General features: G+C 70.0%; 38 protein-coding genes (2 of these 38 running past the window's edge). 9 read left to right on the top strand and 29 right to left on the bottom strand.

The window, feature by feature from the left end; genetic code table 11:
• The 16 genes from ABD655_RS03870 to ABD655_RS03795 all read right to left on the bottom strand — a co-directional run.
• Positions 1 to 13: the beginning of a SpaH/EbpB family LPXTG-anchored major pilin gene (locus ABD655_RS03870; RefSeq protein WP_344711748.1), read on the bottom strand. 1,442 nt of this gene lie to the left of the window's left edge; the window shows 13 of its 1,455 coding nt (coding positions 1-13); its start codon is at positions 11 to 13; the stop codon falls past the left edge of the window.
• A gap of 105 nt (positions 14 to 118) precedes the next feature.
• Complete coding sequence (locus ABD655_RS03865) at positions 119 to 3,223, bottom strand: prealbumin-like fold domain-containing protein (protein ID WP_344711747.1); 3,105 nt, start codon at positions 3,221 to 3,223, stop codon at positions 119 to 121.
• 380 nt (positions 3,224 to 3,603) lie between these two features.
• Complete coding sequence (tuf, locus tag ABD655_RS03860) at positions 3,604 to 4,797, bottom strand: elongation factor Tu (RefSeq protein ID WP_344711746.1); 1,194 nt, start codon at positions 4,795 to 4,797, stop codon at positions 3,604 to 3,606.
• 233 nt (positions 4,798 to 5,030) lie between these two features.
• Positions 5,031 to 7,145, bottom strand: coding sequence for an elongation factor G (fusA, locus tag ABD655_RS03855; protein ID WP_344711745.1), 2,115 nt, complete (start codon positions 7,143 to 7,145; stop codon positions 5,031 to 5,033).
• A gap of 150 nt (positions 7,146 to 7,295) precedes the next feature.
• A complete protein-coding gene (rpsG, locus tag ABD655_RS03850) occupies positions 7,296 to 7,766 on the bottom strand; it encodes a 30S ribosomal protein S7 (protein ID WP_257501468.1) in 471 nt (156 codons plus the stop codon).
• A gap of 5 nt (positions 7,767 to 7,771) precedes the next feature.
• Complete coding sequence (rpsL, locus tag ABD655_RS03845; protein WP_257501467.1) at positions 7,772 to 8,140, bottom strand: 30S ribosomal protein S12; 369 nt, start codon at positions 8,138 to 8,140, stop codon at positions 7,772 to 7,774.
• Positions 8,141 to 8,428: 288 nt separating this feature from the next.
• Positions 8,429 to 9,097 (bottom strand): hypothetical protein, encoded by a 669-nt coding sequence (locus ABD655_RS03840; protein ID WP_344711742.1) that lies wholly within the window; start codon positions 9,095 to 9,097, stop codon positions 8,429 to 8,431.
• Positions 9,094 to 10,635 carry a DUF5684 domain-containing protein gene (locus ABD655_RS03835; RefSeq protein ID WP_344711740.1) on the bottom strand — a complete coding sequence of 514 codons (1,542 nt, stop codon included), beginning with the start codon at positions 10,633 to 10,635 and terminating at the stop codon, positions 9,094 to 9,096. Before ABD655_RS03835 ends, ABD655_RS03840 begins: the two co-directional genes overlap by 4 nt.
• Positions 10,632 to 13,148 carry a transglutaminase domain-containing protein gene (locus tag ABD655_RS03830; RefSeq protein WP_344711739.1) on the bottom strand — a complete coding sequence of 839 codons (2,517 nt, stop codon included), beginning with the start codon at positions 13,146 to 13,148 and terminating at the stop codon, positions 10,632 to 10,634. The genes ABD655_RS03835 and ABD655_RS03830 overlap by 4 nt, the downstream gene beginning before the upstream one ends.
• Positions 13,145 to 14,530 carry a DUF58 domain-containing protein gene (locus ABD655_RS03825; protein ID WP_344711738.1) on the bottom strand — a complete coding sequence of 462 codons (1,386 nt, stop codon included), beginning with the start codon at positions 14,528 to 14,530 and terminating at the stop codon, positions 13,145 to 13,147. Before ABD655_RS03825 ends, ABD655_RS03830 begins: the two co-directional genes overlap by 4 nt.
• The gene (locus ABD655_RS03820; protein ID WP_344711736.1) at positions 14,527 to 15,492 is read right to left on the bottom strand and encodes an AAA family ATPase; all 966 of its coding nucleotides are present in this window, start codon (positions 15,490 to 15,492) and stop codon (positions 14,527 to 14,529) included. Before ABD655_RS03820 ends, ABD655_RS03825 begins: the two co-directional genes overlap by 4 nt.
• Positions 15,493 to 15,541: 49 nt before the next feature.
• Positions 15,542 to 21,478 (bottom strand): Ig-like domain-containing protein, encoded by a 5,937-nt coding sequence (locus ABD655_RS03815; protein ID WP_344711734.1) that lies wholly within the window; start codon positions 21,476 to 21,478, stop codon positions 15,542 to 15,544.
• Positions 21,478 to 22,611 carry a serine/threonine-protein kinase gene (locus ABD655_RS03810; RefSeq protein ID WP_344711732.1) on the bottom strand — a complete coding sequence of 378 codons (1,134 nt, stop codon included), beginning with the start codon at positions 22,609 to 22,611 and terminating at the stop codon, positions 21,478 to 21,480. The genes ABD655_RS03815 and ABD655_RS03810 overlap by 1 nt, the downstream gene beginning before the upstream one ends.
• A gap of 156 nt (positions 22,612 to 22,767) precedes the next feature.
• Entirely contained in the window at positions 22,768 to 23,421 is a 654-nt protein-coding gene (locus tag ABD655_RS03805) for a spermidine/putrescine ABC transporter substrate-binding protein (RefSeq protein WP_344711731.1), read from the bottom strand.
• 93 nt (positions 23,422 to 23,514) lie between these two features.
• Positions 23,515 to 23,997, bottom strand: coding sequence for a hypothetical protein (locus ABD655_RS03800; protein WP_344711729.1), 483 nt, complete (start codon positions 23,995 to 23,997; stop codon positions 23,515 to 23,517).
• 2 nt (positions 23,998 to 23,999) lie between these two features.
• Positions 24,000 to 25,034, bottom strand: a complete 1,035-nt coding sequence (locus ABD655_RS03795; protein ID WP_344711727.1) for an ABC transporter — start codon at positions 25,032 to 25,034, stop codon at positions 24,000 to 24,002.
• Positions 25,035 to 25,246: 212 nt separating this feature from the next.
• Here ABD655_RS03795 and ABD655_RS03790 point away from each other — a divergent pair, with 212 nt between their 5' ends.
• Positions 25,247 to 25,855 carry a hypothetical protein gene (locus tag ABD655_RS03790; RefSeq protein WP_344711726.1) on the top strand — a complete coding sequence of 203 codons (609 nt, stop codon included), beginning with the start codon at positions 25,247 to 25,249 and terminating at the stop codon, positions 25,853 to 25,855.
• Between the two features lie 25 nt (positions 25,856 to 25,880).
• Here ABD655_RS03790 and ABD655_RS03785 read toward each other — a convergent pair whose 3' ends face one another.
• From ABD655_RS03785 to rpoB, 3 genes are all read right to left on the bottom strand, one after another.
• Positions 25,881 to 26,495 carry a hypothetical protein gene (locus tag ABD655_RS03785; RefSeq protein ID WP_344711725.1) on the bottom strand — a complete coding sequence of 205 codons (615 nt, stop codon included), beginning with the start codon at positions 26,493 to 26,495 and terminating at the stop codon, positions 25,881 to 25,883.
• Positions 26,496 to 26,835: 340 nt separating this feature from the next.
• On the bottom strand, positions 26,836 to 30,726 hold the full coding sequence (locus tag ABD655_RS03780) for a DNA-directed RNA polymerase subunit beta' (RefSeq protein ID WP_344711724.1): 3,891 nt from the start codon (positions 30,724 to 30,726) through the stop codon (positions 26,836 to 26,838).
• Between the two features lie 75 nt (positions 30,727 to 30,801).
• Positions 30,802 to 34,296 (bottom strand): DNA-directed RNA polymerase subunit beta, encoded by a 3,495-nt coding sequence (rpoB, locus tag ABD655_RS03775; RefSeq protein WP_344711723.1) that lies wholly within the window; start codon positions 34,294 to 34,296, stop codon positions 30,802 to 30,804.
• A 323-nt stretch (positions 34,297 to 34,619) separates the two neighbouring features.
• On the opposite strand from rpoB, the gene ABD655_RS03770 reads away from it, so the two are divergent.
• Positions 34,620 to 37,247: a DUF4062 domain-containing protein gene (locus ABD655_RS03770; protein ID WP_344711721.1), complete on the top strand. Its 2,628-nt coding sequence runs from the start codon at positions 34,620 to 34,622 to the stop codon at positions 37,245 to 37,247.
• Positions 37,241 to 39,868, top strand: a complete 2,628-nt coding sequence (locus ABD655_RS03765; RefSeq protein WP_344711719.1) for an ATP-binding protein — start codon at positions 37,241 to 37,243, stop codon at positions 39,866 to 39,868. The genes ABD655_RS03770 and ABD655_RS03765 overlap by 7 nt, the downstream gene beginning before the upstream one ends.
• A 136-nt stretch (positions 39,869 to 40,004) precedes the next feature.
• Here the strand turns inward: ABD655_RS03765 and ABD655_RS03760 are convergent, their stop codons facing one another.
• Both ABD655_RS03760 and ABD655_RS03755 read right to left on the bottom strand, forming a co-directional pair.
• A complete protein-coding gene (locus ABD655_RS03760) occupies positions 40,005 to 41,603 on the bottom strand; it encodes a 5-oxoprolinase subunit B/C family protein (RefSeq protein ID WP_344711718.1) in 1,599 nt (532 codons plus the stop codon).
• Positions 41,597 to 42,352: a 5-oxoprolinase subunit PxpA gene (locus ABD655_RS03755; protein ID WP_344711716.1), complete on the bottom strand. Its 756-nt coding sequence runs from the start codon at positions 42,350 to 42,352 to the stop codon at positions 41,597 to 41,599. The genes ABD655_RS03760 and ABD655_RS03755 overlap by 7 nt, the downstream gene beginning before the upstream one ends.
• Positions 42,353 to 42,572: 220 nt before the next feature.
• On the opposite strand from ABD655_RS03755, the gene ABD655_RS03750 reads away from it, so the two are divergent.
• Positions 42,573 to 44,354 carry a dipeptide ABC transporter ATP-binding protein gene (locus ABD655_RS03750; protein WP_344711714.1) on the top strand — a complete coding sequence of 594 codons (1,782 nt, stop codon included), beginning with the start codon at positions 42,573 to 42,575 and terminating at the stop codon, positions 44,352 to 44,354.
• A 703-nt stretch (positions 44,355 to 45,057) separates the two neighbouring features.
• Here ABD655_RS03750 and ABD655_RS03745 read toward each other — a convergent pair.
• From ABD655_RS03745 to ABD655_RS03735, 3 genes are all read right to left on the bottom strand, one after another.
• Complete coding sequence (locus ABD655_RS03745) at positions 45,058 to 46,017, bottom strand: ABC transporter permease (protein ID WP_344711712.1); 960 nt, start codon at positions 46,015 to 46,017, stop codon at positions 45,058 to 45,060.
• 61 nt (positions 46,018 to 46,078) lie between these two features.
• Positions 46,079 to 47,083, bottom strand: a complete 1,005-nt coding sequence (locus ABD655_RS03740; RefSeq protein ID WP_344711710.1) for an ABC transporter permease — start codon at positions 47,081 to 47,083, stop codon at positions 46,079 to 46,081.
• Between the two features lie 122 nt (positions 47,084 to 47,205).
• On the bottom strand, positions 47,206 to 48,843 hold the full coding sequence (locus ABD655_RS03735) for an ABC transporter substrate-binding protein (RefSeq protein WP_344711707.1): 1,638 nt from the start codon (positions 48,841 to 48,843) through the stop codon (positions 47,206 to 47,208).
• 220 nt (positions 48,844 to 49,063) lie between these two features.
• Here ABD655_RS03735 and ABD655_RS03730 point away from each other — a divergent pair, with 220 nt between their 5' ends.
• The 3 genes from ABD655_RS03730 to ABD655_RS03720 all read left to right on the top strand — a co-directional run bounded on the left by ABD655_RS03730 (position 49,064) and on the right by ABD655_RS03720 (position 51,322).
• The gene (locus ABD655_RS03730; protein WP_344711705.1) at positions 49,064 to 49,927 is read left to right on the top strand and encodes a spermidine synthase; all 864 of its coding nucleotides are present in this window, start codon (positions 49,064 to 49,066) and stop codon (positions 49,925 to 49,927) included.
• 321 nt (positions 49,928 to 50,248) lie between these two features.
• Positions 50,249 to 50,776 (top strand): hypothetical protein, encoded by a 528-nt coding sequence (locus ABD655_RS03725; RefSeq protein ID WP_344711703.1) that lies wholly within the window; start codon positions 50,249 to 50,251, stop codon positions 50,774 to 50,776.
• A 54-nt stretch (positions 50,777 to 50,830) separates the two neighbouring features.
• Complete coding sequence (locus ABD655_RS03720; protein WP_344711701.1) at positions 50,831 to 51,322, top strand: SprT-like domain-containing protein; 492 nt, start codon at positions 50,831 to 50,833, stop codon at positions 51,320 to 51,322.
• Positions 51,323 to 51,468: 146 nt separating this feature from the next.
• Here the strand turns inward: ABD655_RS03720 and ABD655_RS03715 are convergent, their stop codons facing one another.
• Entirely contained in the window at positions 51,469 to 52,101 is a 633-nt protein-coding gene (locus ABD655_RS03715) for a 2-phosphosulfolactate phosphatase (RefSeq protein ID WP_344711699.1), read from the bottom strand.
• A 36-nt stretch (positions 52,102 to 52,137) separates the two neighbouring features.
• Between ABD655_RS03715 and ABD655_RS03710 the strand changes: the two genes are divergently transcribed.
• Positions 52,138 to 52,635, top strand: a complete 498-nt coding sequence (locus ABD655_RS03710) for a hypothetical protein (protein ID WP_344711698.1) — start codon at positions 52,138 to 52,140, stop codon at positions 52,633 to 52,635.
• A 401-nt stretch (positions 52,636 to 53,036) separates the two neighbouring features.
• Here the strand turns inward: ABD655_RS03710 and ABD655_RS03705 are convergent, their stop codons facing one another.
• From ABD655_RS03705 to ABD655_RS03695, 3 genes are all read right to left on the bottom strand, one after another.
• A complete protein-coding gene (locus ABD655_RS03705) occupies positions 53,037 to 54,485 on the bottom strand; it encodes an ABC transporter permease (protein WP_344711697.1) in 1,449 nt (482 codons plus the stop codon).
• Complete coding sequence (locus ABD655_RS03700; protein WP_344711696.1) at positions 54,482 to 55,267, bottom strand: ABC transporter ATP-binding protein; 786 nt, start codon at positions 55,265 to 55,267, stop codon at positions 54,482 to 54,484. Before ABD655_RS03700 ends, ABD655_RS03705 begins: the two co-directional genes overlap by 4 nt.
• 227 nt (positions 55,268 to 55,494) lie before the next feature.
• A complete protein-coding gene (locus ABD655_RS03695; RefSeq protein WP_344711694.1) occupies positions 55,495 to 56,529 on the bottom strand; it encodes a diacylglycerol/lipid kinase family protein in 1,035 nt (344 codons plus the stop codon).
• Between the two features lie 183 nt (positions 56,530 to 56,712).
• Here ABD655_RS03695 and ABD655_RS03690 point away from each other — a divergent pair, with 183 nt between their 5' ends.
• The gene (locus tag ABD655_RS03690) at positions 56,713 to 57,399 is read left to right on the top strand and encodes a hemerythrin domain-containing protein (protein ID WP_344711692.1); all 687 of its coding nucleotides are present in this window, start codon (positions 56,713 to 56,715) and stop codon (positions 57,397 to 57,399) included.
• A 3-nt stretch (positions 57,400 to 57,402) separates the two neighbouring features.
• On the opposite strand, the gene ABD655_RS03685 is transcribed toward ABD655_RS03690, so the two are convergent.
• A protein-coding gene (locus ABD655_RS03685; RefSeq protein ID WP_344711691.1) for a response regulator crosses the window boundary here: on the bottom strand, positions 57,403 to 57,671 show its 3' end. 388 nt of this gene lie beyond the right edge of the window; 269 of the gene's 657 nt are visible here — the last part of the coding sequence; its start codon lies beyond the right edge, outside the window; the stop codon is at positions 57,403 to 57,405.

Raw genomic sequence — 57,671 nt, 5'->3', positions numbered from 1 at the left:
ATGTATTCGTCATGTGTGTCAGTTCTCCCCAGAGTCAGACATGGATGGATGAAACGGTGCCGGTGATTTCGGGTGTGAAACGGCTGCACCAAGCCGTGGTCGTGGGCTGCGCGCCCGCTCAGATCCGTCGCATCGCGACGATTCGTCGGGCGTGCCAGGCGGCGAGGATCCCTGCCAGGAGCAGGGCGATCACCCCGCCGAAGAGGAAGGCATCGGTACTGGTCCCGCCGGTGAGGGGCAGGACTACGGCGGGCACCTTGTCGTTGACGAAGCGGTACGTCGCCGTCGCCCCGGGACTGAGCGTCACTCGATCCGACGACACCTCCAGCCAGCTGCCGTCCGGCTGCAGCTGCTGGATCGCGAGCTGGCGGTAGGCGATGGTTCCGGGTCCGCCGGTGAGCGCCTCCGAGATCACGTACTCCGTGGCCGGCTTGACCTCGAACGTGTTCGCGACGGACGCCGTCTCTGCGCCGAGCGCGGACTTGGCGGTGAGCGCACCGGGCGCCGGCGTCGCGGACAGTGTCCAATCGCCGGGATTCATCGACGGATCCTCGACGTGCTTGAGCAGGACCAGCTGGGCGGTGGCGTTGACGACCGTGCAGGTGACGTTCGCGCCCAGCGGCACGATGACCTTGCCATCCGTCACCGGAACCGCCGCCGACCCCGCGGCGCAACTCCACGCGCCGTCCTGGACGTACTCGGCGGGACCGCCGCTCTCCGCGAGTGCGTAGACGATGCCCGCCGTGACCGGCGCGGTCACGGACCCTGCGGAGGTGTACTTCCCCGTCGGTCCCTGCAGAGCCGGGCTTGCCACGGGCTTGGTCGCGGTGAGGGTCCAGCTGCTCGTCGGCGCTGCCCCGAACGAGACCTTCTTCACCAGGCTCAGGGTCGAGGCGCAGGTGACCGTGTTGGTCAGCGTGTAGCTGTTCGCACCGAGCTGCAGCGTCACCTCGGAAGGGACATCGCCCGCGACGGTCTTGCCGTTGGCCATCGTGAGCTTCTTCGAGGTCAGCGTGCACCCGGGCAGCTTCTGCGCGTCGATGGAGACCGTCTCGGAGATCGCGACCTTCTGCGACTGCGTGAAGCCGCTGTAGACGGTCCCCCACACGCGGTCCGTGCCGGCAACGGATGCTGTCGCCGTGAGTCCCTGCGGCAGCGCGGCGTCGCCGGGCTGCGCGGGCTCCCGGTAGGTGCCGGTGACAGCCCCCGTCGAGTCCTTGATCGTCCAGACCTTGTCGACGACCACGGTCGCGCCCTTCGGCGTCTCGGCGTTCACGACAGTGCACACGACGTTGTCGCCGGATGCGAGCGACGTCAGAGTGAAGGTCAGATCGTTCGGGATGCCGGACACCGCCACGCCGTTCTTCAGGCAGGTCACGCTCTCGAGCACCCACCCCGTCTTCTGCGTTTCGGTGACCGTCACACTCGCGGTCTGACCGGCGGCCGTGAACGAGATGCGCCATGGGGCCGGAAGGAGCCCGTTCGCTCCGGTGACCTGGACGTCCGTGGGCGACAGAGTGCCCGCGCCGGTCTTGACGGGTGTGAAGCGCCACCCGGATCCGTCGGTGAGCGCGCCGCCGGCGGCCGCCCGCTGCTGCTTGTGGATCTGAACGGTCGCTTCACAGGTCAGCGAGGAAGCGAGGCTGGCCAGCTGTGTGGAAACCACGGCCCAGTTGTTCGTGATCGCGTAGTCCGCTGCGCCGATCGCCACGCCCCCGGGCGTCCACGCGGTCCTGCCCGTGACGGCTTCGAGGTTCTGCGGCAGTGCCGCGTCGATGTAGTCCCCGACGCCGAAGGCGAGCATCTGGGTCCCCTGGCTCTTCACGAGGTTCGCGGAGAGGATCGCGGCTTCGAGCCTGATGAGGTTCGTCCACGAGCCGCCGTCGCTCTCCTGGCTGGAGCGCGTGGGGTTGCCATCGGTAAGGACGACGGCGAGGTCGTACCCCTGACCCTTGATCTGGGCGATGCCGGCATCCCAGTTGGTGTAATCGTTGGTGCCGACCGCGATGCCGTTGATCTTGTCGGTGAAGTCCTTCTTGAGGTTCGCGCCGGTCACCAGGGTGGGCGCTGTCACGACATCCGCACCGTTGCCGAACTTGTAGACGCCGAGCGTCACGTCCTTGTTCGCGAACTGCGTGGCGAAGGCGACCGAGGCAGCCTTGGCGCCCTTGATGCCCTCGTTGTTGTTGTAGGTCATCGACGTGGAGGTGTCGACGATCAGCGCCACCTTCAGCCCCGGCGTGCACGTCGACTGGTGGCGCGGGTTGTTCACCGTCGTGATCATGTCGCCGCTGTTGTGCGTCCAGCGGTTGGCGGTTGCCACGGTGGCGCTGAGCGGGAGCTGCGGGTTGCCGACGCGGGAATCCTTCGGCATCCCTGCCACACCGGTGCCGGGCAACTGGTATGCGGTCTGAGAAGCGACGATCTTCGGCGTGCGGAACGCGTACGGGGTCGCCGCGAACTTGTTGACGCCCGTGTTCGTGTTGTCGCCGGTGATCAGGTATTGGCTGAGGAATGACTGCGAGCCGGCCGCGCCGTTGGACATGACCCAGTACTGCTTGCCCAGCGCGGTTCCCTGAATGCTGAAGTTGCAGTCTCCGCCCGCGTCGGTGGTGCAGGTCGCCCAGGCTGCCGTGATCGGATCGCCAGGGTAGCTGTTGGTGGAGCTGACCGTCACGTCGGTGTGCAGGCGCAGCTGCACGCCCGCCGTGGGCGAGGTGGTCGTCGTGGTCCCGGAGGCGGTCCGCAGCGCGCGGAGGTTCACGGTGATCGCGGCCTGTCCCTGCGGGATGGTCGGCGCGGCGAGCAGCGACATGCCGTCCGACTCTGCGTCCGCCATGGACCGGGAACCGACGGCGTCATCGCCGGCATCCGACTCCGGCTGTTCGGGGTCCACCGACTCTGCGATCTCATCCGACGGCGAGGCCGGCACGCCGTCCTCGGCCGGGGCGACGTCGACCGGCGGCGACGCGACCGGCGCGGGCGTCTGGTCGACGCCCGCCGACTCGACGGGCTCCGGCAACTGCTCTACGACCGCGGGTGCGGTCGGGGCGGGCGTTGCCGCATCCAGCCCCGCGGCGATCGCAGGAACAACGCCGGCGATCACCAGAATCCCCACGACGGACGCCGCAGCCGTTCCGAGAACGGCGCGGCGCCCGTGCAGGCGGCGACGAAGTTTCTGGCGCAAGACCTTGCGCGAGGCACCACGAACGTCGGTATGCATATACTCCCCCAGAGAGCGTGCAACAGCACTGCGCGGACCCAGACTGAAGCCTCTCGGGTAGAGGCACAGCTCCGCACAGGGGCGTTCACCAGCGGCCCAGTCCTGCTCGATCCTTCGGGTGGTCCGAGCAGGTCCGCTTTATGTGATCACTAACTACAAACTATGACACCGTCATAGTTTGTCTCCACTAATTCGCCCGAATAGATCCTTAGGAACTCCTGAAGTCCCAGAAGTCCCTTGTGCTTTCCTTCGGAAATCGTCTTTGACGTGGGGAAATCCGAAACTGTCGCGCATTCCGGGTCATATGCACAGGGAACTTCTCGTCTTCGGGCACGCAAAAGGCCCCCGGGAAATCCCGGGGGCCTTTCGAAAAGCGAGTGCTACTTGAGGATCTTCACGACCGTGCCGGCGCCGACGGTGCGGCCACCCTCACGGATCGCGTAGCCGAGGCCCTCTTCCATGGCGATGGGCTGGATCAGCTCAACGGTCATGTCCGTGGTGTCGCCGGGCATGACCATCTCGGTGCCCTCGGGCAGCGTGATGACGCCGGTGACGTCCGTGGTGCGGAAGTAGAACTGCGGGCGGTAGTTCGTGAAGAACGGGTTGTGACGGCCGCCCTCCTCCTTGGACAGGATGTACGCCGTGCCCTCGAAGTTGGTGTGCGGGGTGACCGAACCGGGCTTGACGACAACCTGGCCGCGCTCGACGTCGTCACGCTTGGTGCCGCGAAGAAGCAGACCACAGTTCTCGCCGGCCCACGCCTCGTCGAGCTGCTTGTGGAACATCTCGATACCGGTGACGATCGTCTTCTGCGTCGGGCGCAGACCCACGATCTCGACCTCGGAGTTGATCGCGAGGGTGCCGCGCTCGGCGCGACCCGTCACGACCGTGCCACGGCCGGTGATGGTGAAGACGTCCTCGATGGGCATGAGGAACGGCTTGTCCTTGTCACGCACCGGGTCGGGGATGGAAGCGTCGACGGCCTCCATGAGCTCGACGATCTTCTCGACCCACTCGGCGTCGCCCTCGAGCGCCTTCAGACCCGAGACGCGGACAACGGGAGCGTTGTCGCCATCGAAGTCCTGGCTCGAGAGAAGCTCGCGAACCTCGAGCTCGACGAGCTCCAGGATCTCCTCGTCATCGACCATGTCGCTCTTGTTCAGGGCGACGAGCAGGTACGGCACGCCGACCTGCTTGGCCAGAAGCACGTGCTCGCGCGTCTGAGCCATGGGGCCGTCGGTCGCCGCGACCACGAGGATCGCGCCGTCCATCTGGGCAGCACCGGTGATCATGTTCTTGATGTAGTCAGCGTGACCCGGGGCGTCGACGTGCGCGTAGTGGCGCTTCGGCGTCTCGTACTCGACGTGCGAGATGTTGATCGTGATGCCGCGCTGACGCTCCTCGGGAGCAGAGTCAATGGACGCGAAGTCGCGCTGCACGTTGGTGGCCGACGGGTACTTGTCGGCGAGCACCTTCGAGATCGCTGCGGTGAGCGTGGTCTTGCCGTGGTCGACGTGACCGATGGTTCCGATGTTTACGTGCGGCTTGGTCCGCTCGAACTTGGCCTTAGCCACTAGGTCCTCCTCAGGACGTTCATGTAGAGGGTCCGGGCGCTGGTTTGCGACCGGTGCTCTACGGGGATTGATTCCTACATTAGTAGAGAGGTAGGGGGTGAAACTGTGTATCTCGCGACAGCGGCTGCGCCGCCCGGTTGTCCAGTGGCGGCGAAGCCACCTATCGAGACACGGTAACCGATATGCAGTTGTGGTGCGGATGCCGGGAACTCTCGCCCCCGGCATCCTGAGGGCTACTCGCCCTTGTTCTTCTGGACGATCTCTTCGGCCACGGCCTTGGGGACCTCGGCGTAGCTGTCGAACTCCATCGAGTAGACGGCGCGACCCGAAGTCTTCGAGCGCAGGTCACCGATGTAGCCGAACATCTCCGACAGCGGCACCAGAGCCCGGACGACCTTGACGCCCTGGGCGTCCTCCATCGACTGGATCTGGCCGCGACGCGAGTTCAGGTCGCCGATGACATCGCCCATGTACTCCTCGGGCGTGCGCACCTCGACGCCCATGATGGGCTCGAGGATGACGGGGTTGGCCTTGCGTGCGGCCTCCTTGAATCCCATCGATCCGGCGATCTTGAACGCCATCTCGGACGAGTCGACGTCGTGCGCCGCGCCGTCGAGCAGGATCGCCTTGACGCCGACCATCGGGTAGCCCGCGAGGACTCCGACGTTCATGGCGTCCTGGAAGCCCTGGTTGATCGAGGGGATGTACTCGCGCGGGATGCGCCCACCGGTGACCTTGTTGTCGAACTCGTAGGTCTCCTCGGCAGTCAGGTCGAGGGGCTCGATCGCGAACTGGATCTTCGCGAACTGACCCGAACCACCGGTCTGCTTCTTGTGGGTGTAGTCGTGACGCTCGACAGCCTTCTTGATCGTCTCGCGGTACGCGACCTGGGGCTTGCCGACGTTCGCCTCGACGCGGAATTCGCGCTTCATGCGGTCGACCAGGATGTCCAGGTGCAGCTCGCCCATGCCCTTGATGACGGTCTGACCGGTGTCGGAGTTCTGCTCGACGCGGAACGTCGGGTCCTCCTCCGCGAGCTTCTGGATCGCGAGACCCAGCTTCTCCTGGTCAGCCTTGGTCTTGGGCTCGATCGCGACCTCGATGACCGGCTCGGGGAACGTCATCGACTCGAGCACGACCTGGTGCTGCGAATCGGAGAGCGTGTCGCCCGTGGTCGTGTCCTTGAGGCCGATGACCGCGTAGATGTGCCCGGCGGTGACGGAGTCGACCGGGTTCTCCTTGTTGGCGTACATCTGGAAGATCTTCCCGATGCGCTCCTTCTTGGACTTCGTCGAGTTGACGATCTGTCCGCCCGAATCCAGGTGACCGGAGTACACGCGGATGTAGGTGAGACGGCCGAAGAAGGGGTGCGTCACGATCTTGAACGCCAGAGCAGTGAAGGGCTCGTCGCGGTCGGCGTGGCGCTCGATGACGATCTCTTCGTTCTTCGGGTCGTGCGCCTCGATGGCGGGCACGTCCAGCGGCGACGGGAGGTAGTCCACGACCGCGTCCAGCATCGGCTGCACGCCGCGGTTCTTGAACGCCGAGCCGCACAGCACCGGGTAGATCTCCGAGGTGACGGTCATCTTGCGGATGGCGCCCTTGATCTCGGCAACAGTCAGGCCCTCGCCGCCGAAGTGCTTCTCCAGAAGCACCTCATCGGACTCGGCGACCGTCTCCAGCAGCATCTCGCGGTACTTGGCGACCACGTCGGCCATGTCGGCCGGGATCTCCTGGACGTCGTACTTGGCACCCATGGTGACATCGCCCTTGGAGTCGCCCGCCCAGACCAGCGCGCGCATCTCAACCAGGTCGACGACGCCGATGAAGTCGCTCTCGGCACCGATCGGCAGCTGGATGACCAGCGGCCGGGCCTTGAGCTTGTTGATGATCGTGTCGACCGTGAAGTAGAAGTCGGCGCCCAGCTTGTCCATCTTGTTGACGAAGCAGATGCGCGGGACGTCGTACTTGTCGGCCTGACGCCATACCGTCTCGGACTGGGGCTCGACGCCCTCCTTGCCGTCGAAGACGGCGACGGCGCCATCGAGGACGCGCAGTGAGCGCTCGACCTCGACCGTGAAGTCGACGTGGCCGGGCGTGTCGATGATGTTGATCTGGTTGCTGTCCCAGAAGCACGTCACAGCAGCGGAGGTGATCGTGATGCCACGCTCCTGCTCCTGCTCCATCCAGTCGGTCGTCGAGGCGCCGTCGTGCGTCTCGCCGATCTTGTGGTTGGTTCCCGTGTAGAACAGGATGCGCTCGGTGGTCGTCGTCTTGCCGGCATCGATGTGGGCCATGATGCCGATGTTGCGGACCTTGGTCAGGTCGGTGAGCACGTCTTGTGCCACGGGGTGTGTCCTTATCTATTTCGGTGATCGTGTTTCGATACGCGGCTCTCGCCGCTGCTCAACAACCGATGAATCATGTTGACGTACCGAGATCGGATGTCGCGGGGTGTCGGGCGGGGCGGAACCCGCCTCGCCCGACACCGGCTGGGTTCACCAGCGGTAGTGCGCGAAGGCGCGGTTCGACTCGGCCATCTTGTGGGTGTCTTCGCGGCGCTTGACCGCGGCACCCAGGCCGTTCGAGGCATCCAGGATCTCGTTCTGGAGGCGCTCGGTCATCGTCTTCTCACGACGACCCTTTGCGTAGCTGACAAGCCAGCGCAGCGCCAGCGTGTTGGCGCGGTGAGGCTTGACCTCGACCGGCACCTGGTAGGTCGATCCACCGACGCGGCGGCTCTTGACCTCGAGGGTCGGGCGCACGTTGTCGAGCGCCTTCTTGAGCGTGGCGACGGCGTCCTGGCCGTTCTTGTCCTCGACGCCCTTCAGGGCGGTGTAGACGATCGACTCGGCGAGCGACTTCTTGCCGTCAACGAGGATCTTGTTGACGAGCTGGCTGACGATCGGTGCGCCGTATACCGGGTCGTTGACGACGGGGCGCTTCTGGGCTGGTCCCTTGCGAGGCATGGTGCTTAACCCTTCTTCGCGCCGTAGCGGCTGCGAGCCTGCTTACGGTTCTTGACGGCCTGGGTGTCCAGGGCGCCGCGGACGATCTTGTAGCGGACACCCGGAAGGTCCTTGACACGACCACCACGCACCAGAACGAGCGAGTGCTCCTGCAGGTTGTGGCCTTCGCCGGGGATGTACGCGGTGACCTCGGTGCCGTTGCGGAGCTTGACACGGGCGACCTTGCGCATCGCCGAGTTGGGCTTCTTGGGCGTGGTCGTGTACACGCGGGTGCAGACGCCCGCCTGCTGGGGGTTCGACTTCAGGGCGGGGGCCTTGGTCTTTACGACCTTGGGCGTCCGTCCCTTGCGAACCAACTGCTGAATGGTTGGCACGTTCTCTCCTTGTTGTGCTGCACGGTGACAGCGTCGTGGTCTCCCCTCGCATTCCACCGATCGTTGCGATCCGTGTCATCCGAGGCTCACGCGGACCCACCGGCGCGGCAGAAGAACTGACGCGATTGTGTGGTGGGTATGCCGTGGGGGCCGCCTGTTCGCAGGCATTTCCCTGAGATGTGGCGCCGACTCCCTCGTCCCGCGCCGAGGCACAGCACAAGGAGCGCACGAGCGCACACCCAACCAATGATACGCGCTTTATGGGGAAGCGGTCAAACGGGCGTCCCCTCAGGGCATGAGCGCGAGGGCGACGAGCGACGCGGCTGCGGCCACGCCGACAGCGGATGCCGAGACCACCACGATCAGCGCGGTCCGGCGCGCCCGCTGCCGGTGACGCCGCGCGGTTGCGGTGCCATCCGCCGGGGTCTGCGGCGCGTGCAGGGGCGGAGCGGTGCGGGACGCGAAGACCGGATCGGCCGTGCGGGCCCCGTAGACGGCGTCGGTGGCCGCGACGCCCGGGGCGGAGGCGGCGCGCCCGGGTCGGACCGGTGCTGCGGGCGCGTCGTGCGGAGGACGGGGCAGCGGCGGAACCCGGGGCTGCATCGCGGCGTGCTCCCGCGCGGCACGGCGGCGGGACTCGCGCCGCGCGACGATGGTCGAACCATCGGTCTGCTCGATCTCGGATTCGGGGTCGACGTATGTCGCGCGGTGGCGGACGGGGTGAATCTCGTCGCTGTGCGCGTCGGCGCTCAGGGGGTCGATGGGCTCGGTGAGGGACGAGGGCGGGTCGGCGGCACCCGCCGGGTCGGCGCCGTCCTGCGGATCGGCGCGTTCGGCGGCTCCCGCGCCGGAGACCGGAGCGGCGTCGGGTTCGCGGTCGGCCGCCGGAACTCCGCGGAGGACGCCCCCCGCCGAGCGACGCACGCGGATCGTGTCTTCGTCGGGGAGGTCCGTCATCTGTCGTTCCGTTGCAGACGGACTTCGGCGTCGCCGAGGTAGAACCGCTCACCCGCCTCGATCTCCACGCCGGGGGTGGCCTCCACCTCGGTGCCCATCAGCGTCGCGAACAGGACGCCGTTGGTCGACCCGAGGTCGGTGACGTACCAGCGGTCCGCGCGCAGCTCGAGGCGCGCGTGGGTCTTGGACACGGTGCCGTCGTCGATCGATATCAGCTGCGCGGTGGGGTACGCCTCGTCGCGGACCGGCTTGCGCCCGAGGATGATGACCTCAGCGGTGAGGGCGACCGGCGCGCCCGAGGGCGGGATCAGCGACCACGCCGTACGCCGTCGCCGGGTGAGGATCGTGTGGTCCATCGCGTCCTCCTCGGTCTCGACCATCGCATGCTGCGCGGAGACGGCAGCCGCGGCCGGCCTCGGGGTGCCGGCATCCGGAGCCCCGACGACCGCCGATACCTGCCCCGAGGTCTCCGAGATCGCGTCAGGATCGCTCAGCGGGGAACGGGCCGGCGCCCACGGTTCCTCCTCGGCGGGGACCGCCGGGGGCGCGGGCAGCCTGGTGACCGGCGGCGCGGGGGGCGGCGGGCCGGGCGGGCGGGCGCTGTCTGCTGCGGGACGCGTCGGCACCGCCGAGATGGGAGCGGGCGCCTCGGGCTCGGCCGCGGTGACGTCGCCGGTCAGCTCGCTGATCGCGCCGAGGTCGAAACCGCCCCAGTGACCGGTGTTCGCGGACTGCGGGCCGTAGACGCCGCGTCCGGGGATCGGCTCGGTCTCGAAGACCGGCGGCTCGTCACCGGCGAACTCCGCCGGGCCCGGCAGCGGCGGCTGGACCAGGGGGCGCACGGGAGGAGCATCCTCGGCTCGCGGCGAATCGAACGAGGCCGGCTCGAACGAGGGCGCCTCGGCGGCGGCCGGCTCGGCAACGCGTGGCTCGGCAGCGCGTGGCTCCGCAGCGCGTGGCTCCGGTGACGCCGACGGCAGCGGAGGCGTGGGAGGGATGCGGGGCGACGGCGACCAGCCGCCGGCGGGATCCATCGCCGCACCGTGCGGGTTGTTCGGCGCGGCCCGGGCCACGTACTCCGCACCGGCGATCGGAAGAGCGCGGGCCGGTCCCCCACCGGATGACACCGGGGTACCAGCGCGCCTCGGCCCGGCGGCGGGCTCGGCCCCCAGCCACCGGTCCGGGCCGAAGCCGAGGATCGACGCCCACAGCGGCAGCAGCAGCGCGGCGACCACCGTCATGCCGGCGCCGTGCCCGAACGCGACGTTGATGCGATAGCAGGCCACGATCAGCAGCGCCCAGAGCACCACCCAGCCGGCGATCGGAATGAGCACGAGCAGGTAGAGCCAACCGGACAGTCCCCCGAGCTGAAGCAGCACCACCTGGTTGAGGATCGGCACCCAGCCCTTCCACGACTCCTCCCCGGCCTTGCGGAACACAGCCGACAGCGCGAGTGCGGTCCACAGGTACAGCACGACCAGCAGCAGGAACGTCATCAGCCCGAGGGCGACGCCGGTGGAGTCATCGATGGGAGTCATGGCGATGTGCGCGGGCGACGAAACCCGGCGCTTCCCCTCTCTGCGAAGCGCGGCCGGGCGCCGGGGGGCGCCAGGTTACGGACGAACGATCTCAACGATACGGTCGCGAGGATGCGGCGCCAGACGCCGCGCTCGCGCAGCAGGACGTCGCGCTCCTCCTCGACCGAGCGCCAGAACACCTCTGCCTCCTGCGCGGTCGTCGCCGCACCCGAGAACACGGCGTGGTCGGCATCCACCGCCAATCGACTCCCCGCAGGGGTTCCGAACAGGTCGGCGAGCTCGCTGCGGGTGAGCACCGGAGTCGACTCGCGACCGGAATCGACGGCGGCATCCACGTATTCCTCCCAGCCGCCGGTGATCCGCGCCGCCGGATCACCCTGCGTGCGACGGGTGCGGCGGCGAGCAGCCTTGGCCGCGGCGATCACGACGAACGGACCGACGACGAGCGCGAGCAGGAGAAGAGCGATGCCGGTGATCCGCAGCGTCGGCCACAGCCAGGCGAGGTCCATGGCAACCGCCTCCTCGACGCGATCATCGGCGCCGGAGTCCTCCTGGACCGGGTCGGGGGGCACGACGTCTTCGACGGCGTCGGGTCGCACCTCGGTGACGTTCTCGGGGTTGCGCTGCTCGGTCACGTCCAGGCTCGGGGACTGGGCGAACTGCGGCGTGACATCCACCGGAACCCAGTCGCCGGCGGCGGACTGGACTTCGGTCCAGGCGGCGAGGTCCACTGCGCGGCAGACCCCGGCAGCGCAGGTGGGCAGGCTCGGGTCCGCCGAGGCCAGTCGCGCGCCGACGACCACGCGGGACGGGAAGCCGAGTTCGCGGGCGATCAGCGCGACGGCCGTCGCGAACTGCTCGTCGTCGCCGACGGCGGCCACGAAATTCTCGGATGCCGCGGCCCGCCGATCGCTCTCCCGCTCGAGGAGGCGCCCGAACAGCGCATCCACCCGGGCGAGGGAGTGCCCCGACGCGCTCGGCTGGAACGTGTATCCGGGCAGCGACTGCATCCATACCGGGGTCTCGTCGCCCGTGGAGAGCGCATGACTGAGGTAGCCGCGCTCGCGCAGCAGGGACACCAGCCCGGCCAGCGCCGCTCCATCCGAACCGGTGATGTGCCGCTCGACCCACGTGCGCAGATTCTGCGGGGCGTCGACTCCGTCGCCGACCGCGCCCGGCGCCTTGATCGAGACGAGGTCCGCCGCCACGGGCTCGACCACGGTGATCCGATAGGCATCGCCCGGCGCGAGACCGCCTCCGGCCGTCTGCACCCCGGCGCCGGCGTCGGCACGGTAGTAGAACCGGTCGGCGAGGGATGCCGCCCGCGGCCCCGCGAACTCGACGGACCGCAGCCGGCCGAGTGTCGGCATCCAGATCCCGTCCAGCCCCTGGATGGCGACCTCGACGTCCATCGCGCGCCCGCGGCCCGCGTCGCGAGTGGCGGGGACGCGAACGAAGCGGGCCGAGTCGAGCGCCCCGGCGCCGCCACTGCGGTAGATCTCGCCGTCGTAGCTGTCCAGCGTCGCCAGCCGCACGCGATCGGGCAGCGCGCCGTCGGCGGTGACGGTGAACAGCACGTCCTCGGCCCGCGCGTCATCGAACAGGGCGCGGTACTCGGCGAGCGGGCTGATCGCGGACGAGATCGCGATCTCCGGTCCGACGCTGGAGCGGAGCACCTCGCGCTCGGTGCCGCGCGCGGCGTAGGGGACCACGATCGCAGCCGCCAGCACGGCCACCGCGACCATCCCGGCCCCGAGCGCGATCCGGCGCTGATCGGCACCGGAAGGCCGGCGGGAGATTCGCACGCCGCTGGATGCCGCGGCCCGCCGCAGCGCCCGGATCCGCTCGTCGCGGCTCCGCCAGGTGAGCCACAGCAGGCACGTGAGCAGCCCGGCGATCCCGACGGCCGTCTCCACCGGAGCGGCGAGGGTCACAGGCCCCAGCCGGAGCGGGGCGCTGACCGTCGTGCGGCCGAAGAACAGCCCGAACGAGATCATGCCGAGCGCCACCGGAACGGCCGCGTACGCGACACGGTCGGCCCGCCAGGCCAGCAGCAGCCCGACGCACGTCCCGACGAGCACGACCAGGAGTGCGGGCACCAGCAGGTTGCGGTAGGCGCCCACCGGCAGATCGACGGTGACGAGGTCCTTCCACGCGAGCAGCGCTCCGGATGCCACCTCGCCGAGACCGCGCAGCGCCGAGAGCGGGTCGGTGAGTCGGGATGGCACGGCCAAGGGCACGCCCAGCACGAAGAACGCGATCACGAGCGCAGCGGTCACCCGCCACCCGCCCCACGCACGTCGCCAAGCGAGCGCCGCGATCGCCGCGCCGACGGACGCGCCGACAGCCACCAGCAGCAGGAACGCGCCGTCGCGGTAGATCGGCCAGGCGGCCACGGCCGAGATCCCCGCCACGGCGCCGACGAACAGCGACCCGGCGATGATCCTCGGCACCGGCCGGGGACCGTCCGGCGTCGGCCGGGCGGATGCGGTGACGGGAATGCTGCCGGTCATGAGCTCGCCCCCCGCCGCAGGAGTCCGGACAGGTCGTTGAGCGTCCCGACGGTCAGGACGGTCAGGCCAGAAAGCGACCGCATCCGCGGGTGCGCGCGCTCGTCGCAGATCACCGCGACCACCGCCGTGTCGGCCGGGAACCCGAGCGCGGCCTGGCGCAGACGCTCCAGGCTCACCGCGGATCCGACCAGGATGAACGCGATCGAGAGCCGCTCGTTCGCCTCCGCCGCGAGCCGGCACACCTCCGCGATCGACATGGTGTTCTCGATCATCTCCACGGTGCTGAAGCCGTCCAGCAGCGTGCGCCGCGATGCGGCCGGGATGTGCCGGATCGCGCGCAGCCGCCCGCGCACCACGCGCGGGATCTCGGTGCCGGTGACGATGTCCACCTCGCGCGCGTCGTGGACCGCGCGCAAGCCCAGCGAGGCGGCGCAGCTGACGGCCAGCTCGAACTCGTCGGGGTCCGCGAACTCCGCCTCGGCGGCCGACAGCACCACCGCCATGCGCGAACGTCGCGACTCCTCGTACTGGCGCACCATGAGCTGTCCGGTCTTGGCCGTGGACTTCCAGTGGATCTGGCGGCGCGAATCCCCCGGCGCGTACTCGCGGATCGCGTGGAAGGACATGTCGGCATCCACCAGGCGCCGCGTCGGGTTGCCCTCCAGATCGCGGATCAGGCCGGCGCTGGTGGACGGGACGCTCGTGGTGCGCGGGTGCACGTACAGCTCGTGCACGTCCTCGAACGCGTGCTCGCGGCGCAGCAGTCCGAGCGGATCGGTGCGGACCGTCGTGGCCGGACCGACGATGACGATCCCGCGTCGCAGCGCGGGGATCTGCAGCGGCTGCGACACGGCATGCCCGGGCCGCAGGAGCGGAACGCCGAACTCCACCAGTCCCGCACCCACCGGAATGTCGAGGCGTCCGGGCAGCGCGGCGCGCTGACCGTCGTTGCGCACCACGATCTGTCCGGTGACCGAGTCACCGGCGACCACGCGTTCGTGCGCCAGGACGAGGTCGACGTCGTACGAGCGGGCGCCGAAGAGGAAGGGCACGGCCATCGCGACCAGAGCGAGGGCGATCGCACCCGCGACCATCGCCTCCACCCACCCGAACAGGATCCCGACACCGAGTCCCGCCGTGGCGACGACGCCCACGAGAACCCCTGCCGGGCGCACGGTGCGTCCGGTCCACTGGACCGCGGCCCGCAGCGCGGCGACGGCGTCGCGCGAGAAGCGCGTCCACCACACCACCACGCGCACCACCCGGCGCCCGCCGGCGGCGGAGGTGACCTGGGTGCTGGTCGTCCCGCCGGGCGCGCCGGCGGACGCGGCCGGTCCGGAGGAGGCCGAGGTGCGGGTCACGCGGGAGTCGGTCAGGCTCATACGGCCTCGCGGCGACTGGGGGGTGCGACATCCAGCAGAACCTGACCGACCACGGCCTCCTGTGTGACGCCGTCGAACTCGGCCTCGGCCTGCAGGATGAGCCGGTGCGAGAGGACCGAGACGGCGAGCGCCTTCACGTCGTCGGGGGTGACGTAGGTGCGCCCCTGCGAGATGGCGCGCGAGCGCGACGCCTTCGTGAGCGCCAGTGCGCCGCGGATGCTGACGCCCAGGCGCACCTCGTCGGCCGAGCGGGTGCCGTCCACCAGGCGCGCGATGTAGTCCAGGACGAGCGCGTCCACGTACACCGCGGCGGCCAGATCCGCCATGCCGGCCAGCGCTTGCGGGGTCAGGACGGGGGCCAGCTCGGCGGTGGGCACGGCCGCGCCGTCCAGGATGCGGACGGTCGCGGCGTGATCGGGATAGCCGAGCGACGTGCGCATCATGAACCGGTCCAGCTGCGCCTCGGGCAGCCGGTAGGTGCCCGCCTGCTCCACGGGGTTCTGCGTGGCCAGCACCAGGAACGGGACGCCGACCTGACGCGAGATGCCGTCGATGGTGACCTTTCCCTCTTCCATGACTTCCAGCAGCGCCGACTGCGTCTTCGGGCTCGCCCGGTTGATCTCGTCGGCGAGGACGATGTTGGCGAAGACCGGCCCCGCGTGGAACTCGAAGGTGCCGGTCTTCTGGTCGTAGACCGTGATGCCGGTGATGTCGCCGGGCAGCAGGTCGGGCGTGAACTGGATGCGCGTGTTGGTGCCCTGCACCGACTGGGCCATCGCGCGGGCGAGCGAGGTCTTGCCGGTGCCGGGCACGTCCTCCAGCAGGACGTGCCCGTCGCTGAGCATCGCGGTCAGGACCAGTTCGACGACACGGCGCTTGCCCAGGACGGCACGCTCGACGTTGTCGGCGATCTGCGTGAACGTCTGCGCGAACCAGGTCGCCTGCTCCTGCGTGATGGTCATGTGACGAGGTCCTCTATCGATGGGGTCTGGGAGTGATTCGGTCGGGGGGTCAGGGTGCCGGCGGCAGGGGGAGATTGGGAACACACGATGCTGAGAGCGTCGCGGTCGCGGGCGAGAGGCCCCAGCCCTGGGCACCCCAGTCCACCGTCACCGCGATGCCTTCCACGCGCACGGCGCCGACGGGAACGGACCACGTGTCGATCGTGTGCGGCAGCACCGCCCCGAGCGCGTCGAGGTAGCGCAGACCCGCACTGCCGAAGGAGATCGCCGCCCTGCCGCCCGCGGCATCCGCCGACGAATCACCGACGGTGACCAGGTCCGAGCCGCCCACGCACGTCTGCACGCCCCACGTCGCCTGCACCTGGTAGGGCGCGCTGCCGGCCCGCGGAGTCACCGGCGCCCATGGTGTCGCCGTGCCCCACCGCTCGTGGACGTATCGGACCTGGATGCCCGGGTCGCTGCCGATCGCGGAGCTCGGCAGACCGGAGAACTCCACGACGTTGCGGTTCGGGATGCGCTCGTCCGAGGTGGGCTGGTTGCGGATGAGCCAGACCGCGCGGCCGTCCGAGACGTCCGGTGCCGCATCGACGGCGAACGTGTACCCGGTCGGGGCGGCGCCGCTCTGCTCGGCACGTGCCGTCGCGGTCGCCGTGGCGCGTCCGTAGCGGTCGCCGTCGAACCACGACTCGGCGCACATCGTGAACGAGTACTCCTCGCCGTCGGTCAGACCCGGGAACGACGCGGTCGCGCCGGCATCCGTCGCCGTGCAGGACTGTCCCTCGCGGACGATGCCCAGGCGCAGCGTCGAGCCGTCGCCGCCGGAGACCGCGGCCGCCTGCGCGGTCACGGTGGACGTCCCGTCGGCCTCCGCCCGCGAGCTGAGGGAGAGTGCCAGCCCGGTGGGCGCGCCGATTCCGTTGCCCCACGCCGTCGCGGACGCACCGGAGGGGGCGCCGCCCGTGCCCGGAGGCAGATCGAAGCGCGAGAACGGCGTGACCGTGATCGGACTCGACGTGTTCGAGCCGACGCGGTACTGGCGGATCTGAACGCTCGTATCGCGGCGACCGATCGACACCTGCACCGTCTCGCCGGCGGGACTGGAGATCTGCAGCGTGCCGGTCTTGTCCGGGTCGATGCCGTCGATCTGCAGCGAGACGACACCCCCGTCGCCGTTGGTGATCACCGGGCGCACCTGGATCTGGCTCGGCGGGACGGGCGAGTCGTACGCCCAGGCGACGACCCGGACACCGGCCCGCGAGGTCCCGACGCTGTTGCGCGCGTACGCCTCGTACTCGCGACGCTCGCCGTTGGGCGCCGCGATGGGCGGGCACGTGCCGTCAGCGCTGCACTGGGCCACCTCGGCGCCGTTCGAGCGGATCACGAAGCCGTTGAGTCCGGGGTAGGCCAGGCGCGCCTCGCCGGGGTCGACGCGCAGCGTCAGCGTGCCGTCCGAGAACCCGGTCTGGGAGACGCTCGCCGGCGCCTTCGGGTACCCCTGCAGGTCGAGCAGGATCTGACCGTCGCGCTCACCGTTGGTGCGCCGGCCCTGCGCGTCCTGCACCGAGAACGACGCGGAGCAGGTGGCTCCCGGGGCGTCGGGCGACCAGGATGCCACCACCGAGGTGGGCGAGGCCACCCGGAAGCTGACTCCTGCGCACGCACCGGTGGCGCGGGCATCGATCACCGTGAGCGGCGTGCGCGGCAGCGGGTTGACCTCGCCGCTGGCCCCGATGACCGTGATCGTGCACGACGAGCCGGCGGCCTGCGAGCACTGCTGCGTCGTGGACCCGCCCTGCGGCAGGGTGGACGGCGCGGCACCGACGCGCAGGATCAGCCGGACCGGGGCGACCGCGGCGTGACTGCTCACCGAGACGACGGCCGCCTCTTCGGATCCGGGGACGGCCCGGTCGGCACCGACCACCGTGACGGTCGAGCCGTTCAGCGACACGTCGAACGTCGAGCCGGCGTAATCGAGCGCGTATTGGATGCCGCTCCAGTCCTCGCGCAGCTGCCAGGTGGTCATGTTGCGCAGGTCGAAGGTGGCCGTCTCGCCCGGACCGACGGTCATCGATCCGGCACGCAGCTCGGGCTGCGGATCGAGCGCGCGGACGATGATCGGAACGGACAGGTACGTCCAGTCCGTCTGCCCGGCGATCCGCACGGGCACCCGGCAGGCATCCGACCACGGCGCGCCGGCGCCCGCGTCGTATCGCACGTTCGTGCCGGACGCGACGGCGCACGCCGCCTCTGCGCGGGCTCCCGAGGGACGCAGGTCCTCACCGAGCTCGAGGGTGCTGCCCCGCGGGGCGGCCACGAGCGCGGCCATGTCGAAGGTGACCGAGTCGAGCTCGTCGACTTCGGGGGATGCCGCGTTGGCACGCAGCGCGAGCGAGCGATCCTCATCGCCGGGGACGCGGAGGAAGGCGTACGTCGTCACCTCTCCGTCCGGTCCCTGACCGGTCACGGCGAACGGGATGACCTGCGTGGTCTCGGGCAGCGCACCGCGCAACTCCCGGCCGTCGACGGTGACGTTCGGCGGGGAACCCCACAGGCTCAGTGTGAGATCGTCGACGTCCCCGCCGGACCACGTGGCCTGGCCGGAGAGCACGTCCACCCCCGAGCGGAAGTCCTCGCGCGTCTCGGCGGTGAGCACGGTGTCATCGACCATCGGGTAGTTCGGCACGCTCTCACGCACGACCTGGACGACGATGAGCCCGCGGCCGGTGTTGCCCGAGCTGGATTCGACGTCGTAGAGGAAGGACATGGTGCCCGGCTGGGTGCCCGCGGCGATGACGACCGTCTCCTTTCCCACCGAGCTCACCCGGTCATCGAGGCGGTCGTATTCGGGGTTGCGCTCACCGTCGTTCAATGTCGCGGGGACGTCGGGCCGGACACCGGTCACCTCGAGGCTGCCCATGGTGGGGTCCACGTCGTTCGCGAGCGGGCTGACCCGGATGGTGCTGGTCGCGCCGGCTTGCACCTGGACGTAGTCGGTGAAGGTGACCGGGCTGGGATTGGCCGTGCTGTCGAGCACGCCGAGCCGCACGATCCCCTCGCCCGCTCCCCCGAACGCGTCCACGACGCGATAGCGGAAGGTCACCTGGCCGCTGGCTCCCGCGACGCTCGAGTAGACGATGGACTCGCCGTCCGCCGCGATGGTGGCGGACCCGGTGTCGGGCTGGCTGACGATGCGGTCAAGGCTCACGACGTCCCCGTCGGGGTCCATGCCGAAGTCATCGAAGTGGATGACGGTGGACTCCCCGCTCAGGACGCGTCCTTCGAGGGTCTTCGGCAGCGGCGCCCGGTTGGCCTCGTCCGGCAGGACCTTGATGCGTACGGTGGCGTCGTCGACGAGTGCCGGTGCGCCCGTCGTGGACACGCGGTACGAGACCGTGTAGTCGCCGCGCACGGGCGGAGCCAGATAGCGCAGGACATCGCCTCCTGCGAATGCGAGCGCGTCCGGGCTGGACGAGGTGATCGATGCGGGATCGAGCGTGGGCCGCCCGCCGGCCGGGGCCACGTCGTTCTCCAGGACCGGGATGTCGATCTGCGCACCGGCGCGCACGACCACCGTGTCGTCCACGGCGATGGGCGCCAGCGCCGGCGCCGGCGGAAGCAGGAACACGGTCGCCTGCCCCGTCACCTGCGCTCCCTGGTCTTCGGTGCCGTCGCTGATCGTGTAGGTCACGGTGCCGAGGCGGCCGGCCGCACCGGACGCTGTCGACCCGGACACGCGCAGGAAGTTCTGACCGACCGCGTCCACCGACAACGTGGCGCCGTCGTCGGCGCGTCCGACCACGTCGCTGAGCAGCAGCACCCTGCGGGTCGGATTCGACACCGCCAGCAAGACGTCCAGCGTCGCGTCCTCCTGCGGGTGCACGAACGCCACGACCGGAGAGGTCGCCAGCTGCGGCGGCGCGTCGGCGGGCAGGATCGTGATCCGTGCGGTGCCGGTCTCCGACGTCGTGCCGTCGGTGACGGTGAACCCGACCAGGAACGTCCCGGGGGTGCGGGCGGTGAAATCGAAGGATGCCGAGCCGCCGACGACGGTCGCCGTCGCCTCCGCTTCATCGAGCACGCGCACCGAGTCGAGCGAGATCGCTCCGGTGGTGCCGGTCACGTGCGGCGCGACATCCACGGTGAGACCCGCGTCGATGGTGTCGACGACCGCGAAGGATTGGACGGTCAGTGCCGGTTCCGGTGACACCCGCACCAGCAGGGGCCGCGTGGTGGCCTGCCCCGCGGTGTCCGCCACCGTGACGTTCAGCTCGATGAGCTCCTCGCCCACCCCGCCAGCGTCGCTGTGCTGATAGACCACGTCGCCGCCGGGCGTGGCGGCCACGGCACCCACGCCCGAGCGGTTCTCGACGGACAGCAGCAGCAGGGGGTCGCCGTCCGGGTCGACCCATCCCGGCAGCACCGGCACCGTGACCGTGCCGCCCCGGGCCACCTCGGGTGTCGGCCAGGGCACGAGACAGCCCTCGACCCCGCACCACTGCGGCGCCGCATCGCCCTCCGAGACGGTGAGCGTGACGGTCGTGGACGGGGAGAGCAGGCCGTTCTCGCTGGTGCCGTCCGATACCGCGTACGTGAACTGCGCGCTGCCGCTCGCCGCCGGCGCGACACTGACCGTCAGACGCTGCGAGTCGTCGGTGATGGACACGGTGCCGAATCCGGGGTCCAGCCCGGTGACCGACGTGGGATCGATGCTGAGCACGTCCTCGTTGGGGTCGTGATCGTTCATCAGCACGGGGAGGGTGACCAGGCTCCCCGCCCGCACACCGAAGGTGTCCGGCACCGCGACGGGCGGCTTCGGATCGAGCACGACCGTGAGCTGCTCGTCGCTGGGAGCGGCATCCGGGTCCGTGCGCTCATCCAGCGACCAGTCCTGGCTGGACGCGACGAGATCCCCGTCGGGGACCGTCCACACCCAGCCGGACCGCGTCTCGTTCAGGATGATCGCGTCATCGCTCGCGACGAAGGCGGGTCGCCGCGAGTCGGACAACTCGTCGTCGCCGTATTCCAGGACGGACTCGCCGGTGCGCGAGTTCCACAGCACGCCCCCGCCGCTCTGCGGGAGCCACGCGGCGAACACCTCGCCGGCGTGCACCACGGGTCGGGCGGGGGCGCCCAGAACGCTGCCCTCCGCTCCCGTCTCGATGGTCGTCGCGGACCCGTCCACGGGAACCCGCAGCAGCATCGAGTCGTCGGCGAGGTAGACGGCCGTGCCGGCCGGGTCGGGTTGGCCGAGGATCACAGAACCGGTGATGGGAGCCGGGATCGCGGCATCCGCTCCGTCGATCCACACGTCGCCGTCGCTGGTGTCCACGACCACCCAGGCGTCGCCCGCGGCCGTGATCGCCGGGGTCGTGATGCCCTCCGGGTCCAGCGGGTCGCGTGCTTTCACCTCGGCCGCGACGGTGTCGTACTCCAGCACCGTGCCGTCGGCCAGGGAATAGCTGAACAGGATGCCGCGTCCATCGATCACGATCGCGTCGGAGGTGTACTGCGGCCCGCCCCCGTCGTCGGAGGGGAACGTCACCTGCGTGGCATCCCCCGTGGAGAGCCGTCCCACGTGGACGGCGCCCGAGTCGGTCCGGTAGGCGACGAAGTCGTCGGAGATCGCGACGTCCACCGTGCCCGGGGGCGTGGGCGGCGATGCGCGCACCGCATCCTCGTCGAGGTCGGCGGGCAGCGCGGAGTCGATCCGGGTGAGCTTGCTGAAGCTGTCCGAGAACAGGTACGCACCGTCCGCCGTCTGGGCCACCTGACTGGGATTGCTGATGCTGCGCACCGTGTCCAGCTCGCCGATGGCGGTGTTCACCCGGGCGTACCTGCGGCCATCGCCGGTCTGCAGCGCCCACACCGACGTGTCGGTCTTCTCCGTCTGCCGGGCGTCCAGACCGGGCCAGACGACGCTGACCCCGGCGACGAGAGCGACAGCGGCCGCTGCGGCCGCCAGCCCTGCTGCGGTCCGGCGCTGCATCACAGCGTTCCCGTCATCAGCAGCGCCGCCAGGATCCCGCCGACCACGACCACCGCGCCCCCCACGACGACGGCGACCCTGGGCATCGGGCGGCGGGGGCGATCGGGGGCGGAGAAGTCGGTGTCCTCATCGCGCGCGAGCTGCGCCACGCCGGTGCCGGGCCGCGTCTTGCGCTGCTCGTCGCGCTCGATGCGACTGCGGGCGGGGCCACGCAGCGCGGAGTCGGAGAAATCCACGGAAGCGGATGCCGGAGACCAGGCCTCGGTGGCGATCTCGAGCTGTGTCGGCGAGATGCCCAGCTCGGACTGCACGGCACGCAGCGCCTCGGCGAACTCCCGCGCGGATGCGTACCGCTGGCGGGGATCGCGGCTCATCGCGCGGGCGAGGACGACCTGCAGCGATGCCGGCACATCGGCCCGCGGGATGTCCGTGTAGCTCGCGCGGGCGATGCGGCGCCGCAGCTGCTCCTTGGTGTTCTGCCCGCGCTCGCGACGCTCGAACGGGCTGTGTCCGGCCAGCAGCGAGTACACCGTGGCACCGAGACTCCACACCTCGCTGGCCACGGTGCCGGCGGTCTCTTCGGCGATGACCTCGGGCGCGCTCCACGGGATCGACATCGCGAGCACTTCGTCGGCGGTCTCACGCGCCAGCGAGGACGAGATGCCGAAGTCCGCGAGAACCGGCGCACCGAAGGTCGTCACCAGGATGTTGCTCGGCTTGACGTCGCGGTGGACCAGTCCCGCCCGGTGGGCGGATTGCAGGGCGCTGGCCATCTTGACGCCGATCGTGAGCACCTCCTCGACCGGGATGCGTTCGATGCGATAGCGCTGAGAGAGGGATCCGGGGCAGTACTCCATGACGATGTACGGGCGCCCGTCCGCCGAGATCCCGGCCTGGTAGACGGTGACGATCGACGGGTGCGCGGACAGGTGGGCGAGCACGTCGGCCTCGGCGTTGAACATGCGTCTCAGGTCGGGATCGCGCACGTCGCTCGGCAGCACCTTCACCGCGACATCGCGGCGCGGCATGTCCTGCTCGTACAGGAACACATCGGCGAACCCGCCGGAGCCCAGCGGGCGGATGTAGGCGAGCCCGGGCAGGATCGGGGGCGCGGACGGCAGACGTGTGGCCACCGAAGCCTCCCCGGAGTATGCCCGCTCAGATCCGGCGGGGCGCAGCGCGCCGTCCGGTCACGAAGGACGGGGCAGTACGAACCCGATCATGCTAACAAGACCGGACCGAGATCACCGTGAGCGGATCGTACCGGGTGAGCCGGTGGCGGACGCCTTTCACAGCGGCGGGTCGTTCGGATCGAACGGTGCGTCCAAGGAGCGGGTGAGCTCATCGAGCATCGCCTCGATCTGCGGCTCCACGTATTGCCCGACCGCCGCCTGGATTCGCAGCCGATGGTGCAGCAGGACCGCGCAGACTTCGCGCCCGATCATGTTGGCGTAATCGTCGGCGAGCCCGACCTCCTGCCGCAGCGCCGCCTTCGCCTCGTCGGTGAGGGGCGGAAGCGCCGGAACGCTCGCGTCCGCCTCTGCGGCGAGACCGGAGATCGTGAACAGGAACGGTGCTCCCGGCTGCGGTTCCGGATCCAGGGGCAGCCCCTCGAACTCGGGCTCCAGCCCCTCCGTCGGACGGTAGCTGCGCGCCCGGTTGCGGGCCGCCTGATGATCGAGTTCGGCCTGGAGCATGGGCAGGTTCAGCGCCGTGTACTCGGCGACGGCGTGGTCGACGATCGTCTTGATCCGGGTGGACAGACCGTGCTGGACGCCGTGCGGAACATCCGCGCCCAGCCCCGCGGCCGACAGCACCGGCGACCCGAAGCAGCGGCGGCAGGGGGCGATGCGTCCTCGATGCGTGGCGGGTTCCCATCGGGGCAGCCAACGCAGCCATGCGTCCACTGCCTGACTGACCTGGGTTTCGAGCGAGCGCTCCACGTCTCAACGGTAGTCCGCCGCGACCCGTTTTTCGGTGTCTCCGGCGACGATGCGCGGCCGTGGCGGCCGCTCGCACGCAGGGACGAACCCCTGTCACTCGTCGAACTCGTCCTCCCACGGCCAGCGCGGCCGTTGCGAGCGGGTGCGCACCAGGCCGATCCCGCCCCACGCGGCGACCGCGGCGGTCGCCGCCACCACGACGCCGAACCAGGTCGTCGCGATGCGACCGGCGACATCCGTGGCGGTGGCGGGGTCGGCGGCGGTCGCCACCGCGAGCCACAGCGTCACCACGTAGACCACGTAGCAGCCCAGCGCGGTCCACAGGGCGGTCCAGAACGACGGATGCCGGCGCCGCAGCCCGAGCCACAGGATGAGCGCGAACGCGCCCGTCGTCAGTGCGGTCGCGACGACGCCGGGGATCTGACCGAGTCCGGGGGTCTCGACGATGTCGGCGCTCAGCGCCAGGCTCACCATTCCGAGGCCGAAGATCAGGAGCGCGACGAAGCTCACCGTCGCCAGACCGAGCGCCACGACCGGCCGGATCGGGCCGCCCGTGGACTCCGGCGTCCCTGCCATGACTACACCCGCGTGAGCTGCGGACCGGCCTCGAGCGTGCGCTCGTACTCGCGCTGCGCCTCGACGTTCAGCTCGGTCACCCGCGCACCGCGGGCGGCGACCCAGGCGCCGAACCAGATGGTGAGTTCGCGGCCGATGATGAACGCGCCGATGGCCAGAGGGGCGAGCAGCTGCGCCTCGGTGAGGGCCGCACCCTCCCGGGCGGTGAGCATCCAGAACGGCGCTTGGAACAGCGCGCCGAGGATGTGTCCGAGGTAAGCGGCGACACCGACGAGCAGACCGAAGATGACCCAGATGCCCCACCGGCCGCGGTTGATGATGGCGCCGAGGAGCCAGAACGCGAGGAAGAACACGACCACGGGCACCCACAGCGCCCAGGTGCCGAGGGCGGTGAGGGCGGTCGACCCGAGGGTCTGCGCGGTGACCTCGCCGTCCAGCATCCCCACACCGAGCCAGAGCGCGAGGTAGAGGATCCCGAATGCGAGGGCGGCCAGAAGGCCGATGGCGCCGGCGGCCGCGCGGTTTCCGCGCAGGCGGGGAGCCTCGGGGGCCTGGACGAAGATCGGCTGCGGGGCGGCGTATCCGGTGGCGACGGCGGGAGCGACGACAGCGGTCTCGGCGTAGGGCTCGGCGTAGCGCTCGGTCGCGGGCTCCGCGTAGCGTTCGGTCGCAGGCTCCGCGTAGCGCTCGGTGTAGGCCTCACCGGCGACCGGGGCGACGGGTTCGCTCGGCGTGACGGCGACCGTCTCGGCCGGCGGCTCCCACGCGGTGGCGGTGTCGTCGGCGTGCGCTTCGTACATCGCGCTGTCGAAGGTCGAGTCGTCATCGTAGGCCGAGGGCGCGGGCTCCACGGGAGTGCGGGGGGAGGTCTGCGCGGCGGGTTCGGCCGCGGCATCCGTCTGCGACCCGTCCGAGGCGGCGGCGTCGCGGCGCGCGGCTTCCGCGTCGGCGATCCCCTCGTTGGCGCTGCCGACGACATCGTCGACCGGACGCGGTTCCTCGACCGGCTCGCCGTAGGACGACTTCGAGTCACTCATCGGATGCACTCCTCACGCAGGGCACGTCCCTGCATTGCGAGAGTAACCTGCGGCACGGGCACGTCCGCGCAGGCGTGCCGTGGGATTGCAGGCGTGGCGTGCGATTCGGGCGAATCGGGCGCGGCGTGCGATTCGGGCGAATCGGGCGCGGCGTGCGATTGCGGGTGTGGCGCGGCCCGGGGCGGCCGCCTCCCCCCGGATATCGTGGGCCCATGCGACTTCGACGTGCGGCGCTGGCCTGCGCCGCGGCATCCGTTCTCCTGATCGCGACCCTGTCGGGCTGCGTCGCCGAGTCCGCAACCATCTCAACCGCCTATGCGGCCGACACCGCATCGGCCTCGCCCGGTCCGACACCCGGCGGTTCCGGCACACCGCGCCCGTCGGCCTCTGCGTCGGCTGATGGGCCGGCGATCCCGGCCGACTGCCGCGCGATGCTGACGCCGGCGGTGCTCGACCAGCTGAAGGACGTGCCCCTCAACGATCCCGCCGCCGGCATCCCGACCGGCGAGCTGCCCGACGGGAGTCTCGCCTGCCTGTGGCGTGACCCGCGCGCCGATACGACGCACCTGTTCACGACGATCGCCGCGCTCTCGCGGGGTCCGGCGCTGGACATGCTGAACGAGCTCGCCGACGTGCAGGGATACACCTGTTACACGCCGGACGGCGGCACCCGCTGCGAGAAGACCTGGCTGAACGAGGTCTATCCGGTCACCGACGGCCGGACGCTGTTCTGGCGGGACGACATCCTGATCGACACCCGCTTCTCCAACCTCGCCCCGAGCGGGTACACCGCGGCGATCGTGGCGAGCGTCTTCGGCTGAGCTCGGCCGGCGCCCTCGGAACCGGTCAGCCCCAGACGTGGGCGGCCAGACGCGCGCCGTACGCGTCCGGATGCCACGCGGTCTCGACGCTCGAGAGCCACAGCCCGTCGCGCAGGGTGTGCTCCTCCACGACGTCCCCGCTCGTGCGCGCGCAGACCAGCGCCGCGTCGGCGGAGCACGCGAAGCCCTGGCCGCGCAGCGACGCCTCGGCGATATCCGCGGCCTCGCCTCCCACGTTGGCCAGGGTGGAGGCGATCGTGCGCCCGTCGTCGGTGCGCCAGAGGCACGAGACCCGCACTGCGGGCGCCAGCGCGTCGGTGAGCGCGGTGACCGACGTCGCGGGCGGTGCAGCGCTCTGGGAGAGCAGGACGGTCGGGGTCCAGGTCAGTTCCGCCCACAGGCGGTCCGAGTACAGCGCCCGGCAATCGATGTCGCCGGCGGCGACGGCACGGGTCGCGACGGACTCCGTGACCGGAGCGGCGACCGGCTCCGACGTGGATGCCCGGAGCATGTCCCCCGCCCACGTCACGGCGACGGGAAGCAGCGGGTGCGCCAACCAGGCCAGCGCGACCACGACGGCAGCGCACAGCAGCCCCGCAGGCCATGCGATCCACGAATTGCGTCCGCCCGTGCGCGCCACGTCCACCTCCCTGATCAACGGTAATCGTGGCGGCGGGGGCTCCTCGATCCGGCGCGCGAGGGCCGGTGGACCGGACACGGCGGCCGCGGCATCCGTCCTCGCGCCGGGCGCGCGCCGCTTTCCTGTTCGCGCGGCGCATTCTTGCGCCGCTCACGCAGGAAACAGCAGCGGGTGCCGGTGCCGCACGCACGAAAGGCCCCGGCGAACCGGGGCCTTTCGTGGAGATCTCGATACGGCCGCTTCGCGGCCCGGTCATCGAGTAGCGCGCAGCGCGTACCGAGATGCGATCTCGACACGAAGAGGGCTCAACGCTGCTGCGCAGCATTGAGCCCGCTCGTGTCTAGTTGTACGTACCGGGCGTGAAGTCGTCCGTCGAGAAGCTGTCGAAGTCGACGTAGCTCAGGTCGGCGTCGCTGTAGGCGCCGTCCGACGCGAAGATGCGGTTGGGGTACCGCTCGCTCTTCGCCTCTTCCGTCGCCTCGACCACGACGTTGCGGTACTTCGCAAGTCCGGTTCCGGCGGGGATGAGCTTTCCGATGATGACGTTCTCCTTGAGGCCGAGGAGCGGATCGCTCTTGCCCTCCATCGCGGCCTGCGTCAGCACGCGCGTCGTCTCTTGGAACGACGCCGCCGACAGCCACGACTCGGTCGCAAGCGACGCCTTCGTGATACCCATGAGCTCCGGGCGACCGGACGCGGGGCGCTTGCCCTCGGCCACGACCGCACGGTTCATGTTCTGGTACTTCTTGAAGTCGACCAGCTCGCCCGGAAGCAGCGTGGTCTCGCCGTGGTCCACCACGGTGATCTTGCGCAGCATCTGGCGCACGATGACCTCGATGTGCTTGTCGTGGATCGGCACACCCTGCGAGCGATACACGCCCTGAACGCCGTTGACGAGATAACGCTGCACCTCGCGGGCGCCCATGACACGCATGACCTCCTTGGGGTCCAGCGTGCCCACCAGGATCGGCTGACCGACCGTGACGTGCTGGCCGTCCTCGACCAGCAGCGTCGCGCGGCGCAGCACCGGGTAGACGTGCGGCTCTTCGCCGTTGTCGGGCGTCAGGATGACCTTCTTGGCGCGATCGTTCTCTTCGATCGTGATCCGACCGTCGGACTCGGCGATCGGCGACGCGCCCTTGGGGGTACGCGCCTCGAAGAGCTCCTGCACACGGGGCAGACCCTGGGTGATGTCATCGGCCGAGGCCGAACCACCCGTGTGGAAGGTACGCATCGTGAGCTGCGTTCCGGGCTCACCGATCGACTGGGCCGCGATGATGCCGACGGCCTCGCCGATGTCGACGAGCTTTCCGGTCGCGAGCGAACGGCCGTAGCACTGCGCGCAGACGCCGACAGCCGAGTCGCACGTGAGTACGGAGCGCACCTTGATGGTCTCCACACCCGCATCGATCAGCGTGTTCAGCAGCACGTCGCCCACGTCGTCGCCGGCGGCGGCCAGCACGTTGCCCTTGGCGTCGACCGCGTCAGAGGCGAGCGTGCGCGAGAACACGGAGTTCTCGACGTTCGCGTCCTTGACGAGCACACCGTCGGCACCGGCAGCCGCGATCGGCAGCTCCAGTCCCTTCGAGGTGCCGCAGTCGTCCTCGCGGATGATGACATCCTGCGAGACGTCCACGAGACGACGGGTGAGGTATCCCGAGTCGGCCGTACGGAGGGCCGTGTCGGCCAGACCCTTGCGGGCACCGTGCGTCGCGATGAAGTACTCCGCCACCGACAGACCCTCGCGGTACGAGGAGATGATCGGACGGGGGATGATCTCACCCTTGGGGTTGTTCACCAGACCACGCATACCCGCGATGTTCCGGATCTGCAGCCAGTTACCACGAGCACCGGACGAGACCATGCGGTTGATGGTGTTGTCCTCGGGGAAGTTCGCCCGCATCGCGGTCTGCACTTCCTCGGTCGCCTCGGTCCAGATCTTGATGAGCTCCTGGCGACGCTCCGAGTCGGTCGTCAGACCCTTCTCGTACTGCGACTGCACCTTGGCGGCGGCCTTCTCGTGGCGTGCCACGATGGCGGGCTTGTCCGGCGGGGTGAGGATGTCGCTCAGCGCGACGGTCACGCCCGAACGGGTGGCCCAGTAGAAGCCGGCGTCCTTGATGCGGTCCAGCGTCGCGGCGACCTCGACCTTGGGGTACTCCTCCGCGAGCTTGTTCACGATCTCCGAGAGCTTGCCCTTGTCGGCCTGCGTGCGCACGAACGGGTAGCCCTTGGGGAGCGTGTCGTTGAAGATCGCCTGACCCAGCGAGGTCTCCACGAGCCCGTTGCGCTCGTACGCCGCGATGGACTCCTGCGTGTCGCCTTCGGCCTCGAGGAACGTCAGACCCGGGATGCGCATGCGCACCTTGGCCTGCAGGTCCAGCGTGCCTTCGTCCTTGGCCAGGATGGCCTCGCCGACCGAACCGAACGCGCGGCCTTCGCCGGCGGCGCCCTTCTTGACCGTCGTGAGGTGGTGCAGACCGATGATCATGTCCTGTGAAGGCAGGGTCACCGGACGACCGTCCGAGGGCTTCAGGATGTTGTTCGAGGCGAGCATCAGGATGCGAGCCTCGGCCTGGGCCTCGACCGAGAGCGGCAGGTGGACGGCCATCTGGTCGCCGTCGAAGTCCGCGTTGAACGCGGCACACACGAGCGGGTGCAGCTGGATCGCCTTGCCCTCCACAAGCTGGGGCTCGAACGCCTGGATGCCGAGACGGTGAAGCGTCGGCGCACGGTTCAGCAGCACGGGGCGCTCGCGGATGATCTCCTCGAGCACGTCCCACACCTCGGGGCGCGTACGCTCCACGGCGCGCTTGGCGGCCTTGATGTTCTGCGAGTGACCGAGGTCGATCAGGCGCTTGATGACGAACGGCTTGAACAGCTCGAGCGCCATCTGCTTCGGCAGGCCGCACTGGTGCAGCTTGAGCTGCGGACCGACGACGATGACCGAACGGCCGGAGTAGTCGACGCGCTTTCCGAGCAGGTTCTGGCGGAAGCGGCCCTGCTTGCCCTTGAGCATGTCGCTCAGGGACTTCAGTGCACGGTTTCCGGTGCCGGTGACGGGGCGACCGCGACGGCCGTTGTCGAACAGTGCGTCGACGGCCTCCTGCAGCATCCGCTTCTCGTTGTTGACGATGATCTCGGGGGCGCCGAGGTCGATCAGGCGACGGAGACGGTTGTTGCGGTTGATCACGCGGCGGTACAGGTCGTTCAGGTCGGAGGTCGCGAAGCGGCCACCGTCCAGCTGCACCATCGGGCGCAGCTCCGGCGGAATGACCGGGACGACGTCCAGGACCATGGATGCCGGGCTCATACCCGTCTGCAGGAACGCGCTGACGACCTTGAGACGCTTGATCGCGCGGATCTTGCGCTGACCCTTGCCCTCGGAGATCTGCAGGCGCAGGTTCTCGGACTCGCCCTGCAGGTCGAACGCCTCGAGACGGCGCTTGATGGACTCCGCGCCCATGTGGGCCTCGAAGTACTGACCGAAGCGGTCCTGGAGCTCGTGGAAGATCTCGTCTTCGCCCTTGAGGTCACCGACGGACAGGGTGCGGAAGTCCTCCCACACCTTCTCGAGCCGGATGATCTGGTCGTCGAAGGACTTGCGGATTCCCGCCATCTCCTTCTCCGCGGCGTCCTTGACCTTCTTCTTCGCGTCAGCCTTCGCGCCCTCTTCCTCCAGGGCGGCCAGCTCCTCCTCCAGCTTGTGCAGGCGCGTGGCGATGCGCGAGTCGCGCCGGTCGCCGAGCGTCTTCAGCTCGAGACGGATGTTGTTCTCCTGCGTCGCGAGGTCGCGGTGACGCGCCTCGTCGTCGACGGAGATCACCATGTACGCGGCGAAGTAGATGACCTTCTCGAGGTCCTTCGGCGCCATGTCCAGCAGGTATCCGAGGCGCGAGGGGACGCCCTTGAAGTACCAGATGTGGGTGACGGGCGCGGCGAGCTCGATGTGGCCCATGCGCTCACGACGGACGGAGGACTTGGTGACCTCCACGCCGCAGCGCTCGCAGACGATTCCCTTGAACCGGACGCGCTTGTACTTTCCGCACGCGCACTCCCAGTCGCGGGAAGGCCCGAAGATCTGCTCTCCGAAGAGGCCGTCCTTCTCGGGCTTGAGCGTGCGGTAGTTGATGGTCTCAGGCTTCTTGACCTCGCCGAACGACCAACGACGGATGTCGTCAGCAGTGGCCAGGCCGATGCGAAGCTGATCGAAAGTGTTTGATTCGAGCACTGGTTCTCCTGTGTGCTTTAAAACTTCGGTGATTGAGTGGGCGGCCGCGCCGCCGTATCGAAATCGAGGCCGGAATCAGATCTCGTCGATGGACGAGGATTCGAAGCGGCTGGAGATGTTGATGCCGAGTTCTTCCGCGGCACGGAAAGCGTCGTCGTCGGTGTCGCGGAGGTTGACCGCCGTGCCGTCCGCCGAGAGGACCTCGACGTTCAGGCAGAGCGACTGCATCTCCTTCATGAGCACCTTGAACGACTCGGGGATGCCGGGCTCCTGGATGTTCTCGCCCTTGACGATCGCCTCGTACACCTTGACGCGACCGAGGATGTCGTCGGACTTGATCGTGAGGAGCTCCTGGAGCGCGTATGCGGCGCCGTAGGCCTCGAGGGCCCACACCTCCATCTCACCGAAGCGCTGACCACCGAACTGCGCCTTACCACCGAGCGGCTGCTGGGTGATCATCGAGTACGGACCCGTCGAGCGTGCGTGGATCTTGTCGTCGACGAGGTGGTGCAGCTTCAGGATGTACATGTAGCCGACCGAGACAGGCTCCGGGAACGGCTCACCCGAACGACCGTCGAACAGCAGGGTCTTGCCGCTCGAGCCGATCAGGCGATCGCCGTCGCGGGTGGGGTTCGTCGAGTCGAGCAGACCCGCGATCTCCTCCTCGGCGGCACCGTCGAACACCGGAGTGGCGACCTTGGTGCCGGGCGCACCCTCGAAGGCCTGCGCCGGCAGGTGCTTGGCCCACGTCGGCTTGCCTTCGACCTTCCAGCCCTGCTGGGCGATCCAGCCGAGGTGAAGCTCCAGCACCTGGCCGAAGTTCATTCGACCGGGGATGCCGAGCGGGTTCAGGATGACCTGGACAGGCGTGCCGTCCGCGAGGAAGGGCATGTCCTCGACGGGCAGGATCTTCGCGATGACACCCTTGTTGCCGTGCCGGCCGGCGAGCTTGTCGCCCTCGGTGATCTTGCGCTTCTGGGCGATGTAGACCACGACGCGGCGGTTGACGCCGGAGCCGAGCTCGTCATCGCCGTCCTCGGCGTTGAACTCCTTCACCGCGATGATCGTGCCCTGCTCGCCGTGAGGCACCTTCAGGGACGTGTCGCGGACCTCGCGGCTCTTCTCGTTGAAGATCGCGCGCAGGAGGCGCTCCTCGGCCGACAGCTCGGTCTCGCCCTTGGGCGTGACCTTGCCGACCAGGATGTCGCCGGGACGAACCTCGGCGCCGATGCGGATGATGCCGCGCTCGTCGAGGTCCTTCAGCAGATCCGGGCTGACGTTGGGGAGATCACGGGTGATCTCCTCCTTGCCGAGCTTGGTGTCACGGGAGTCGACTTCGTACTCCTCGATGTGGATCGAGGAGAGGGTGTCGTCCTTGACCAGGTCCTGGCTGAGGATGATCGCGTCTTCGAAGTTGTGACCCTCCCACGGCATGAACGCCACGAGGAGGTTCTTGCCGAGCGCGAGCTCGCCGTTCTCCGTCGCGGGGCCATCAGCGATGACCTGGCCGACCTCGACACGCTCGCCGGCCGAGACCACAACACGCTGGTTGTAGCTCGTGCCCTGGTTGGAGCGGTCGAACTTGCGCAGGAAGTACTGCTGCGTGCCGCCCTCGTCGAGCTGCACGGTGACGACGTCCGCCGACACCTCGAGGACGACGCCCGCCTTCTCGGTGGTGACCACGTCGCCGGCGTCGATGGCCGCGAAGCCCTCCATACCGGTGCCGACCACGGGGGATTCGGAACGCAGGAGGGGAACGGCCTGACGCTGCATGTTCGCACCCATGAGGGCGCGGTTCGCGTCGTCGTGCTCGAGGAACGGGATGAGCGAGGTCGCGACCGACACCATCTGGCGGGGCGAGACGTCCATGTAGCCGATCTCGTCCGCGTGGAAGAGGTCGACCTCGCCGCCCTTCTTGCGAGCGAGGACGCGGTCCTCGGTGAAGTGGCCGTCGGCCTTCAGCGGCGCGTTGGCCTGGGCGACGATGTAGTCCTCTTCGACGCTGGCCGTGAGGTAGTCGATCTGGTCGGTGACCTGACCCGCGACGACCTTGCGGTACGGGGTCTCGATGAAGCCGAACGAGTTGATGCGCGCGAACGACGCGAGCGATCCGATCAGGCCGATGTTCGGGCCTTCCGGGGTCTCGATGGGGCACATGCGACCGTAGTGCGACGGGTGGACGTCACGGACCTCGACGCCGGCACGCTCACGCGACAGACCACCGGGGCCGAGCGCGGAGAGGCGACGCTTGTGGGTCAGACCCGCGAGCGGGTTGTTCTGGTCCATGAACTGCGACAGCTGGGACGTTCCGAAGAACTCCTTGATCGCGGCGACGACGGGGCGCACGTTGATCAGGGTCTGCGGCGTGATCGCCTCGATGTCCTGCGTGGTCATGCGCTCGCGGACGACGCGCTCCATGCGCGACAGACCGGTGCGGACCTGGTTCTGGATCAGCTCGCCGACCGCGCGGATGCGACGGTTGCCGAAGTTGTCGATGTCGTCGATGTCCATGCGGATCTCGGCCGGCTTGCCGCCGCGGAGACCGTTGAACGTCGTGTCACCACGGTGCAGGCGGACGAGGTACTTGATCGTCGCGACGATGTCGGCGACAGTCAGGACCGAGTCCGACAGGGGCGCGTCCAGGCCGAGCTTCTGGTTGATCTTGTAACGACCGACCTTCGCCAGGTCATAGCGCTTGGAGTTGAAGTAGAAGTTGTCCAGGAGCGCACGCGCGGCCTCGGCGGCGACCTGCTCGCCCGGGCGCAGCTTGCGGTAGATGTCGCGAAGCGCGTCCTCCTTGGAGAGGATGGTGTCCTTGGCGAGGGTCTCGTCGATCGAGTCGAAACCGGCGAACTCCTCGAGGATCTGCTCGCTGGTCAGCCCGAGCGCCTTGAGGAAGACGGTGACCGACTGCTTGCGCTTGCGGTCGATGCGCACGCCGACCTGGTCGCGCTTGTCGATCTCGAACTCGAGCCAGGCGCCACGGCTGGGGATGATCCGCGCCGAGACGATGTCCTTGTCCGAGGTCTTGTCGGGCGTCCGGTCGAAGTACACGCCGGGTGAACGCACGAGCTGCGAGACCACGACACGCTCGGTGCCGTTGATGATGAAGGTGCCCTTGCCGGTCTGGAGCGGGAAGTCGCCCATGAAGACCGTCTGGGTCTTGATCTCACCGGTCTGGTGGTTCATGAACTCGGCCTCGACGTAGAGGGGGGCGGCGTACGTCTTGCGGCGCTCCTTGCACTCGTCGATCGAGTACTTCTCCGGCTCGAGGTACGGGTTCGTGAACGAGAGCTGCATGGTCTCGCTCAGATCCTCGATCGGCGAGATCTCCTCGAAGATCTCCTCGAGACCGCTGATCTCGGGCACGTCGGTGCGGCCGATGCTCTTGGCCTCGGTGACGCGCGCCTTCCACTGGTCGTTGCCGACGAGCCAGTCGAAGGACTCCGTCTGCAGCGCGAGAAGGTCAGGGACCGTCAGCGTGTCTGTGATCTTGGCGAACGAGAGGCGGGATGCTCCGCGGCCGTTCTTGATGGTGGTGGTGGTAGATGCGTTGCGCGCAGCAGCCAAGGGGATTACCTCCGTGGGCCCGGGGCGGGGCTCGTTTCCTTGTCGTCAGGGTGGAGTGCTCATTTGTCCCCGAAACCTGGGCGCCACACTCCGCTTCAGAAAGGTGAGTTCGAGAAGCGGGGGCACGCAGGCACAGCCGACCACCATATGAGGGCAGGGGGAATCCAAGAGCGCAAGGAACGACTATACGCGGTATGCCACGCCGTGTCCAGTCGAGTTCTTGAAAAGATCGGGTTCGTACGGTATAACCACGCGCGGCACCCTCCCATTCCGTGCTCGGATCCCTCTGGTGCATACAGGCGCATAGGCGCCATGATGGCGTCATGACTGGGGCGCGAGAGCCCGTGATCCGTACGCCCGACCAGCGGATCCGGGTGTTCGTGAGTTCGACCCTGCGCGAACTCGCCGACGAACGGCGCGCCGTCCGCGCCGCGATCGAACGCATGCAGCTCGCCCCCGTCATGTTCGAACTCGGCGCCCGCCCGCACCCACCCCGAGAGCTCTACCGCTCCTACCTCTCCCAGAGCGACGTGTTCATCGGCATCTACGCCGACAGCTACGGCTGGGTCGCCCCGGACGAGCAGATCTCCGGACTCGAAGACGAATACGACCTCGCTCCCCGCGAGATGCCCAAACTCATCTACATCAAGAAGAGCGACCACCGCGAAGACCGGCTCAAAGAGCTCATCTCCCGCATCCAAACCGACGACACCGCCGCCTACCTCTCCTTCGCCACCGCCGACGAACTCGTCGATCGCGTGTCCGGAGACCTCGCGATCCTTCTCGCCGAGCGGTTCGACGAGTCCCGCTCCGGCGTCGACGGCGGACCGGACGAGACGGAGCCGGCACCCCTGGTCGCCCGGGTCCCCGCGCCGTACACCACGACCATCGGCCGGGAACGGGATCTGGCGAACGTCCGGCAGCTGCTCGCCGAGGGCAACGATCGTGTCGTGACCCTGGTCGGACCCGGCGGCATCGGCAAGAGCCGCCTCGCGATCGAGGTCGCGCACGCTTCGGAGGACCTGTTTCCGGACGGCACGTACTTCGTGCTGCTGGAAGGCGTGCTCGAGCCGGGACTTCTGCTGCCCACGATCGCCTACTTCCTCGGCATCCGCGACAACGGCGAGGCGGGCCTGGAGGAGCGCATCTGCCGCGCCCTCGAGGGACGACGCGTACTGATCGTGCTCGACAATTTCGAGCAGATCGTGGATGCCGCGCCCGTCCTGGTGCGGCTGTACACGGTCGCGCCGCTGGCGTGCTTCCTGGTCACGAGCCGGACCGTGCTGCGGATCCGCGGCGAGCAGGTCTACGAGGTCGAGACGCTGCCGCCGCCGGAGGGCACCGGGCAGATCGGCCTCGAGCGGGCGCGACGCTCGCTGGCCGTGCAGCTGTTCGTCGACCGCGCCCAGGCGGTCAAGCCCGACTTCACCCTGACCGCCGAGAACGCCACCGCCGTCGCCGAGATCTGCCGCCAGCTCGAGGGACTGCCGCTGGCCATCGAACTGGCCGCCGCCAAGATCCGGCTGCTGACCCCCGAGGGGATCGCGCAGCGTCTGGAGCACAGCCTGCCCCTGCTGACAGCATCCGTCCGCGACCTGCCGGACCGGCACCGCACCATGCGCGCGACGATCGACTGGAGCATCAGCCTGCTGCCGCCCGAGCAGCGCGCCCTGCTGGAGGACCTCGGCGTCTTCGCCACGCGGTTCACGCTCGAGGCGGTGGAGGCGATCGGCCGGGGACGGTCCTGGGACGGGCAGGGCCTGGACGCGCTGGCGGAGCTGGTGGACGCCTCGCTCGTCAAGCAGGTCGAGATCGGCGGGCGCGCGACGTTCTCGCTCCTGGCGATCATGCGTCAGTATGCGATCGGCCGCCTCAAGGAGCGCGGCGAAGCCGACGTCGTCCGCGCTGCGCACGCCGACTACTACACCGAGCTGGTGCGGAGCGTGTCACCGCGCCTCCGCGGCGAAGGCCAGGCCGAGGCGGTGCGCCGGCTCGGTCTGGAGCTGTCGAACCTGCGCGCGGCCGCGCGGCACCTGGTCTATACGAATCGCCTCGACGACGCCGGCGATTTCGCCTGGTCCCTGCTGGTGTACTGGTGGATCTCGGGCTTCTTCTCCGAAGTGCGGCTGTGGATGATCGAGCTGCTCGAGAAGCAGCAGCCGATCACGCAGCACACCCGCGCGGTCGCGTGGTTCTTCGCGCTGTGGGGCGAGATGTGGCAGCGCCCGTCCGACCAGGTGGTCGCGGGCCTCGGTGAATGCGTGCGGCTGTTCACCGAGAGCGGGGACGAGAGTGCCGCGGCGATGGCACTGGCCGCGCGGGCCACCACGCGCATGCAGTTCCCCGACCTGGATGCCGAAAAGGCGGAGGCCGAGCTGACCGATGCCGTCGCCACCCTCCATGAGCTGGGCGACGGGTGGGCGGAGTCCATGGCGGAGGTGGGGCTCGGCCTGCTGGCGGTGGTGCAGGGCGACGTTCAGACGGCTCTCGCGCACTTCACCCGGTCGGCCGAAGTCGCCGACGAGGGACACGACATGTTCACGCGGATCGTGTCGGGCAACAACCGCACACGGGTGCTGTTCACCATGGGCGAGGTGGAGACGGCGGAGCGGGAGTGGTTCCTGACCCTCGGGCTCTCGGCGCAGCTGCACTACGAGGAGGGCGCGGCGTATGCCATGGAGGGCATCTGCGCGATCGCGGCGACGCGCGGGGAGGGATGGCGCGTGGGCGCCCTCGCTGCCGTCACCGCGTCGATGCGCCAGCGCACCGGACTCTTCGACGTGGAGGGCTTCGCGGTGCACCTGGCACCGCTCGAGGCGATCCGCGCGAGCGATCCGGAGAGCGTCGCGGCGGGTGAGCGCGCGGGAGCCGAGATGACCGTGGCCGAGGCGATCGCGCTGGCGCTGCCGGTTATCGACCCCGCCGTGGGAGAGGCTCTGGCGCAGTGGTGAGGCCCGGAGTGCAGCCCGTGATCCGTACGCCCGACCAGCGGATCCGGGTGTTCGTGAGTTCGACGCTGCGCGAACTCGCCGACGAACGACGTGCCGTCCGCGCGGCCATCGAGCGCATGCAGCTGGCGCCGGTCATGTTCGAACTCGGCGCCCGCCCGCACCCGCCGCGGGAGCTGTACCGGTCCTATCTGTCCCAGAGCGACGTGTTCGTCGGCATCTACGGTGACAGCTACGGCTGGGTCGCCCCCGACGAGGAGATCTCGGGGCTGGAGGACGAGTACCGCCTCGCCCCGCGAGAGATGCCCAAGCTGATCTACATCAAGAAGAGCGAGCACCGGGACGACCGTCTGGCGCAGCTGATCGCCCGCATCCAGGAGGATGACACCGCCGCCTACCTGCCGTTCACGACGGCGGAGGAGCTGGAGTCCCAGGTCAGCGTCGACCTGGCCACGCTGCTCGCCGAGCGGTTCGAGGAGTCGCGTGCGGAGGAGGAGCCGGCCGAATCCGATCCGTCCCCCCTGATCGCCCGCGTGCCGGTCCCGTACACGACCACGATCGGGCGCGAGCGCGAGATCGCCGAGGTGCTCGAGATGCTCACCCGCGGCACAGACCGGGTGATCAGCCTGATCGGCCCCGGCGGGATCGGCAAGAGCCGCCTGGCGATCGAAGTGGCCCTCGCCGCCCGCACCCTCTTCCCCGGCGGCACCTACTTCGTCGCGCTCGAGAACGTGCTCGAGCAGGGACTGCTGCTCCCCACGATCGGGTACACGCTCGGCATCCGCGACAACGGCGAGGCGGCACTCGAGGAGCGCATCTCGCGCGCCCTCGCGGGGCGCAACGTCCTGATCGTGCTGGACAACTTCGAGCAGATCGTGGATGCCGCGCCCGTGCTGGTGCGGCTGTACACCGTCGCCCCGAGCGCGAGCTTCCTGGTCACCAGCCGCATCGTGCTGCGCATCCGCGGAGAGCAGGTGTATGACGTGCGCGCGCTGGGCACGCCGAGCCCGAACGCGCCCGGCACGCTGGAGCGGGCACGCACGTCGACGGCGGTGCAGCTGTTCGTCGACCGCGCCCGGGCCGCGAAGCCCTCGTTCGAACTGACCGAGGACAACGCCGGCGCCGTCATGGACATCTGCCGCCGGCTCGAGGGGCTGCCGCTGGCGATCGAGCTGGCCGCGGCGAAGCTGCGGATACTCACCCCCGCTGCCATCGCGGAGCGCCTCAAGAAGAGCCTGCCGATGCTGACGGCGGCGGTGCGCGATCTGCCGCAGCGCCATCGCACGATGCGCGCGACCCTCGACTGGAGCGTGGGCCTGCTGGCCGCCGAGGACCGCGCCCTGCTCGAGGATCTCGGCGTCTTCGCGGAGCGGTTCTCACTCGAAGCGGTGGAGGCGATCGGCGTGGGGCGATCGTGGGAGGGCCACGCGATCGACGGGATCACGGCCCTCATCGACGGCTCGCTGGTCAAGCAGACCGAGGTCCAGGGTCGTCCGGTGCTCTCGCTGCTGGCGATCGTGCGCGAATACGCGCTGGGCAGGCTCAAGGATCGCGGCGAGGCCCGCAAGATGCGCAATGCGCACGCCGACTACTACACCGCAGTGGTGCGCCGCCACGGCGGCGAACTGCGCACCGAGAGCCAGGCCGCGACGCTCGCATCCCTGAGCATCGAACTCGCGAACCTGCGGGCGGCCATCCGCCACCTGGTCTACACCGACCGGCTCGACGACGCCGCCGAGTTCGCGTGGGGACTGCTCATCTACTGGTGGATCATGGGCCTGTTCGGCGGGGTGAGGGTGTGGATGCTGGAGCTGCTCGGCAAGGAGAAGCCCATCCTGCCGCGCTCCCGAGCGATCGCCTGGTTCTTCGCGCTGTGGGGGGAGATGTGGCAGCAGCCGTCCGAGGAGGTCGTCGCGGGCCTCGCCGAGTGCGTCCGGCTGTTCACCGAGAGCGGGGACGAGGATGCCGCGGCCATGGCACTGGCGGCACGCGCGACCGCGCGGGTGCAGCTGCCCCAGCCCGACGTCGAAACGGCGGCACACGAGCTGGATGACGCGGTGGAACGGCTGCACCGCCTCGGAAACGGGTGGGGGGAGGCGATCACGCGGGTCTCGCTGGGCCGCGTCGCCTGGCTGCGCGGTTCCCGCGAAGAGGCGCTCGCGCACTTCCAACGCGCGAGCGCGGTCGCCGAGGCCGGCGGCGACCTGTTCACCCGGTCCGTCGCCGGCAACCAGATCGGACGTCTGCTGCTGGTCGGCGGTCAGGTCGACGAAGCCGAAGAGGTGTTCCGGCGCACCCTCGTCGATTCCGTCAAGCTGCACCACGAGGAGGGCATCGCCTACGGGCTGGAGGGCATCTGCGCCATCGCCGCCGCGCACGGCGATGCGCGCCGCGCCGGTGCACTGTCGGCGGCCGCCGCCGCCATCCGCCACCGGATCGGCGTCTTCGACGTCGAGGCGTTCACCGTCCACGAGCTGTCGCTGGATGCGGTCCGCCGCAGCGATCCGGACGCGGTGGCCGCGGGCGAGCGCGAGGGCGCGCAGCTGACGGTGGCCGAGGCGGTGGCGCTGGCACTGCCCGAGCCCGAGCGCGCGCTGGCGGCCGAGGCGCTGTCGCACTGGTAGCCGGCATCCCCCGTCCGTGTTTCGGGTCTCGGCGGTCTCGGAGATCGGCGCCGGAATCGGATCCCCACCCCCCGCTGCTCCGATTCCACGGCACGGGTCCGAAGCTGCGACCGATGTGGGGCGCGCGGACCGGCGCTCAGGCCGGCCGCGCGTGCCGGAACCTCACCCGCGTGCCCGGCCGCGCCTGCGCGAGCAGGTCGAGCGCGGCATCCGTCGCCACCGCGAGAACCGGATACCCGCCGGTGACCGGCCCGTCGGCGAGCAGGATCGTCGGCCGTCCACTCGGGGGCACCTGCAGGGCACCGGGCACCATGCCCTCGCTCGGCAGCTCGTCGTCGCGCACGCGGGGCAGCGCCGGCCCGTTCAGGCGCATCCCCACCCGGTCCGTGTCGTTCGTGACCGTCCAGACCGCCTCATACAGGGCGGACAGGGCGGATGCCGCGAACCAATCCGCCCGCGGACCCGGCGCCAGCTCGACCTCGATCTCGTCGTCGTGCGGCGCACCCCACGGCGCGACCGTGGCGACCGGAATGGGATCGACCGGGTCGGAACCGATGGGCAGCTCGTCCCCGGCGCGCAGCGGCGGCGGACCGATGCCCGCGAGCACATCGCGCGAGCGTGACCCCAGCACGGGCGCGGCCTCGACGCCCCCGCGCACCGCGAGGTAGGCGCGGGCGCCGGAGCGGAACCAGTCCAGATGCAAGTGAGCTCCCGCAGGCCACGCGTACGCCTCGTAGGGGTCGAGCTCGTGGCCGTCGAGTCGGATCGGCCCCCACGCCCCGGTCACCGCGAACCACAGGTCCCGCAGCGCGACGGCGCGGAATCCGCCCATCGTGACCTCGATGGCGGCCGCACCCTCGGGGTTGCCGACCAGCCGGTTGGCGGTGCGCAGGGAGCCACGGTCGAGGGCCCCGGACCCGGCGACGCCCAGGGAGGCGTACCCGGCGCGGCCGAGGTCCTGCAGTGTCGCGAGCAGCCCCGGTTCGCCGATCCGGATGCTCGGCTCCGGAGATCGTGAAGCGGCTGCTTCCGCGCCTCGAGCCGGCGGGGTTTCGACCCTGTCTCGAGGCGCGGTTGCCGTCTCGGCGGCGGGGGCGGCGGCGCGGGACGCGCGGAACCGCACGCGGGTCCCGGGTGCGAGCAGCACGGGTGAGGCGGCATCCGGGTCGAACAGCGGCGCCGTCGTGGTCCCGATCAGCCGCCACCCACCCGGCGTGTCCCTCGGGTACGCGCCGGTGAAGCCCGCGGCCAGGCCTACCGAGCCGCGCGGCACGCGCGTGCGCGGGCTCGGCAGGCGCGGCACGTCGAAGGTCCACTCCGGGCTCACGAGGTAGCCGAAGCCGGGCGCGAACCCGGTGAACGCGACCGTCCACTCGGCAGCGGTGTGCGCCCGCACGAGTGCGTCCGCGCTGACGCCGAGCAGCTCCGCGGTCTCGGCGAGGTCCGCGCCGTCGTAGGCGACGTCGAGTTCGACGACCGAGGAGCGCGCGGGGGCGGTCGGCGCGGCATCCATCGTCGTGCGGGCGACCCAGGATCGCACCGCCGCAAGCGGAAGCCGGGCGGGATCGACCCGCACCAGCACCGTGCGCGCCGCCGGGACGAGGTCCACGACACCGGCCGGCCGGGATCCGTCGAGCCGGGCGTGCAGCGCGATGGCCGCAGCGAGCGACTCGACCTCGATAAGGACGCCGCTCTCACCCATCGGCAGCACGCGCAGCGGAAGCGGAGTCACCACGGCGCCCGCACCACGATGCCGTCGGACTCCAGCGCGGCCCGCACCGCGCGGGCCATGGCGACCGCGTCGGGCGAATCGCCATGGAGGCACAGGGATGCCGCCTCCGCAGGCACCAGCATCCCACCGAGCGCCTCGACCACCCCTTCGCGGACCAGGCGGACCGCGCGGGCGGCCACCTCGTCGGGGTCGTGCAGCAGCGCGCCCGGCTCTCCGCGCGGAACGAGCGAGCCGTCCGGGCGGTAGCCGCGATCCAGGAACGCCTCACGGACGAAGGGCAGCCCCGCTGCGCGCGCCGACCGCTCGATCCGGCCCGGCAGGCCCAGCACCGCGACGGGCCGGCCGAGTCGGGCTGCGAGGTCGGCGACCGCGGCCGCGACGGCATCCGCGTGCGCGGCGTCGGCGGTGACCGCGTGGTAGAGCGCTCCGTGGGGCTTGACGTACCGGACGTCGCCCCCGGCATCGACGAGCGCGGCGAGTTGCTCCGCGACGGCCGCGGTCAGCTCCGCGGGGAGCATCGCGCGCGGAATCCGGCCGAAATTCGCGGGATCCGGGTACGAGGGATGCGCGCCGATGGCGACGCCGAACCGGGCGGCGCGGTCGACCGCGACCGCGAGGGACGCGGCATCCCCCGCGTGGCCGCCGCACGCGATGCTCGCGCTGGAGATCACCGCGAACATCGCCTCGTCGTCCGCCGTCGGGACTCCCGCAACGGTCTCGCCGAGGTCTGCGTTGAGGTCGATCCAGGCCATGCTCCACGGTAACGCCGGGCGGCTGCGCACAACTCCGCCAATCCGAACGCCGGGTGCGGACAGTGACGCGCGAAGACGCGGCTTCCAGGCCGGTCGGGCCTCGGATTGCCGACGTTGTGCACAGCCGGGTCGCGGCACCCGCGACGGCGGCGGGTTACGAGTGCGTAAAGGCTCGAGCGCTGCGGATGCGTCGTGCCCCCGCGCCAGGCAGGATGGACGCATGGCCCGATCCTCTGAGCGCGTCGCCGCCGGCACGCCGCTCCTCCAGGTCCGCGATGTCGCGGTCGAGTTCCGGACGGTCGATGGCACCGTCCACGCCGTGGAGGGCGTCGACCTCGACCTCGCCGCCGGCGAGACCCTCGCCATCGTCGGCGAGTCCGGCTCGGGCAAGTCCACGACCGCGATGGCCGTGATCGGCCTGCTGCCCGGCAACGGACGGGTGACGAAGGGCAGCATCCTCTTCGAGGGCGAAGACCTGGTGGGTGCCCCGGAGAGTGTGATGCGCGGCATCCGGGGCGGGTCGATCGGTCTGGTGCCGCAGGATCCGATGTCCAACCTCAACCCGGTGGCCAAGATCGGCACGCAGGTGGCCGAGACCCTGCTCGCCCACGGCCTGGCCACGCGACGGGACGTCGATCGCAAGGTGGTCGAGACGCTCGCCGCGGCGGGCCTTCCCGATGCCGCCGAGCGGGCCAAGCAGTACCCGCACGAGTTCTCCGGCGGCATGCGGCAGCGCGCGCTGATCGCGATCGGGCTGGCGTGCAACCCCAAGCTGCTGATCGCAGACGAGCCGACCAGCGCGCTGGATGTCACGGTGCAGCGGACGATCCTCGACCAGCTCCAGCGCATGACCGGCGAGCTGGGCACCGCGCTCATGCTGATCACGCACGACCTCGGCCTCGCCGCCGAGCGCGCCTCGCGCGTGGTCGTGATGCACCGGGGCCGCATCGTCGAGCAGGGTCCTGCCCGGCAGATCCTCGAAGACCCGCAGGAGCCGTACACGCAGGCGCTGGTCCGCGCCGCACCGTCGGTGGCGGCCGTGCGACTGCGCCCGGAAGCCTTCCGCAAGCCGACGTCGGAGAACCGGGTGACGGATGCCGCGGCATCCGTTTCGGAGCCCGCTGCGGTGTCGGAGCCGGCGGCGGTGTCGGAGCCCGCGGTGGTGTCGGAGCGCGCGGCGGTTGAGCGTGCGGCGGTTGAGCCCGCGGCGGCGCCGGACTACATCGTCGAGGTGGAGAACCTGACGAAGGTGTTCAAGATCCGCGGCCGCAAGGAAGAGTTCACGGCGGTCAACGACGTCTCCTTCGCGATCCCGCGCGGCGAGACGGTGGCGATCGTCGGCGAGTCCGGTTCGGGAAAGACGACCACGGCGCGCATGCTGCTCAAGGTCGTCGACCCGACCAGTGGCGTCATCCGCTTCGACGGCCAGGACGTCGCGGCCCTCAAGGGCAAGCAGCTCGACTCGTTCCGCCAGCGGGTGCAGCCGATCTTCCAGGACCCGTACTCGTCACTGAACCCGATGTTCTCCATCGAGCGGCTGATCATCGAGCCGCTGGACTTCTACAAGCGCGGGTCGTCCAAGGAGCGTTCGGCGCGCGTCCGGCAGCTGCTGGACGACGTCGCCCTGCCGCAGTCCATGCTGCGCCGGTATCCGTCCGAGCTTTCCGGCGGTCAGCGTCAGCGCGTCGCGATCGCACGGGCGCTCGCCCTCTCCCCCGACCTGATCGTCTGCGACGAGCCCGTCTCGGCCCTGGACGTGCTCGTCCAGGACCAGATCCTCCGCCTGCTGAGCGATCTGCAGAGCGAGTACGGGCTGAGCTACCTGTTCATCTCGCACGACCTCGCGGTGGTTCGCCTGATCAGCGACTACGTGTGCGTCATGAAGGACGGCGTGCTGGTCGAGGCCGCGACATCCGAGGAGATCTTCACCAACCCGCGCGACCCGTACACGCGCCGGCTGCTCGCATCGATCCCCGGCAACGAATTGGACATCGCCGTCTGATTCCGGATGCCGCGGCCGCGGCATCCCTCCCCCTCATGGCCCCCGGCCTTCGCCCTTTCGCTCCCCTGTCACAACACGCCCGGGCGCGCGGCAGTTTGCGACAGGCGAGCCATCGCACGACCCGCTCCGCTGTCACAACACGCCGGCGCGCCCCGCACTTTGCGACAGGCGAGCCCTCAGGCCGGATGCCGCGACCGCAGCCTCCGAGCGCCCGTACCCACCGGCCGACCGGCTCTACTGTCACAACACGCCGGCGCGCCCCGCACTTGGCGACAGGCGAGCCGGAGAGCCCGCGCGTCGCACCCGCTCCGCTGTCGCAACACGCCGGCGCGCCTTGCAGTTTGCGACAGGCGAGCCCTCGGGCCGGATGCCGCGACTGCAGCCTCCGAGCGCCCGCGCTCACCGGCCGACCGGCTTCCCGTGTCACAACACGCCGACGCGCGCGGCAGTTTGCGACAGGCGAACCGGCAGCCCCGCGCACCAAACCCACTCCACTGTCACAACACGCCGGCGCGCCTTGCAGTTTGCGACAGGCGAGCCCTCGGGCCGGATGCCGCGACTGCAGCCTCCGAGCGCCCGCGCTCACAGCATCCCCTGTCACAACACGCCGACGCTCGCAGCAGTTTGCGACAGGCGAACCGCGAGCCCCGCGCAACCGGCGAGCCCGCGCCACCGGCGAGCCCGCGCACCCCGGCCGCTCGGGTCAGCGGGTCCGCGTCCGGGGATCCATCGCCTCGCGCAGCGCCTCACCAAGCAGCGTGAAGCCCAGCGCGGTGATCATGATGCAGATGCCGGGGAGGAACGCGAGGTACGGCGCGATCGCGAGCTCGGACTGCGCGTAGGTGAGCATGCGGCCCCATTCCGCAGTCTCGGGGCGCCCGCCGCCGAGGCCGAGGAAGGACAGGGCGGCGGCGTCGATGACCGCCGTCGCGAGGCTCAGCGTGCCCTGCACGATGACCGGCCCCACCGAGTTCGGCAGCACGTGACTCATCGTGATCCTGCCGCGCCCGAGTCCGAGCGTCTGCGCGGACAGGACGTAGTCCGCGCTGCGCTGCTGCAGCATCGACGATCGCAGCAGGCGCGCGAAGATCGGCACCTGGGCGACTCCGATCGCGATCATGACCGCGAACGGGGTCTGGCCGAGGAGCGCGGCGATCGAGACGGCGAGCAGCAGGCTGGGGACGGAGAGCAGGATGTCGATGAATCGCATCAGGACGTTGTCGACCTGGCCGCCGAACATGCCGGCGATGAGGCCGATCAGCATTCCGCCGGCCAGACCGAAGGCGGTCGAGATGACACCGATGAGCAGGGATGCCCGCGCACCCCAGATGAGCTTGGACAGCACGTCGCCACCGAAGCGGTCCAGGCCGAGGGGGAACTGCGGCAGCTCACCCGGCCCGGGAATGTGCGTCGGCGTGATGTAGGCCTGTCCCGGCAGCGCATTCGGCGGGTAGGGCGCGAGCCAGGGGGCGAACACGGCGACGAGCACGAACACGCCGACGATGATCCCGCCGATCCAGGCCGACGGATTGCGGCGCAGCCGGGTCCAGACGTCGCGCCAGAATCCGCCGCGGGTCCGCGCCGCAAGGAGTTCGTGGTCGACGACGGCGGTGTCGTCGACGGGTCCGCCTGCGGGAGCGGGGGGCAGGATCGCGGAGGTCATGCGGCACCCCCCGTCTCGGTCGGGCGCACGGCGGTCAGGCCACCGGCGGTGAAGAGAACGATCATGAGACCCTCACTCTCGGGTCGATGAAGCCGTAGGAGACGTCGACGGCGAGGTTGATCAGCGCGTAGCCGATCGCGATGAAGATGATGAAACCCTGCAGGACGGCATAGTCCCGCTCGAAGATGGCATCGGCCATGAACTGGCCGATGCCCGGATATGCGAAGACCTTCTCGGTCAACACCGCCCCCGAGATCAGCAGACCGGTCTGCAGGCCCACCGTCGTGATGACGGGCAGCATGGCGTTGCGGAGGATGAAGCGATTGCGGATCGTGCCCTGCGAGATGCCTTTGGCACGCCCGGTGCGCACGTAGTCCGCGTTCTGCACCTCGAGGACGGATGCGCGGGTGATGCGCACGATGATCGCAAGTGGAATGGTGCCCAACGCGATCGCGGGGAGGATCAGGTGCAGGATGGCGTCCCACGCGGCGTCGAACTCTCCGGTGAGGATGCCGTCCAGCACGTAGAAGCCGGTGGGGTGGGTCGCGTCGATCCGCGGGTCCTGCCGACCGTCCGACGGCAGCCAGCCCAGCTGCACCGCGAAGACGTACTTGAGGATGAACGCGAGGAAGAACACCGGGATCGTGATGCCGATGAGGCTGGACGCGACCGCGAAGTGGTCGGTGGCCTTGCCGTGGCGGCGGGCGGCCCAGTAGCCGAGCGGGATGCCGATGCCGACGGCGAAGATGAGGGCTGCGATCGACAGCTCGAGCGTCGCCGGGAAGCGTCGGGCGAACTCCTCCAGCACGAGCCGGCTGGTCATGATCGACGCGCCGAAGTCACCCTGCAGGAGCCTGCCCATCCAGACGAAGTACTGCTCGATGACGGGCCGGTTGAATCCGTAGAGCTCGTTGATCCGCTCGATCGCCTCGGGCGTCGCCTTCTCGCCGAGCAGGGCCACCGCAGGCCCGCCGGGCAGGGACCGGACCCAGACGAACAGCAGGACCGACAGACCCAGCAGCGTGGGGATCAGGTAGAGGAGACGCTTGCCGATGACGCGCAGCACTGAGGGGGACTCCGAGGATCAGGGGGTGGACGGCGGCGGGCTGAGGAACCCGTGCGAGGAGGAATGGTGCGGATGCCGCGGGCCGGCCGTGTCGGCCGCCCGCGGCATCCGCTCGATCGTTGCTACTTGCTGAGCTCGATCATGTTGAACACCTCGTCGTTGACGGGGCTGGCCGGGTACGACGTGACGCGCGAGTCGAACGCCAGCGACGGCGCCGGGTGCGCGAGCGGGATGCCCGGGTTGAACTCGGCGATCATCTCGTTGATGGCCTTGTACTGCTCGGTCTGCTCGTCGATGTCCGCGGTGCCGCGGGCCTCGGTCAGCGCGTTGAACAGTTCGGGGTTGTCGAAGCCCCACTCATTCGAGGCCTGGCCGAAGAACACGCCCACGAAGTTGTCCGTGTCGTTGTAGTCGCCGGTCCAGCCGAGCAGGTGCAGACCGTGGTCGGCTCCGCCCTGGATGCGGTCCAGGTACGCCGGGTTCCACTCGTTGCCCGTCGGGGTGACGGTGATTCCCACGGCTTCCAGCTGCGACGCCAGGTTCGTGAAGATCTGCTCCGGGTTGGGCATGTACGGCCGCGACACGTTCGTCGGGTAGTTGAACATGAGGGTCAGGCCGTCCGGGTAGCCCGCCTGTGCGAGCAGCTGCTTGGCCAGGTCGGGGTCGTACTCGTACGTGGTGACGTCCTCGTTCCAGCCGGTGACGACCGGCGGGATGAACTGCGACGCGACCTCGGTGCCCTCGGGGAGCACCTGCGTGACGAGCGCCTCCTTGTCGATCGCGTGAGCGATCGCCTCGCGCACCAGGGGGTTCGCGAGCTCGGGGACGGCCTGGTTCATGCCGAGGTACAGGATCGTGAACGGGTCACGCTGCATCACGTTGTAGCCGGCCTCTTCGAGGGCGGCGGTGTCGGCGGGAGCGACCAGGTCGTATCCGTCGATGTCACCGGACTCGAGCGCCTGACGGCGTGCGGTCGGGTCGCCGATGGTGCGGAAGATGATCTCCTGAACCTGACCCTGCTCGCCCCAGTAGTCGGGGTTGGCCTGCAGTGTGACCTGCTCGCCGGGCTCCCACGAGTCGAACATGAAGGGGCCGGTTCCGACCGGGTGCGCGTTGGCGTACTCGCTCAGCGTCGGCGCCTCCTCGGTGCCGCCGACCGCGTCGGCGTCGAACTCGGACAGGGCCGTGGGGCTCTGCATCGAGAACGCCGGCAGCGACAGCGCAGCGATGAAGCCGGCGAACGGCTGGGTCAGCGTGACGGTGGCGTGCGAGGCGTCATCAGCGGAGCACGAGTCGAAGACCGCGGTGTCGGGGGTGTCCGCGAAGCCCTTGAAGAGCGACCCGTAGTAGTACGAGAGGCTCTCGGACTGTGCGAGTCCGGTCCAGTTGTACCAGCGGTCGAAGTTGGTGCACACAGCCTCGGCGTCGAAGTCGGTGCCGTCATGGAACGTGACACCCTCCTTCAGCGTGAAGGTGTACGAGAGGCCGTCCTCGGACTGCTCCCAGCTCTCGGCCAGCAGCGGGGCGGGGTCGGCCGTGCCCGCCTCGACGCCGACGAGGCCCTCGAAGATCTGACGCGAGACGCGGAAGGTCTCGCCATCGCTTGCGAATGCGGGGTCGAGACCCGAGGGGTCATTCGACGCCGCGAAGACGAACGTGCTGTCGACGTCGGATGAATCGTCCGCACCGCCGCCGTCGCGTTCGCTCGCGCATGCCGTGAGCACCATCGCGCCGAGGGCGACGACGGCAGCGCCGGTCATCCAGCGCTTTCTCGAACTGTGGAGCATCTGCTGTGCACCTTCCATGAATATGCGGGCGGTCGGGGCGCAGGTTTTTCACGCCGCCTCGCCCGCGAGGGGTGTGATGCTACGACGCTACCCGGGCGGGACTCCGATGAGCATTACGCCTGAGTCTCGATTGTGTTTCGGCTCACGCGAAGGTTTTCGCGTGGCGACGGCGTGCGCGGGATACCTTGGGACCATGGCCCGCGCCCGGTTCGAGGAACCTCCCGCGTCCGTGCGGCTGTCGAACGGCACCCTCGCGCACGTGGTCCGCTCGGCGTACGCCGGCGGCTGGGAGCTGGCCGTGGACGGCACTCCGCAGTCCCACGTCGACCTGGACGACCCGACGCACCTGCACTTCGAGTACGTCGCGCGCATGGGCGCGGTGATCGACCAGCTGCGGATGCCGCGCCAGCCGCTCACGGCCGTGCACCTCGGCGCCGGTGCCATGACCCTGCCGCGATACGTGGATGCGACCCGGCCGGGTTCCCGTCAGCAGGTCATCGAACTGGAGCCCGCGCTGGTCGAACTCGTGCGGAACGAACTGCCGCTGCCGCGCGGCGCATCGATCCGGGTGCGGATCGGCGACGCGCGAGAGGGGCTCGGACGACTGCCCGCCGCTCTCGTCGGAAACGTCGACCTGCTGATCTCGGACGTCTTCGCCGGATCGCAGACCCCCGCCCACCTCACGACCGTCGAGTTCTACACCGCTGCGGAGCGGCTGCTGGCGCCCGAGGGAGTGCTGCTGGTGAACGTCGCCGACGGTGCGGGACTCGCGTTCGCGCGTCGGCAGATCGCGACCGTGCGGGCGGTGTTCCCGCACGTCCTGGTCCTTGCCGAAGTGCAGGTGCTCAAGGGCAGGCGTTTCGGCAACCTCGTGATCGCGGCATCCCCCTCCGCCCTGCCCGACCAGTGGCTGCCGCGACTCATGGCCGCAGGTCCGCACCCGGCGAAGGTGGCGCAGGGCGCGGAGCTGGACGAGCTCGTGCGCGGTTCGCGCGTGGCGACGGATGCCGATTCGACGCCGTCGCCCAAACCCGCCGATTCCGTCTTCCAACGCTGACCGGCGCTCCGTCGGTGGGCGCGAGGGGGGACGCACGGGGGGCTTCGCGAAGGACCGACGGTGCCGCGCGAGCCGCCTCGCGAAGTACCGAAGGCGCCGCGCGAGCCGCCCCGCGAAGTACCGAAGGCGCCGCGCGAGCCGCCCCGCGAACGGCCGAAGGCGCCGCGCGAGCCGCCTCGCTAAGTACCGAAGGCGCCGCGCGAGCCGCCCCGCGAGGCCGAACACGGCGTGTCCCGGCTGTCGACGGCGTGCCCCCGGCCGGAGTTCACGGACCCGGGGCACACTGGGAGAGCGAGCCTGGTCGCGCGGAGAGGAGTCGAAGTGAGCTACATCCTCGGGTATGACCCCGACACCCTTCGTGAGCAGGTCGATCCTCGCGCATGCAAGGACCGGCTGGACGAGATCGGCGAGCAGCGGAGCCTCCCCGCGCTCCTGGAGCGCGTGTGGCTGCTGAAGGTGCTGGACCGCCTGGAGGACTCGCTCGTGCTGTCCGAGGAGTCGGTGCGCGTCGCCCGCATGGCCGGCACGCGCAAGGACCTGCTGCGGGCGCGCGTCCTGCACGCGTCGGTGCAGCACTTCCGCGGTGCGTTCGCCGCTGCCGAGCAGGAACTCTCCTCGTGTGCGTACGAAGCCGAGGGCAAGGAGTGGAACGCGATCGCCGCGTTCGCTCTCCAGCACCGCGGCAAGGTGCACTACGACGCCGGCGACTTCGCCGCCGCACGCACGGACTTCAAGCGCGCGCTGTTCCTGCGTCAGGAGTCCGGCGCCACCGACGACCAGCTCGAGTCGACCCTGCTCGCGATCGACGCCGCAGACCGCCGGCGCCCGAGCGCGGTCGTCGCGAGCTGAGCCCGCGCGTTCCTTGATCCGTCGAGTGTCGTAGGCACGTTCTACCTTCCCTCCATGTCAGAACTGCATCGCGTGCGCGTCTGGGCAGACGCGCTGATCGCCCGTCACCTGGACGCCTCATGGTCGTTCGGGTTCGACAACGCCAAACGACGCGCGGGCCTGTGCGACTACACGCGCAAGCGCATCAGCGTGTCGCGATACCTGGCCGCGCGCTACGACGACGACACCAACCACCAGACGCTGCTGCACGAAGTCGCCCACGCGCTCGCAGGCGCGACCGCGGGGCACGGGCCGCGGTGGAAGGCGGTCGCCCGCGACCTCGGCTACGTCGGCGGCACGACCCACCACGGCGAGACGGCGGTCGAACTCGCGCCGTGGATCGGCGTCTGCCCCGCGGGGCACCTCGCCTATCGGCACCGCCGGGTCACGCGCCCGACCTCGTGCGCGAAGTGCGCACCGCGCTTCGACGAGCGCTTCGTCTTCACCTGGACGCGCCGCGAGATCAGCCCCGCCGCACGACTGGCCGCGATGACACCGCGGTCGTAGCCGGGGTTCTGGGTTCGGGGAGTCGCGGGGTGTCACGGGGCGTCGCGGGGCATCGGGGGGACAGGAGATCTCGCTGGCTCAGGACGATCCGCGCCGAATCCTCCTGACCTCGCGATCTCTCCTGACCCGGTCGAGGCGGACGTGCGTCAGAGGGGGCCGAACACGCCCTCGCGCAGGATCGGAACGACGGATGCCGCGTCGACAGCGGCCGCGGCATCCACCTCGTCGCCGCGTCCGAGCCCAGCCAGTTCACGGCCGGATCCGCCGGCGGTCAGCAGGTGCCGCGTCGCGCGGCGCAGGGCGCGGAATGCTTCGCCCGTGACCGCCGCCTCCGGCGACGAGTGATCCAGCCCGAGGGTCGCGAGCGCATCGATGATCGCACCGGCGCCGAGCTGATCCTCGACGGCGAAGCGCACGCTCGACCCGGCTTCGCGTGCGCTCCTCTCGCCGGCCGCCACGACGTTGACGCTGGTGCGTCCCGCGCGCCGCTGCTCCGCATACACGGCCGCGGCCACCGCCGACGCGTTTCGCAGCGCGCCGAGCAGCACGACCGCGCCGGTGTCGGCAGCGGCTGCGGCGACGGCGGCGCCGTTGATCGATGAGGCGAAGGCCGCGGCATCCAGGCAGAAGGCCGCATCGTTCTCGAGCGCCCGGATGACCGTCGTGGAGAACCGCAGCACGTCCACGACGACCACGACATCGGCGGGTGCGAGGCGTGCGAGGCCTTCGAGGCCCCAGTCGAGGCGCACCTGGTAGGTGGACTGGTCGAAGGGGGGCACCGGTCCAGCGTAGGGGGCGGGTGCGAGACTGGGACGATGCGCATCCTGCTGAAGATCGTCATCGACTGCGATGCGGATGCCGCATGGCGGGCCGTGCACTCCCCCCGGGCGGTGGCGGAACTCTACGGCCCCCTGATGGACCTCGCTCCGGTGGTTCCGTCCGGTCTGCCGACGGCGTGGGAGCCGGGCGGTGACGTCCCGGTGCAGCTGTCGCTCGGCGGCGTCCTGCCGCTGGGCCGACAGCTCATCCAGGTCAGCGACCGGTTCGTCGATGACGCGAACGGGGCGGTGCGCATCTTCCGGGACAGCGGCATCCCCCTGACCGGCCCGCTCGCGAGCCTCGACGTGTGGGATCACCAGATGGCGATCGCCCCGGCGCCCGGGGACCCGGCGAAGACCCTGTGGCGCGAGCGCCTCGTGATCGGCGGCCCGACCGCGCTCGCCCTCTGGCCGGTGCTATGGGCCACGTGGCAGTGGCGGGCGGCGCGCATCCGGGCGATCGCCCCGACCTGGGCCCACGATCCGGAGCCCTGACCCCCGCGCCCGGCGCGGCTCGCGAGAGTGCACGTCCCGATCGCGAGAGTGCACCCCACGCCCCCGAGAGTGCACTCCCTGCCCGCGAAAGCGCATGGCCTGCCCGCGGCGCTGCATGGCACGAGCCACCCCGGCTGCCGGGACCCGCACTCCCGGCAGCCGCAGCGTGCACTCTCGCCCACCCGGACATCCACCCCCGCCAACCCCGACATGCACCCCCGGCAACCGCAGCATGCACCCTCGGCAGCCGGGACATGCACCCCGGGCAACCGCAACACCCACTGTCGCCAGCCCGGACACGCACCCCAGGCAACCGCAGCACCCACTCCCGCCAGCCCGGACACGCACCCCCGGCAGCCGGGACATGCACTCTCGCCAGCCGGGACATGCACTCTCGGCGGCTACTCGGCGAGCGCCTCGACCGGAGCCACCCGCGTGGCCAGGCGCGTCGGAACGACCGCCGCCACGAGGGTGAGCACTGCCGTCGCGACCACGATGATCGCGACCGGGATCCACGGGATCGCCGGGGCGACGAAGGTCGGCGACTGCCACGCCGGCGGCATCGCCGTCGACCCGAGCAGCGACTGCGCACCCGCCCAGCCGTAGACCGTGCCCAGCACGAGCCCGGTGATCACCGCGGCGACGGTGATGTGCGCCGCCTCGAGCAGCACCATGAGGCGCACCTGCCCGGTCGAGACGCCCAGCGAGCGCAGCAGCCCGAGCTCTCTGCGCCGCTGCACGACGCCGATGGTCAGCAGGTTCACGAGCCCGACGGCGGCGATGACCGCCGACACCGCGACCAGGCCCATCATGACGCCCGAGAACGTGTCGATGATCGAGGCGAACTCGGGCTCGATCTCGCCGCCGGATGACGCGGCGATCACCGACTTCACCGTCTCCAGCGCCACGGCGAACATCGTCACGAGGGTCACCCCGATCACGACCCCGATCGCCATGCGACTGGAACGCCCCGGGTACCGCAGCGCGTTCTCGGCCGCCAGCCGGGCGGTCGCCGAACGTCCGAACATCCGGCCCACCAGACGCAGCACCGGCGGAATCACCAGCGTCGCGCCGACTGCCAGCCCGGTGAACGACAGGATGCCGCCCACGAACGCCACGATCACACCCAGCGGTGTCACCAGGCCGACGACGACGCCCCCGGCCAGCAGCGCACCGCCCGAGAGGAACAGCACGATCGCGCCGGCATTGCGGCCCTTGCGTCCGGCGATCGCGTCCCGGGAATCCTCCACCGAACCACCGAGGGCCTGCAGCGGCGTGACGGTGAGCACGCGACGCGAGCCCACCCAGGCAGCGGCCCATGTGGTCAGGGCCACGATGACCGCGGGGATCAGCAGTACGCCCTGCACTACGTTGTACTCGACGTCCGCGGCACCGAGCGCGCTCGTGGCGAGCAGAACACCGCCGGCCGCCACTGCCGTGCCGGCGATGAGGCCGAGCATCGCGCCGATGGCTCCGACCACGAGTCCCTGTTGCGCGACTTCGGTCCGCTGCGACCGGGCCGACGCGCCGATCAGGCGCAGCAGCGCGATGCGCCGCGTCCGACCCGCCACGACGGTCGAGAACGTGTTCGCGGTGACGACCGCCGCGACGTACACCGCGACGGCGACCAGAAGCACGGTGAGGATCGAGAGCACGAACGCGAGCGTCTCGCTGTCCCCCAGGAACGGATCCGCCCGCAGGAGCGCCGCGATGTACCCGGTGGCACTGAGCAGCACGACACCGAACGCACTGGAGATCCCGGCGACGAGGATGCTCGCGCCCATCCCCCGCTCCGCCAGCCATGCGAGCCTGGCCGACCGCGGCATCCGCTCGAGCACGACGGCGGTCATGACGCGACCGCCGCGGGCTCGTCGATGTCCCGCTCCGTGGCCAGCATGTACGCCGAGATCTCCTCCGCGCTCTGTCGGGGCTTGTCGGCGACGATCCGGCCGTCACCGAGGAAGATCACCCGATCGGCATGGGCGGCCGCGACCGGGTCGTGCGTCACCATCGCGATCGACTGACCGTGATCCCGGCTCGCCGCCGCGAGCAGTCCGAGCACCTCGCGGCCGCTGCGCGAGTCGAGGTTGCCGGTCGGCTCGTCGGCGAAGACGAGGTCCGGGGCGGTCGCGAGCGCACGGGCGATAGCCACGCGCTGCTGCTGCCCGCCGCTCAGCTGGTGCGGGCGGTGCTGCAGGCGGGGTCCGAGCCCCAGCGTCTCGATGAGCCCATCGATGCGGGCACGCTCCGAGGCGGTCGGGCGGCGTCCGTCGAGGTCGAACGGCAGCAGGATGTTGGCGAGCGCGTCCAGGGTCGGCACCAGGTTGAAGGCCTGGAAGACGAAGCCGACGCGCCGTCGGCGCAGAATCGTCAGCTCGAGGTCGGAGAGCGTCGTGATGTCGGTGTCGCCGATCCACGCGCGTCCGGAGGTCGCGGCATCCAATCCCGCCATGATGTGCATCAGCGTGGACTTGCCCGAGCCGGAGGGTCCCATGATCGCGGTGAACTGGCCACGCCGGATGCCGACGCTGACCTCGTCGAGCGCGTGCACGGCGCTCTCGCCGCGCCCGAAGGTCTTGGTGAGGCTCTGCACCCGGGCGGCGAGCCCGAGATCTGTCGATGTGAGGTTCATACCTTCGACGCTACGAACCGCCGCCGTTCGACGCGTCGGCCGCGAGATGGCATCCGCGTACATCGCGAGGATGACGTGTCGTCGAAAGTCGGGGACGAAATCGCCGCACGCCCGCACCGATCGGCCGAGACCTCGCATTTCTCCCCGCGGTTTGACGCGCCGGCGCGAGCACCCCGTGCCGGACGACGCCGGCGCGATCACCCCCGTGCCGGCGGGCGCCGGCGCGATCAGTCGTGCGGCGCGTACACGCGCAATGCCCGCGGGACGATGCGGCACGACAGCGTGTAACGACCGTCGGGGCCGACCGCCGGCCGCCGTTCGAGCTCGCCGTCGTGCGCGTAGAACGTCGCCGACCCCGCGCGCGGACGCACCGACACGGCGATCTCGGTGGTGGTGATGTGCTGGATATCGGATGCCGGAGGCAGCAGTCGCAGGGCACGCAGCACGACCCGCGTCCGCCGCCCGAAGGACAGTGCCGCCACCGCCTGCGCGCGCGACCCGCGGGCATGCAGGACCCGAACGTCGAGCACGTCGTCCGAGAGCGTGCGCCGCTGCATCGTCGCCACCTGCCCCGGGGTGTTGCGCCCGATGCCGGCGAAGACCGACCAGACCCGCGCCCGCTTGCCCTCGATGACGATGTCGATCGCCTCGGCCCGGCGTAGTTCGCCCCAGGTCGCGACGATCCCGGCGATCCACTTTCCCAGTCGCGGCCGCCGTCGGGCGCGCTCGGCGACGAAGTCCGGATAGATGCCGATGGATGCCGCGTTGAGCACGGTGGAGGTGCGACCTCCGGCGGTCAGTTCACCCACTGTCGCCGCAACGCCCGTCCCGGTCTGCAGCGCATCGATGGCGATCTCGACGCTGTCGATGCCCGCGGCGCGGGCGAAGTGGTTGAACGTCCCCCCGGGAAGCGCGAGGACCGGCAGGTCCCGCTCGAGCGCGAGGTGGGCCATCCGCGCGACGGTCCCGTCACCGCCGTACACGCCGAGCACGCGCGGCGGGTCCTCGCCCGACATCGCTTCGTCCACCGCATCGTCGACCGTCTCGTCCTGCTCGAGTTCGCGCAGGACGGCACGCGGCAGTCTCTCCGCGATCAGCGGCCGCGGGTCGGCGCGCACCACGGCGGTGCCGGCATCCTTGTTCATCACGATCAGCACACCGGAGCCGTCCGCCGACGCCGGCAGCTCGATGCGCTGGGCGACGTCGGGAACCTCGTCGTCGCCACCCGTGGTGTCGGCGGAGAGCGGGTCGATCGTCGGCATAGTGCCGAGGCTACTTCGGTCCGGCGCCACGGAACCGAAACGGTAGCGAACCCGAACCGAACCCCGACCCGAACCCGCACCAGGACCCGCACCAGGACCCGCCCCCGCCCTCCGCGGTTTCGACACTTCCGCGTGTCGCCCGGGGGGTCTATCGTCGCGACAGACACAGAGTCAGGAGGCCCGATGTCCGCGACCGCCCTGCCGCCCAGCGGCGACGTTCCGGCACCGAAGACGTGCGACGCGAGCGGCATGATCGAGATCCATCGGATGTTCCGGCGCGGTTTCGGCGAGGGCCCCGCGCTGGTGCGGCTCGTCCCCGAGGGCGACACCGCCCGCGCCGCGGCCGTCGCCACGCAGCTCGAGACGCTGTCGCTGGGTCTGCACGCGCACCACGAGGGCGAGGACGCCCGGCTCTGGGACGCGCTCGACGAACGCGCGCCCTCCTGCGCCGTGCACGTCGAGCGCATGAAGGCGCAGCATGCGCAGCTGCTGGTGCACCTGACGGCTCTGGACGAATCGCTGCCCGCGTGGCGGGCATCGGCCAGGAGAGCGGATGCCGAGCCCGTGCTCGCCGCGCTCCAGGGCGTCAACGCCGCCATCGCCGTGCACCTCCCCGACGAGGAGGCGAACATCGTCCCCGTGATGGAGTACACGATCACCGAAGCCGAAGTGCAGTGGTTCTCCGATCACGGGCGCCGGTCGATCCCCAAGGGGCAGACCTGGCAGCAGCTCGGCGAGATCCTCGCGTCGCAGCCCGATGGCGGGGACGAATGGCTGCACAAGCACATGCCGGCGCCGGCGCGACTGGCGTGGCGGTGGGTCGGCCGGCGCAAGTACGCCCAGCACCGGGCACGGCTGGAAGGGCGCTGACTGCTAGGTCAGTCCGTGCTCGAAGGCGAAGACGACCAGCTGCACGCGGTCGCGAAGCGCGAGCTTGGAGAGGATACGGCTGATGTGCGTCTTGACGGTCGCCTCGGACAGGAACTCGCGGCCGGCGATCTCGGCGTTGGAGAGCCCGCGTGCGGCGAGCGCGAAGATCTCCCGCTCGCGATCGGTCAGGGTGCCGTACGCCGGCGGAACCGGCCGTGGCGCAGCGCTGGCGAAGTGGGCGAACAGCTCGCGGGTGGCGGATGCCGCGATCA

Origin of the sequence: Microbacterium terregens, from assembly GCF_039534975.1 — a bacterium.
Classification (GTDB): Bacteria; Actinomycetota; Actinomycetes; order Actinomycetales; family Microbacteriaceae; genus Microbacterium; species Microbacterium terregens.
Note: the sequence above shows the minus strand (reverse complement) of the source record. Positions and strands in the feature narration are given on the sequence as shown.

Excerpts from the sequence above, each read along its gene's own strand:
- ABD655_RS03865 (WP_344711747.1), bottom strand. The coding sequence starts at position 3,223 with ATGCATACCGACGTTCGTGGTGCCTCGCGCAAGGTCTTGCGCCAGAAA.
- rpsG (WP_257501468.1), bottom strand. The coding sequence starts at position 7,766 with ATGCCTCGCAAGGGACCAGCCCAGAAGCGCCCCGTCGTCAACGACCCG.
- ABD655_RS03840 (WP_344711742.1), bottom strand. The coding sequence starts at position 9,097 with ATGACGGACCTCCCCGACGAAGACACGATCCGCGTGCGTCGCTCGGCG.
- ABD655_RS03835 (WP_344711740.1), bottom strand. The coding sequence starts at position 10,635 with ATGACTCCCATCGATGACTCCACCGGCGTCGCCCTCGGGCTGATGACG.
- ABD655_RS03830 (WP_344711739.1), bottom strand. The coding sequence starts at position 13,148 with ATGACCGGCAGCATTCCCGTCACCGCATCCGCCCGGCCGACGCCGGAC.
- ABD655_RS03825 (WP_344711738.1), bottom strand. The coding sequence starts at position 14,530 with ATGAGCCTGACCGACTCCCGCGTGACCCGCACCTCGGCCTCCTCCGGA.
- ABD655_RS03820 (WP_344711736.1), bottom strand. The coding sequence starts at position 15,492 with ATGACCATCACGCAGGAGCAGGCGACCTGGTTCGCGCAGACGTTCACG.
- ABD655_RS03815 (WP_344711734.1), bottom strand. The coding sequence starts at position 21,478 with ATGCAGCGCCGGACCGCAGCAGGGCTGGCGGCCGCAGCGGCCGCTGTC.
- ABD655_RS03800 (WP_344711729.1), bottom strand. The coding sequence starts at position 23,997 with ATGGCAGGGACGCCGGAGTCCACGGGCGGCCCGATCCGGCCGGTCGTG.
- ABD655_RS03795 (WP_344711727.1), bottom strand. The coding sequence starts at position 25,034 with ATGAGTGACTCGAAGTCGTCCTACGGCGAGCCGGTCGAGGAACCGCGT.
- ABD655_RS03790 (WP_344711726.1), top strand. The coding sequence starts at position 25,247 with ATGCGACTTCGACGTGCGGCGCTGGCCTGCGCCGCGGCATCCGTTCTC.
- ABD655_RS03770 (WP_344711721.1), top strand. The coding sequence starts at position 34,620 with ATGACTGGGGCGCGAGAGCCCGTGATCCGTACGCCCGACCAGCGGATC.
- ABD655_RS03755 (WP_344711716.1), bottom strand. The coding sequence starts at position 42,352 with ATGGCCTGGATCGACCTCAACGCAGACCTCGGCGAGACCGTTGCGGGA.
- ABD655_RS03750 (WP_344711714.1), top strand. The coding sequence starts at position 42,573 with ATGGCCCGATCCTCTGAGCGCGTCGCCGCCGGCACGCCGCTCCTCCAG.
- ABD655_RS03745 (WP_344711712.1), bottom strand. The coding sequence starts at position 46,017 with ATGACCTCCGCGATCCTGCCCCCCGCTCCCGCAGGCGGACCCGTCGAC.
- ABD655_RS03735 (WP_344711707.1), bottom strand. The coding sequence starts at position 48,843 with ATGACCGGCGCTGCCGTCGTCGCCCTCGGCGCGATGGTGCTCACGGCA.
- ABD655_RS03730 (WP_344711705.1), top strand. The coding sequence starts at position 49,064 with ATGGCCCGCGCCCGGTTCGAGGAACCTCCCGCGTCCGTGCGGCTGTCG.
- ABD655_RS03720 (WP_344711701.1), top strand. The coding sequence starts at position 50,831 with ATGTCAGAACTGCATCGCGTGCGCGTCTGGGCAGACGCGCTGATCGCC.
- ABD655_RS03710 (WP_344711698.1), top strand. The coding sequence starts at position 52,138 with ATGCGCATCCTGCTGAAGATCGTCATCGACTGCGATGCGGATGCCGCA.
- ABD655_RS03705 (WP_344711697.1), bottom strand. The coding sequence starts at position 54,485 with ATGACCGCCGTCGTGCTCGAGCGGATGCCGCGGTCGGCCAGGCTCGCA.
- ABD655_RS03700 (WP_344711696.1), bottom strand. The coding sequence starts at position 55,267 with ATGAACCTCACATCGACAGATCTCGGGCTCGCCGCCCGGGTGCAGAGC.
- ABD655_RS03695 (WP_344711694.1), bottom strand. The coding sequence starts at position 56,529 with ATGCCGACGATCGACCCGCTCTCCGCCGACACCACGGGTGGCGACGAC.
- ABD655_RS03690 (WP_344711692.1), top strand. The coding sequence starts at position 56,713 with ATGTCCGCGACCGCCCTGCCGCCCAGCGGCGACGTTCCGGCACCGAAG.